The sequence below is a fragment of the Enterococcus sp. AMC1252 genome, assembly GCF_058216515.1.
The window spans coordinates 3,459,920-3,517,590 of record NZ_CM177097.1; the positions used below are offsets into that span (position 1 = coordinate 3,459,920).

The following is a 57,671-nucleotide window of genomic DNA, read 5'->3' on the forward strand; positions in this document are numbered from 1 at the left end:
TTCACTCTCATATTCATTTAATACCGCGTTATGGAAAAACAGATGACTTCTCTATTCATTTTGGAAATAATCAAGGGCGCTATTCTTCTGATGAAATGCAGACAATAGCTGAAAAAATCATGAAGCAGGTGGAACAATAATGGGTAAATTTTCTAAGGGAATTCTATTTGGCGCAATCGTTGGTGCTGCCAGCGGCTTGCTTTTTGCCCCCCGAAGCGGCAAAGCAACTCGGCAAAAATTTGTCGATGAATTAGAAGACTGGTCTGATTTGAAAGAAGATTTCACTGAAAAACTTGATCAATTCAAGGAATCAGCACAAGCACTACAAGCTGCTGCTGATACGTACATTGAGCCTTTTATTGACGGTATCAATCAAGATGTTGAAAATTTCATGTTTCAAGCAGAACCAAGATTAGATCAAATTCAAGAACAAGTTGAAAAAATCCAATCAGAACTACCTGAGATGCCTGAAGAAATTTAAAACTAAATCGAGGATAAAATGAAAATATATTGTATTTTGTCCTCGATTTATTTATTTTAATTTAAATAATCACTTGTTTTTGCTAAGTTCATCGTAATTATTTACTTATTCAGACAGGTGTATCCAACTAAATTTTCTAGAAATACTCATTTTTATAGATGAAATTGTGTCCTAAATTCGAAAATTCTTTGAAACTATCGCTTACGTATTTCTTTTATGAAACATAGTGTGGTATAGTTATAACCGTGAGAAATTATTTCTACATAATAAAAAATAAAACAAACTTAGGAGTGCTTACGAAAATGAAGAAAAAATTAATTTTAGCCGCAGCCGGCGTATTCAGTATCTTTGCATTAGCCGCTTGTTCAGGCGGATCACAAGAAATCGCAACAATGAAAGGCGGAACAATCTCTGTTGAAGATTTCTACAATCAAACAAAAGCAAGCCAACAAAGTCAACAAACAGTACAACAAATGATTATTTTTAAAGTATTTGATCAAAAATACGGAAAAGATGTTTCAGACAAAGATGTTCAAGCTAAATTTGACGAAAGCAAGAAAAGCATCACAGATCAAGGTGGAAACTTTGAAGAACAATTAAAAGGTGCTGGTCTTACAGAAAAAACCTATAAAGAACAAATCAAACAAAGCCTTGCTTATCAAGCAGGAATCAAAGCGCACATCAAAATTAATGATGAAGATTTAAAAACTGCTTGGGAAACATTCCATCCAGAAGTAGAAGCACAAGTTATTCAAGTTGCTACTGAAGATGAAGCAAAAGAAATCAAAAAACAATTGAATGACGGCGGCGACTTTGCAAAAATCGCGAAAGAAAAATCAACTGACGAAACAACTAAAAAAGATGGCGGTAAAGTGAAATTTGATTCTCAAACAGCTACAATTGCTGAACCAGTAAAAACAGCTGCTTTCAAATTAAAAGACGGTGAAGTTTCTGAACCGATCCAAGCAACTGACGCAACTGGTTACCAATCAACATTCACTATCGTAAAAATGGTGAAAAACAAAGCAAAAGGCAACGACATGGCTCCTTACAAAAAAGAGTTGAAGAAAATTGCTGAAGAAGCAAAACAAAACGATCAAGCATTTGTCCAAAAAGTTACTTCTGATGTTTTAAAAGAAGCAAATGTTAAAATCAAAGACAAAGCATTCGATCAAGTATTAGCAGGTTTAGTTGAAACAAAAGATTCTGAAAAATCAAGTGATTCTTCTAAGAAAGAAGAAAAAGAATCCTCTTCTAAAGAAAAAGATTCTAAATCAAGTGACTCTGAAAAATCTAAAGAATCTTCAAGTAAAACAGAAGATTCTTCTAAATAATTCAATGTATGACAAAAAAGGAGTTGGCAATCAAGCCAGCTCCTTTTTTTCATACATTGAAAATAAATCAATCATGACGAGTGATCATTTTTTATCTTCACTCACTATCTTTTATATTTAAACACTTAGTCTCACAATAATAACCTGTACCACCCACATAAACTTTTTCTATATCCCCTTCACTATTGGCTACTAGTTTAACTAATATTTTGGACGGAGAATGTAAAGAATAACCTTGTTCAAATACATAAACTTCTTTTTTCAAGTAGTGCTGTTTATAAAGGTAGCTCGCTAATGCACCGTTTGAAGTTCCCGTTGCTGCTTCTTCATTGATATCATATAGTGGAGCAAAATTTCTGCATATAATTCGATCGTCATCAAAAGTATATAGATGCATTCCGACAACATTATAATTCTTGCTGATTTCTTTAATTTTTTCAAAATTAGGATGCAGCGCATGCAATTGTTTTTCGCTTTGTATAGGAATCAAAATGTCTTTTAAACCCGTTGAAACAATTTGAATCGGGTATTTATTGTCGATCGTTTTACTGTCAAAGCAGTCAATAAACTCGTTTGAAGGTATGACATCATAGAATGTCGGTTTATTTTGTTCCATGAATATGATGTCATCTTTTATTGTAATAGTAAGGACACCGCTGTTCGTTTCAATTGTATAGCTATTCTTAAAAAGTTTATTTAAATGCATCAATATCGCGAAAGAGCCGATTGTGGCATGCCCACATAAATCAACTTCTTCTTTTGGTGTAAAATACTCAAATTTATAATCAGCAATTTCAGATTCTGATATAAACGCTGTTTCTGCATAACCTAGTTGTTTGGCAATCGCCATTTTTTGAGTAGAGGACAAAGTATACTCATTCAATACCACTCCTGCTTTATTTCCACCTTTATGATTCTTGCTGAATGCACTTGCTACATAAACGGATATTTTCATAAGACACCTACCTGACTAACTTAAAATAAATTTTAGCCTAGAACGCACTACGTATAAATTTACTATATAGCCTATTTTTGAAAAACCAATTCAAAAAGTTCATATACGATCAACATATCCTCAGAAAAATTTTGCCCATGCTTTTCTAACTCTCTCTCAAAAAAAGGTTGGTGTACACTACGCCAATAATTCAATGTACGATCCCCTTCTCCTTCAAGATAACCATGAACCTCTGATACTTGAGAGTACGGAAGAATATCTACCACCTTTGTGCAAATAATCGCTTGTGCTTGCTCCTCACCGTCTAGCAGCACACTGTAACTATCCACTGTAGGAACTTGTGCTTGCTCGATTTCATATAAAGCATATAACGATGACGTTCCAGTCTTTTCGCCTTTAAGAACATGTTCTAACAGCTCATCCGCCATTTCTGATGAATTACCAAAGGCCCATACCTCATAAGTATCATGTGAAACTGAATATTGAGAGTTGAATTGTGACCATAAATCTACTGCTGATTGGTTCATTTTGTTCTCCTAGTCTACTTAAATATCTTTTGGCACATAAAAGCTACGATTGTCTAATCCAAAAATTCGATCTGTATATTGACCTGGCTCGGTTTGACGTACTGAACCCAACATCATTTGGATAGACGCATCGATATTATCGATTTGATGAAGTACCTCAGCTTCCATAATTCGTGGGCGAACTGGGGAACCATATTCTAATAAACCATGATGAGCTAAAACCATATGACGCAGCACGATCACATCTTCATCGTTTTCATCGATTTTCAGCGCAATACATGCTTTCGTGATTTCTTCATCTACAAGAACTAAATGACCAATCAAATTTCCCGCTAATGTATACTCTGTTGTCATAGCACCAGAAAGTTCTTTCACCTTACCTAAATCATGTAAAATGATCCCTGAATAAAGCAACGCCGCATTCAATTCATTGTATTCCGTACAAATTGCTTTTCCTAGACGAAGCATGGACACTGTATGATATGCCAACCCATTCGCAAATGCATGATGATTTCTTTTCGCAGCTGGATAATCAAAAAATTCTTTCTGATATTGTGTTAATAAATAACGAACAATACGTTGCCAATGCGCATTGGTGATTTCAAAAACGATTTGATTGATTTCTTCAACCATATCTTCTCTTTTCAAAGGCGCTCGTTCCATATATAGTGTTGGCTGACTAGGTTCATCTGGACGTGCAACGCGCATATGAATAATCTTTACTTGGGGATTTCCTTGGTAAACTTCCCTTTTCCCATTCAATAGAATAACATTTCCTGCTGTAAATCTGCTGATTTCTTCTTCTGACGCATCCCAATATTTTCCATCAATCGTCCCTGACGTATCTTGGAAAGTGAAGGCAATAAATTTTTTGCCATTTTTTGCCATACGAATATCAGCATTTTTAATCAAAAGAAATAATTCAAATGTTTCATCTACAGTTAATTCACGAATTTTTTTCATACTTATGCTCCTTCTAATTCCATAATCGGTTGTTTCAACTCTTTATAATAGCTTACCATTTCTTGGTCAGAAGAAAAACAGATGACTTGCTGATGTTCAGAAAAAACAGCAAAAAGTTGTGCTAATTGTTCTTTTCTTTGGCTATCATAATGTAGCCAACCATCATCAATCATAATTGGGCACAAACTACGATGTTCCTGTATATAAAGAAAAGCAAATCGAACCGCCATGATAACTTGATCTCTTGTCCCAGTGGATAAATCGTGTAGCATAAACTGTTGCTGATCTGCACGTACAACAACCAATTGCTCTTCCTGTAATCGAATCGACCGATAGGTATTTTGTGTCAAAAGTTTGAAGTAATCAGTCGCTTTTTTTAACAAATTCGGTAATTGCTTTTCTGATAGTTCTGTTAAAAGATCCATCAATAATTGACCAGCTAATTGATTAGCAGACCAAATTAAAGCAAGTTCTTCGATCTCAGTTGTCAACTCAGCACGTTTTTGATAAAGCTCATCTAGTGTACCATCAGATAACATTTGTTGGCGCTGATAAAGGATTTTTTGCTCTTTTTCTTGTAACTGTTGAATATTCTCATCTAGTTCATTAAGTGTTTGTGCTAACTCCATTTGTCTGGATGGCAGTAACTGAGGATCACTTGATTCTGGATACAATCCTACTAACATCCCTTGTAATTCTTGTTTTCGTTTATGGTTTGCGTTGGATTCTTGATAGCTTTTGATCTTATTTGGAATCTCATTTATAGAAGCTATCTGGAAATGATGCAATAGTGGTCTAGCATGATCGATCACTTGCTGTTGCTTTTCTTTAACTTCTCGAATCGTCTGGCGCGTATAGGCATCCGCTTGATACTCTTGGGCAAAACGAATTTTTTCCATCTTATCAGCAAAATTACTGATCACACGAATTCTCTCTGCTAACGAAGTTCCAGCTATTGGCAAACGTGCTGTATAACGCTCCGTCTGCTCAGCTAACTTAGTCATTCGTTTCTGATCTTTTTTCAGCTGATTTTCCAGCTCTTGATTTGTGTTAAGTAAAATCAAATAGCGGGTAATATCTGTACGATGAGCTAGCCAAAACTCAACTTGATCCATACGACCTAAATGGTTTTCTTTCACTTTTTGAGCAATATATTGAGACATTTCTTTTTCTTCTTCATTAATTTTTTTGATTTCTGCTTTTATTTTTAATAGTTGATCATTTAAATAATCCAATTGAGATAGCTTTTCCTGCCATTGTCTCTTTTCACCTTCATAGGTATCTTTTGCTTGATAAAATAGTGGGAGTAAGCCCGCAATCAAAAATCCTGCACTCAGCAAGAATATTCCGTACTTAAGCGGTGCAGGTAAAAAGAAACTCAATAAGAAGCTGATTCCTGCCACTCCGCAAAAAAATAAATTGACTGTTTTTTTAGTTTGTCGATGGTTCTTTCGGAACATTTCTTTATTAATCGTTTCAAAAGTACTTAAATTTTCTTCACGAGTTGCAATTTCTTCTTCTAACAACCTCAAATCAGTCTGTTTTGTTTGTAATTTGACTGTCCGTGCGACCATCTCATCTCTCAACTCATTAACAGCTTGCTCCTCAAACGTTAACTGCGGCGGCATCTCTGAGTCCCAACCCCACTGTTTTTCTAAAGGAAACATTTCTTGTTTATTTTGCTGTAAAGATTGAGTCATCCAATTGATCTCAGAAAGTAATTTATCGATCTCATATCGCTGATTAAGCAATTGCTGAATATGACCTTCTTCTTTTAAGTAAAACTGATAATCATCTGTCTGTTCTTCCGTCTCACTTTGGGCAGCAATCTGCTGGTTCAAACGAGCCAACTCTTCACTCAAAAAACGATGCTGCTGATAAATTGATAGTAAGGTCTCTTTTTCCTCAGACTTTAAGACAGTCATCGCTTTTGTATGTTCAATAGATTGTAATTCTTCATACAAAGGTAAATTCATTACTTGCTTTTCAACGAGTACCAGCTGAGTCTTTATTTCCTGCACTGCTTGACGTTTTTCTGATATCATCAGTTCTATATCTGCCAGTTCAGTGGTCAATTGTTTAAAGGGGCGTTCCTGCTGCTCTTTTTCGTTGATTTTTTGCTGTAATCTTTGATACGCATTCAGCTTTTGGTTTAATGGCGGCTGACTTCCTTTGCCTTTGTAAACTACTTGAGCTCGTTTGAAATAGTCTTCTCTACTGACTAACAACTGCTGACTCCCAGATAAACCCAAAGATAGTAACGATGTTTGTAATTCTTCTTCACTCAATTTTTCTAGCTGACTAAGCTGTTCTTGTTGAAAGGTGAAGACCGACTGAAATAACTCTTTAGTCAAAGGATGAAGCATCTTCTCCAGCGTTGCATCGTCCCCTATTTGATCATTAAAATAGACTTTCGCTTGTCCTTTATTTTGGCCTTTGAAACGTTCGACTTGGACTTCTCCATAAATTGGATGAGAAAACCACAAGCGTCCGCCGTAAGCTGCACCGTTTTTCGGTTGATAGTCTTTTTTACGCTTGCCCTTAGGAGGAAAGCCAAAAAGCATCGCTTGAATAAATTGATATATTGTTGATTTACCCGCTTCATTTGCCCCAAAAAATAATTGGTTTTTTGGTAAAAATTCTATTTTATGCTGTTGCCATTTGCCAAATCCAACAAGTTCTATTGCAATGAGTTTCATGACTGATCCTCCTGAATAACAAAATCTGCTTTGATCTTCTGATCTGCTTGCTCAATACTGCGCTCACGCCATTCTTCATTTATTTTTACAATAGAAGAAAACAATGGATTTTGTATTAGTTCTTGCAGCGTATTTGAAAAAATCTCTGGTTGTAAATAGTTACGTTCCAATTGCTTCAACAACTCGGGATCAGCGGTGATCATTACTTTTCTATCTGAATCATCAATCATCACATCTACTTGGAATAAAAACAATGATTGATTTGTCTGCTGTAATAAGGTTGTTTGTAGATATTGAAGTAACTCACCATTGTCATATGATATTCGGAATTCTTCACCTAGTTGTTCTGTATCAGTCAACTTGATTTCCTTTAAAATCAATTGTTCGTGGTTTGTTTTCTCCTTTATAAGAAGCTCAGTAAGAAAACTCAACGCTTCCTGCAGACTTTTAACTGGTCTCAGTGAATACTTCTCCACCTGCCAAGTGACTTGGGCAACTGGTTCAAAATGAACTGTCGCATGCCCTGGTTCTATTGAAACGATTGCAACGCCTTGAACAGTTCGTTCTTTTTTTGTATGTCCCTGAGGTGTTCCTGGGTATACGATCAAAGGATCTGCACTCACTATTTGAGGTTGGTGGATATGGCCTAATGCCCAATAGTCATATCCTTTTGTTTTCATCTCACTAAACGAAAATGGCGCATAATTCTGCTGTTCATTATTCGTCGTATCACCATGATAAATCCCGATATGCAAATCTGCTGCTACGTCTTTTGTAGGGAAAGCCGATAATTTATCATCATTGATCCATGGATGTTCATAACTAAAACCCGAGACTGCAACTTTTTCTTGATTCTTCGTCATAAAATAATGTGTTTCGACTTGCTCACCTTGAAAAAGAATCATATTTTTGGGAAAATCGAACCAATAACGCTCTGCCACATAATAATCGTGATTGCCAAATGACATGATCACAGGAATTTTTGCTTGCTCCAAACGTTTCATTTCATCAATAAAATATGCTTGTGTTCGGATCGATGTTCGACTTTGATGAAAGGTATCTCCAGCCAAAATAACTGCATCTACTTGATTTTTTAGTGCTATATCAACAATCTCTGTGACTACTTTAGAATTGGCTTGCTGTAATTTTTCAAAGATTTGTTTTGAACTATTTTTTAGGCCTTCAAAAGACCGATCCAGATGTAAATCCGCCGTATGCAATACTTTCATTAGATCCTCCTATTCGCCCTAATTCTTTTCCTTAATCATATCATTTTATTTAGAAACGGTCAGTAAAAATATACGAAAATTTGTTCGTTTTCTATTTTTTTGAGGATATAAAATAAAAGAGACCGAAATCCAACTCTGTGAGTTTTATTCCAGCCTCTATTCGCTCATACTTATTCTGTTGTAATCTCTATTTGAACGATCTCGCTTTGAGTACCGATTCGCATTGGCGGACCCCACGTGCCGACACCTGAGGACACGATAACTTGCGGGCTTTGTTTATTTTTACGGTAATAGCCATAATCTACAGTAAAATAAGCCTTTGTTACTAAATTAAACGGAAAAATCTGTCCTTGATGCGTATGTCCTGAAAGAATCAACTCGTTAGCTTGATCATATTCATCAATGTTTGATGGCTGATGATCTAAGATGATCGTTGGTAGTTGATTGCCAACTTTCCTAAATTGTTCTTGAAGATTTTTTCTATTACCATCTTGTGAACCGATTGGCCGGCTATCTTTTCTGCCAACTATTAAAATTTCTTCACCAACAACGGTCATTTCATCTTCTAGTAAAATAATGTCTGATGCTTCAACCAGCGACTTCATCTTTTCAAAGGTTCCCCCAGCATCATGATTCCCCCAACACATATATGTTCCATACTTGGAAGAAAGCCGTTTGAATTGTTTCTGTATACCTAATGTATCCTGTACTGCTTTATAATTTCCATCAAACAAATCACCAGAAATAAAAACGATATCTGGATGCATTTGATTGATTTTTGTTACGATTTTTTCTAGCTTCTTCACGTCATTAACATAGCCTAAATGCAGATCACTAATTAATACAGCTTTTATTTTGTTCGTTTTATTGGTTGCAATTTTGTCGATTGTTACTCGATAATTCACTGTTTTGATTTGCTGAGCTTGCCACGATCCATAACAAAATAAAATGATAATCAGCATCGTTGCAACTAGCCAGACATTTAAAGCAGCCTTTGATTGAAGCAAAGTAATCTTCTCTGTGATCTTTAAAATCAAATCGGTCAAACCAAAAAGGACTAATGACAAAAACCAGAATGACAACCAGTAACTGCCGATTTTCCCAATCCAGCTGCCCACATTAGTATCAAATAATAGCATCGTCAGTATCGATGTGATTGCAAACAAACCAATAATCACCCACAAAATCAGTGGATGTTTAAAGAATGCCAATTGTTCTAATATGGAGAGAAGTTTTCTACCTATGTAAAAATTCCCTAGAAAAAACAACGCTCCAATAATTAAAAATGCTACCTTATTCATGCGTTTCCTCCATTTTACAACCAAAAATTTGACCAAATTTCATGATCGTTTCAAGATTATTTTCAGTGTTAAACCAAATTTCAGAATCAATCCTTACTTGGTTTTTCTGAAATAATAAAATCACCGTGGAACCACCAAATTCAAACCAGCCTTTTTTCTCAAAACGCTGACAATTCCCTGACTCTTTTAGATTTTTGATCTTTCCTACCATCAAAGCGCCCACTTCAATTTGAGCCATTTTCCCAAAATTTTGCGTCTCAATAACGGTAATCTCTCTTGCATTATTAGAAAACACGGGCTCATTATGAATCGCGATCGGTTGAACCGTATGAAAAACACCCGCTATTTTTTTGTGTTCAATAATGGCCCCGTCATCAATATAATAATAGTGATGGTAATCATCCGGAGTTAAACGAAAAATGACAGCACAGCCGCCTTGCCACTCTGCAGCAAGGGATGTGCTATCAAGTAACTCTGAAAGATTATATTCTGAATGTTTTACTTTGAATGTTTGCTTTTCTTCAATTGGAAAAGCTGTTACTTTACCATCACAAGGTGCACTCAATTGAGTGATCTCTTGAGACAATGGTCGAGCACTTGATTTGATTTCCCGCATAAAAAAGTGGTTAAACGAAGGATAATCTACTAACTCATATTCATCCATTTGGATCGTATTTTTCTTAATGAAAGGTTTGATCATTCCTTTTGACAGTGAGCTATTTAAATAAACGCCAGAAATTTTTGTAATTGGCGGCTGGATGATTCCCTTTAACAAAAATCTCCCCATTGGATTTTTATATAAAAAATTTAATATCCAACTATCACCTTCAGTAATAGCCTTCGTTTTGAAGCGCTTCTCCATCGATTTACCCCTTTGACAAATTTAGCGAACAAAAAAAGCCACTACAGCTCCTACAAATGCTCCGAAAGCTAGCTTTCTAGGATCGACTTTTTTGATTTTCACTTTTGAAATAAACAAGAACCCGATAATCAACAATGCCGCTGGATAAACCAACGTAATAGCAATGTGCATTCGTCCTGCAATAAAAAATAACAATGGAATCAATGCCGCACTACTCGTTACTGGCAACCCTTCGTAATATTCACGACTACCTTCCGAATGTTCTTTTCTTTCCATTTCAGTCACATTATAATGTGCTAAACGAATCAATGCAGCTAAAATATAAAATACAAATAATGGCAAATAAATTCCCTGGGTAAGTCCTGAGGCGTACCCTAAAACTGTTGGGAATACCCCAAAACTAATCAAATCAGCTAATGAATCAATTTGAATGCCGTAGCACATCTCACTTTTTGTACGCTCTTTAAGGTTAGCAACTAATCCATCGAACATATCACAAATGCCTGAAAGTACTAGGCAAAAAACAGCTTCAACAATGTGTTGCGTAAGAGCCAAGTACATACCAACCATAGAAAAAATTGCATTTCCATACGTTAAAATAACTGTGTAATCATAGATACCAATCATGCTTTTTGTTCCCCAATTCTTTTTTCGTTTAGTATTACTATATCATTAAAGTTAGATTAGTTGGGACATTTTTTCAGATTTTAAGCTTTTTTTGATGACATGTACATTGAGTGTATGCCACTCACCTTCCCTCTATAGAATATATTTGTGTTACCTTAGAGCATCCCTTAACAAACCTATATATGATGAATGCTTTCTTAGCATCCCATGGTAGCTTTATGTTATTATGTATCCAGAAATACATGTGTTGGAAGGACGTGTTTAGCTATATGGAACATCTCTTCATGAAGAGAAACGAGCAACTCCGTTTTGAATTGTTAAAACAATTGATTTTCCATGATGAAGGCCTTAATGCACAAGAAATCGCTGAAATGTTCGATATATCAACTAACGTTGTTTATCGCCAACTCGCCCACTTACTTGATGATTTATCTAATGTTTTTGAGCCAAATGACGTAGGTTTGCTCAAATATCAACTTCATTATTTCATTAAAGTCGATGATTCTTTAAAGTCAGGCTTAGTTATTGACTCTATGAGACTCTACTATATTAAAATCTCTCAGCGCTTTTCTATCCTTAATGCTGTTCTATACAAATACTACGACTCGGTTGAATCATTAGCTCAAGAATTAAACCTAAGTGCTTCTCACACCTATAAAAATTTAAAATTGTTAAATAAGGCGTTGGAAGCTTTTACCATAAAACTTTCCTTTCCTTCTACAAATCATCAGTCAAATATTGAAGGTGAAGAACAAAATGTTCGTTTGTTACTATTCATGGTTTATTGGACTATTTTTAAAGGCATTGAGTGGCCATTTAGAAAAAAGCCAAATGCTTATTTTAGAGAATTGACATTTCCAATCAATCATCAATTATTATCTCCTTCACAAATGGCTAGATTAGAGTATTGGCAAACGGTCACTTATTGGCGAATTACTTATAGATCTCAACTATTGATAATTCCTGATTCATTTAAAGAATATTTGCTTTTATTTGAAACTAACCATCCGACTGCGTTTCCTGATAGCATAAAAAAGAAGATCCCTTCTAAAGAAATTTTGATTGGAGAAGAGCTTTTCTTTGGATTTATCTCACGTTTTTTTATTGCAAATATCGACTCGAATCAGGAGATGGCAAATATTACGCGGCGGGCAATCAACTCAAAACTACCTCTAACAGAGTTGACTAGCCAGATGTTAAATCAATTATTGGCACATTATCATTTGGAAGTAGACCAAGACGTATATGCTGTTAATTATTATTTATTATTGATTAATGTTATTTTTCTTTATTTTCTAGGAATTGATGTAAATGAATTTTTAAATAATGAAAATAACCCTTTGGTTCATTCCCGTTCCACTTCTAGCTTTGCAGCTTCTGAAGAACAACTAACACATTTCACAAGTGACATCTTAACTAATTCTACTGAGTTAAAACACTGTATCACGCCAGGCTTTATTGCCAGTATGACGAAGTTATTCTATACCATTCTTAGGAATTCTCAAAAGAGTACTAAATTGAAAATTTTTATTCAGTTTTCAACTAATTCTCACACGTACACCTTGCTCTGTACAACTTTGTTTAAAATATTTGGTTCTGAAACGCTTGAATTTACTCTTAACATTGAGCAAGCAGATATTATTATTTCAGACTGTTTTGAAACGAGTAGTAATAGCAGTGATTTATTTTACTTTGAGCATCCTTATGATTCTTTAGCTTGGCAACATCTTATTTTGTTCATTAGTAAGAAGCTTTATCAACAGGAGCAATTACTGCCTCATGAAAGTAATATTTTTTTTAATTAAAACAAAATAAAACAAGGACTAAATAAACGCAATCCTTCATTTTGAGGGATAGGTTTATCTAGTCCTTGTTTTTACTTATTTTATTTCTTAATCATTATAAAGATCACGAATCGGCGTCATGATGATACGATTCAAATCATTCACAATCAAACTAAATGCTTGTTCTTTTTGCATCAGTTGATTGATCACTTCTGCTTTTTGAACTTCAGTTGCTAATGCTTGGGCTTTCTCGGCATCTTCTTCTGAAAATTCTTCTCCGCGCATTTGTTTTTCTTGTAATCCTTGTTGGAATGTTTGAAATTCTTTAAATAATTTGTATGCCTCTTCATCTGCTTTTACTTCATCGTAAGCATGTTCCAACGCTTTAAATTCCTCTAATTCACGGATTTCGCGTTCTACTTGATTGGCTGTATCATAAATATTGCTCATTCAATCTCCCTCGTTTCTATAAATTTTTCTCTTTGATTGTACCATTCTTTGATTTGTTTTCAAACCGATTATTGTCCTGTCAAACCACCGAAGAAGTCCTTCAAACCATTTTTCGCATTATCCCAGCCTTCTTTGAGTTTACCGCCAATATCTTTAGCCCCTTCTTTGACCTGGCCACCAATTTCTTTGACACTGTCTTTCCAAGCATCGGTATTTTCATTGGTTGGCACTTCACTTGCTGGCTGTACGACACCACCAGTTGCATAGGCATCTGCTACAGTAAAGGGTGTTTGGGCTGTATAAGGTAAAATCCCTTGTGTTTGGCTGCTGAAAACAGTCGAAGCGTGCGTAGCACTGCTACCTTGTAAATAATGACTTGCACTTGTTTGTTCAAAACCTAACCATGTCGCAACGACCACATCTGGTGTATAGCCAACAACCCATTGGTCATTCGTTTTATCTGTATCAAAATTGGTTTCTGTGGTTCCAGTTTTCCCAGCCATAACATAACCTGATGGATCAGCGTTCATCCCAGTTCCTGAACTAAATACGCCTAAAAGCATACTCGTCATTTGATCTGCGGTATCTTTTGTGATGATTTGTTTCGTTTTAGCAGTGGTATTATCTTCGATCACAGCTCCTGTAGAATCGACGATTTTTGTAATCAAATGAGCCTCTGGTTGAACCCCACCATTCGCAAAAGCACTATAAGCATTCGCCATCGTTAACGGAGAAACACCAGTCTTCAAGCCACCGAGTGCTAAACCATAATATTTATCCTCTTTGGCCAAAGGAATACCGAATTTTTCTGTTTTTTCAAAGCCTTTATCTAAGCCAATTTTATGCAATGTCCAAACAGCAGGTAAATTCAAGCTTTCACCTAAAGCTTGGTACATAGTTACTTCACCACTGTTCGTTCGGCTATAGTTTTCAGCAGGGTAATAATCTTGCGGCTTATCTTCTAAGATGCTGTTTGGTTTCATCCCAGATTCTAATGCTGGTGTATAAACAGAAATTGGTTTCAAAGATGAACCTGGTGAACGTTTTGTTTGAGTCGCAAAGTTAAAGCCACGATATACATGCTCCCCACGTCCACCAACAACACCTTGCACACCGCCAGTTTTTGGATCAAGTGCAACGGAGCCACTTTGAACCATTGCGCCATCTTCAGCATTTGGCGGAAATAAGGCATCGTTAGCGTAGGTTTGTTCCATCGCTTTTTGATAGTTTTGGTCTAATGCTGTATAGATTTTATAGCCTTTATTCAATAGATCTTCTTCTTTTAATCCATATTTATTGACTGCTTCATCAATGACAGCATCAAAATAATATGGATATCTGTAATCAGAATTTTGATCAGAATAATTGTCATTCAATATACTACCCATATCAACACCAGCTTGAGCATCGGCTTCGCCTTGAGATAATTTGCCATTATCTACCATCAACTGTAAAACCGTATTACGACGATTGACTGCATTCTCAATATAATCAAGCGGATTATAAATCCCAGGTCCTTTCAGCATACCGACTAAAGTTGCCGCTTCACCGACTGACAACTCGCTCGCACTGACACCAAAATATTTATGAGACGCATCTTCAATCCCCCAAACCCCATTACCAAAGTATGAATTATTCAGATACATTTCTAAAATCTGCTGTTTATCGTATTTTTTCTCGATTTCGATTGCTAAGAATAATTCCCTCGCTTTACGTGTCATCGTTTGTTCTTGTGTGAGGTAGGCATTTTTGGCTAACTGCTGAGTGATCGTACTCCCCCCACCACCACCGCCAATCATACCAAAACTTAGTTTCCCTACAACTGCTCGGAAAAGTCCTTTGATATCATAGCCATGGTGTTTTTCAAAATTTCGATCTTCCGTTGAGATTAGGGCATCTTTCACATATGGAGAGATTTGATCTATAGTGACAAATGTCCCTTTTTGACCAAATAATTTTCCTGCTTCATCACTATTTTTATCATAAATAACAGTAGATTCTTCCAGCCCTTTTTTTAGTGCCCCTACATTTGCTGACTTAGCTAATGTAAATAAGTAAATACTGGCCACTAAAACCACGACCATCCCTAAAAGCAAAATAATTTTATTGATCTGATATTTTTTCCATATTCGCTTACGCCAGTGATGAAAACGAACAAGATGCGGTTTGATCCAAGCCCAGAAGCTTTGGAAACCAGATTTTATTTTTCCCATAATTGTTTTAAAGTCCATAGTGCTCCCTCTTTATATAAAAGTTTCTAAGCTATTTTAACATAGATTGCGTTTATTATTCATACGCCTTTAGCATGAATCATACACTGAAATTTTGTTTCTGACTATTTTAACACGTTTTTCTTTTGTTTTTATGTAGAAAAGCTTAAGAATCTATCAAGAAATTTAGGTTTTTAAGCTAAACTCCGTCTAGAAAAATAAAGATAGAGGGCCTTGTTTGCCTCTATCTTTATCAGATGGTCTATTTAAATGATCTTCGTTTATTCCAGATAGATAGACCTGCCAATAGCCCGATCAGAATAATCCCTAAAAGCGTTAGACGCTTCCCTAAGTATTGATTTTCTCCTGTTTTAGGATATGTGTGTTGATAATAGTTACTTGTTGCTTTGCTGGATTTTTTTATTTTTGCTTGATTACCCGATATTTGTTGTTCATTATTGCGCTGCATATTTTTTATATGATTGTTTTCACCGCTATGATTGCCACTTGCGGCTGACTTCGTATAGATATAAACAATCTCTTGAGGATCGACAATAAACTTCCCACTTGCATCTCCTCTTATTTCTTTAAAAGTGTAACCAGCAATTGTCAGTTGTTCACTTGTATATGTTTCTCCGATAGCTCCACTTAATACCTTAGCATCAGATATTTCTTTCCCTTCGGTGTCCTCATATTTTACCGTCACATCGGAACCTTTGACTATATCTTTGGTGTATACATAGACCACCTCTTGAGGGGTATCTGTAAATTTGCCTATTACATCACCCTTGGCCTCTTTAAATGTATAACCGGGAATTGCTAGTTGTTCACTTGTATATGTTTCTCCAACAGCTCCACTTAATACCTTAGCATCAGATATTTCTTTCCCTTCGGTGTCCTCATATTTTACCGTCACATCGGAACCTTTGACTATATCTTTGGTGTATACATAGACCACCTCTTGAGGGGTATCTGTAAATTTGCCTATTACATCACCCTTGGCCTCTTTAAATGTATAACCGGGAATTGCTAGTTGTTCACTTGTATATGTTTCTCCAATAGCTCCATTTAATACCTTAGCATCAGATATTTCTTTCCCTTCGGTATCCTCATATTTTACCGTCACATCGGAACCTTTGACTATATCTTTGGTGTATACATAGACCACCTCTTGAGGGGTATCTGTAAATTTGCCTATTACATCACCCTTGGCCTCTTTAAATGTATAACCGGGAATTGCTAGTTGTTCACTTGTATATGTTTCTCCAATAGCTCCATTTAATACCTTAGCATCAGATATTTCTTTCCCTTCGGTATCCTCATATTTTACCGTCACATCGGAACCTTTGACTATAGGAATTTTAACATTAATCGTAGCAGTTCCAGTCATACTTCCTGCATGGTTAATACTTTTATCAGCAAAAGAATATTTTATTATGTGCGTTTGTCCAGGCTGTAAATTTTCACCAATAAACTTGCCATTTTCAAACCTAAAATAGCTGCTAGAATTTTCATAAGTAATTGAAACTTGATTTCCATTAACCCCGATAATTTCTATTGGGTCTAACATCGTTTGATTTCCTTCTAAAGTAATGTCCTTAGTGAGTTTTTGTCTAGTAAAGTTGTACTGTTTTCTCTTAGGAGAATTGTAAAAATCTAGACTTGCACGAATATCACTTATACGATTTGAAGGGAAAACCATTCCTGTCAAATTAGGTAATGTTGTAGCAAAGTCTATATTATCAATGTTCGTGTCACCCATTGATATGTATGTTAGCTGCTTCAAATTACTAATCAACTTCAAATCACCTAAGTTCGAAAAAGTAACATTGTAAGAATACAAACTTGAAATACCTGTAAGATATTGAATACCCTCTAAGTTTGTAAATTCAATATGATCTCCTCCACCTAAGTCTAAGCGAAAAATTCCTTTTATTGATGCTAATTCCGGTTGTGTAGGTTCATATGTCTCCCAATCAGAACTATGGTTTAACTTTGTATTAATCAATTTTCGCAAATTAGGATCTGGAATATTTATTGTTTCTGCGAAGGTACTAGGTTGAGTTGCTTCTTCTGACAAGTTATCGATAGAATTATAGGTTCCACTCACACTAGAATCTATTGGTTGTTGTTCTTGCTGTTTACTGTCAACGTTTATCTCATTCAAAATCGTTTCTGGTGAACTAGTTTGAGATTCTGTCAACTCACCATTTTCTCCCACTTCTCTTGAGCTACTTTCAGTCGCTCTCTCTTCTTGCTCAACTTGATTTGATGAATCAGAATTACCACTATTAACAGTAGAAGTTTCTGGCTCTTGTGCTAATGTTAGATTCTCTGCACAACTGACTAATGGTAATATATTCACAAATACTAAGCTACTAACAACAAGCATGATTGTACTTTTTTTCATGGTTCCTCCTTGTAGAGATCCTCTTTATAAATTATATATAACTCATTAAGTATACATAAAATAAGTAAAAAAACATATTTATATTAAAGAAACATGTAATTATTTGGTTTTTTCTATTATTATTATTTAATAAAAAACTTTTATTTAACTATTTAGACAGTATTGCTTAATTTTACAACTTCTTCAGAAAAATTTTACAATTTCAAATAAATTAAGGCAAAGAAAATTCACATTTAGTTTGTATTATAAATACATACCAACAAACAACCCTAACAAAACACTTTTTCATTTTTTAACTCCTTTTTCCCACTCTTCCCCAAAGAGTGGGTCTCTTTTTGTTCTGAGAAAATTTTCAAATAAAACAGAAAACAATGAAACTTATACCTAGATAGGCAACCGGAAGCTCTCTTAATGTTATTCTTGATTTTTTTATGCTAAACTTCTTTTGAAATGTAACCGTTTTACAAAAAAGAGAGGAGTGTTTTTTATGTCTAAGAAATTAACATTTTTACTTATTCCAATTTTCTTTTTGCTAAGTTTTAATCTCTTTCCTACTCAATCTAATGCAGCGCAAACAAAGCAACAAGATCCAATCATGATGGCTTATTACCGCACATGGCGAGATGTTACAATGCCTCACGATGCAAACTCTACATTATCAGATCAAAATGTCACTGCGATGACGAATATTCCAGAAGGGGTGGACATTGTTTCTGTTTTTCATTATGTTAATCCCGGAACAAATCAGCAAAAATTTTGGGACACGCTGAAAAACACTTATGTCCCTACATTACACGCTAGAGGAACTCGCGTGATTCGAACGATTGATATTAGAGAAGTTTGGAATGTCCCTCATGTAGGAACTACGCCGACAACAGTTGAATATGATAAATATGCACAGCAGCTCATTGATACGTATCTAACACCGTGGAACTTGGATGGACTAGATGTTGATATGGAATCTAGTTTGACTGCGAAGCAAGAGGAAATGGCAGTTGGGACTTTTAAAGCCTTATCTAAAAAATTAGGTCCGAATTCTAATACTGGAAAATTATTGATTTATGATACAAATAAAGATAATCATTCTTTATTTAAAAAAACCGCACCTTACTTTGACTACTTATTTGTCCAAGCTTATGGTCGCTCTGCTACTTCTTTGGATAACACATGGAACACGTATAAAACGTCGATCAAACCACAACAGTTTCTTCCTGGCATCTCTTTTCCAGAAGAACAAGATCGCAATCGGTGGAATGATACCGTAGAACCTTATGTCACTAGCCGTGCTTATGCTTATGCGAAATGGAATCCAAAAGATGGCCAAAAAGGTGGAATGTTTGTTTATGCTATCGATCGTGATGGGAAACAATTTGGCGATGATACAATCACTAAAACTGACTTTAGCTGGACAATGCGCTTGATAAATACGATGAATGGTAACTAGTTGAGGGAATTTTGAGTGCAACTTAAACACTTCTTTAGAAAAGCTTTACAGTTTCAGTTAAATTAATACACAAAAAATTCATATTTGATTTGTATTATATATGTATACCAACAAACAACCCTAACAAAACACTTTTTCATTTTTAACTCCTTTCCCACTCTTCCCCAAAGAGTGGGTCTTTTTGTTGTGAATCACTACGACTGGCTTCGTCAAAGTAGATGATGAACAATACTTGGCGACCGAAGGGAGAGAAGTTACCTTACTAGCGAATCACTCCACTTCGTTCCGATCCCATTGTTGTACATCACAAAGAACGAAGTGATTCGATGATGCACAATTCAAGGTGTCTGAAAGACACGTTGCTTCTTTTCACTTCCCCTACACAAAAAATGAATAACTTCCTTACCTCTAACTTTAATTCTACCTAACCACTTGAACTTATCCTTTCATTTGTTAAACTAAGAGAGAACGCTATTGAAAAGGTGGAAAACAAATGGAATTATCCATCCAGTTACCGAAAAATTTTAAAGAACAAACCGTCCGAGAACTGCTTGAACAAGAATGGTTAGTTCCTCGCAAAGTACGACACTTTTTGCGCACTCGAAAAAATGTTTCAATCAATGGAGAGCCAGCACTGTTTCATTTTCCTGTAAAAAGTGAGGATATCGTTACTTTACAGTTTGAACCAGAAGATTATCCACGACCTACGATTCTTTTAGGAAACCAAACGAACATTGATGTCTTATTTGAAGATGAACATTTGATTATTTTAAATAAACCAATTGGGATGAAAACCCATCCTAATCAACCAGATGAAAACGACACGCTACTTAATCATTTAGCTGCTTACTTAGCACCTAAGAACCAGATACCGTATGTGGTCCATCGCTTAGATAAAGAAACAAGCGGCGCAATTTTATTTGCTAAAAATCCTTTCGTATTGCCAATTCTAGGACGATTACTGGAAAGTAAACAAATCTACCGGCGTTATCAAGCAGTGATTTCAGGTCATTTAAAAGAGTCGTTGACCATCCGTAAAAAAATTGGACGTGATCGACATGATCGCCGAAAACGAGTCGTTGATGAGCGACGTGGTGATATCGCTGTTACCCATGTTGCTATTGAATCTTATACAAAAAAGACAGACCAAACTGCCGTTTATTGCGTTTTAGAAACTGGGCGAACCCATCAAATCCGTGTACATTTAGCTAGTATTGGGCATCCAATCAGTGGAGATCCTTTATACCATCCAAATCCTAGCGGGCGCTTGAAGCTTCATGCTTATGAATTGCACCTGACACATCCATTTACTGGAGAAACGATTATGGCAGTTGCTGAGCCAAGTCTGTGGTAAGCTGAAACAGCTAGGAGAGAACTTTTTTTGTTCTTTCCTAGCTGTTTATTATTTTTTCAATACTTCGTATAGTTTAGCTAAATCCAACTGTTTATACCCTTCAAAAAAACGAGCCAATTCTTCTAAAACCTTTTGATTCATCCCAGCTTGATCATTTTCGACTTGTAAAACCAACAATGGTTCATGCAAACTCATCCGCAGTAAAAACCAACCTCTTCCATACTCATCATAAACATTTACTCGAATCCCTTCATGATTTTCAGGATCGACTTTCATGCCTCGTTGACTTAAAACAAACCCACTTAAATCTCGAATTACTTGCTCTCCATAATCACGGACATGACTGTCCAAAATTTCAAAACGTAATTCTTGGGTTTCTGCTGGTTGTTTTAATGAACTGATCAAATCACCAAGCGTTGAGCCTTCTTTTTTTAATGTAGGTAACAGCATCAAAATTTTAGCGATAACATAGGCACCATCATCTAAATAATAGTTTTCTTTAAAGGCTGCGTGTCCGCTTGTTTCGATCGCTAATTGGGTATCGATTCCCTCATCATTAAGTTCGATCATTTTGTTGATCACATTACGGTAACCAGAAATATAGCGCACTTGTTTGCCACCTTTTGACTCAATAAATGATTTCAAATGGCTTGAAGTTGGTGAGTTTGTCACAATACTACTACCTGGATATTCAGCCAAAACAATCGTCGCTAAGACAGCAATCAAGTTATTTCGGTTGATGACTTCGCCAGATGCATCTACCACCGCCGAACGATCTACATCTGTATCAAAAATCACGCCTAAATCAGCTTTATTTTTCAAAACAGCTTGTTGGATGCTTGCCATGGCTTCCTTATTATCTGGATTTGGAATATGGTTTGGAAACATGCCGTCAGGTTCTAAGAATTGTGAACCTGTGGTATCCGCTCCAAGTTTACCCAAGACTTTTTCTGCAAAGAAGCCGCCTGCGCCATTGCCAGCGTCTACTATAATATGAAAACCAGCTAGCGGTTTTTCTTCTGTTGTTTTCATGCTTTTACGAATTTTATCTGTTAAATCAGTGGAATAATCATCTAAAATCGAAGTTTTGGTTACTGTTCCTTTTGCTACCAGTGCTGGTTTTTCAGCATGTGCCAGGATATACGTTATATCTTCTTTTTCCGCTCCACCAGATTTAGTGAACAGCTTTAAGCCATTAAAGTAATACGGCAAATGACTAGCTGTGATCATAATCGCTGCATCACAATCATATTGAGGAAATTGAGTAGCCATAAACATTGCTGGTGTTGTCGCTAAACCAAAATCTATCACTTCCACATTTTGCTCAACGAAACTGTCGATCAAAGCTTGTTTTAAGCTATCTGCTGAAATACGGCTGTCATGTCCGATACCGATTTTTAATTTTCCCGCTTGATGTTTTTCAGCTAAATTTTTTTCATCACGAAGCCAATGAACCATTCCTACTGCAATTTTCCCGACTTGCGCTGGTGTTAAGTTCGCTGTTTTTTCCTCGTGATCTACTGCTATTCCTCTTATATCTGACCCGTTTTGTAACGCTTTCAAATCCATGTAACCAAATCTCCCTTCATTTTTTGATTGGTTGTATTTTTAATCCATCATTGCTTCAAAACGTTCAACAACGGCTATCGCGTCATCTTCTGAACGAGCTATGATAATAATTGTATCAACTCCTGCGACCGTCCCTGCAATTTCTTCATAACTAACTTCATCCAAGAAATTCGTCACGACATCGGCTGCCCCCATATCGGTGTGGACGATCACCATAAACTGGACACGTTCCATGCGAATCACTGAATCTTTTACGGATTCTTTTAGCTTATCTTCACTGCTGGATGCTTGTTGTTGAGAGAATAAAGCATACTTTACTCGACCATCTGAGCCGTGGGTTTTCACGATACTCATTTCGCGAACATCTCTTGAAACAGTGGCTTGGGTTGCTTTGACACCAGATTGTTCAAGACGTGCAATCAGGTCGTCTTGGGTTTCTATTTCATTTTCTGTGATTAGTTGTTTGATCAACCGTTGTCGGTCTGCTTTTTTCATGTTTCCACTTCCTGTTTTGGTTATTTTCTTTATTATAGCGAAAGTTTGGGAAATTTGCATTTCTTTTTGGTAAAAATTACTTTATTATGAGAAAAGTGACGTATGAGATAAAAAAGCTTCGCGTCCGTTTGGTATCAAGGACGCGAAGCTTTGGTTTTTATTAGATTAGTTTTCTTATATTTCAATTCCTAATCCATAATAAAAAGTTAACATTGTTGCAAAATGTATATAATGGTAAACTTAATATAGAATAAATAACAGAGGTGAACCAGATGTCAAATGGAACAATAAGTTCAGATATAGGCGTAGCATCTAATTATATAACTCCTATATCAAGCGCAAAAGATTCAGCACTTGAAACCAGTGTTAACTCGTCTTCAATTAGCTTTTCTAATCTTTCGGTATGTGAAAAAGTACAAATGGCAAATCATTAATAAGTACTAGTCAATACGGTAGTGCATTATCTAATGACTTAGCGAACTTTACCTTAATCGCAACTACTTTTGCTGAAAAAGATGCACAGATTGCAAATGGAGGTTAGAAAATGCCAGAAGAAAAGAAAGATAATTTAGATGAGATTATTGCGATTAATCGAGCATTGCAAAATCTGACAGATGGTTTAGACGAAAATAAAAAGCAAACTGAAAAACTTACAGAAGCTGATGACATTACCCATCAAATCTATAAAGAAAATACCAATATTTTGGAAGAACTCGCTTATTACTGGAAAGGCGACAAAGCAAATCGCTTTTTACATATGGCTCATGAAGACAATGAACATGAATACAAACAGTCCATGAGAATTTTAGATGATACCCATTCAAATTTACAGCAAGAGCAAAAAGCTTTAGTTAATAAAGAAGAAGATTTACTTAAAAAACAGATAAAACTAAAACAAGAGAGTTGCTAAAGGAGGTTCTATTTATTGGGGTTAAAGATAAGAGCAAGTGAAATAACTAGCTATTTAGATCAGATAAATACCTCTTTATCTACTAAAAATGACGGCTTAAATCAAATTATGCAAGGTATGCAAAGCTTTATAGGGGCGTCAGAGTTAACAGGTGATGCGTGGTCAGCTGCCAAAAGCTACGCCGAAACTGCCCACATTCCACTTTTACGTGGTCAAGTTCGAGCAAATGATGAAATTACAAATGACAATCTAACGTTTGCTAGTCGAATAGCTGAAAAGATTGAGAATGAAGAAATTGATGAAGATGCATTAAACAGAATTATTGAACGTTTAGAACAACAAAGACAATCAATCTTATATAGAAATAGCTTAATGACTAATAGCCCATCTTTTGGAACTAGAAATGTTAATGCTGAAGATGGCTCTAATTCAATTACTATTCAAATTCATCAACTTAGGGAAGAAATACAATCTTTACATGATTTAGAGGGTTCTTGTTCTGATTTATATACTACTGCTGACTCGTTGCTAGATAACGTCAGCCAAGGTTTATCTGCACTTTCTAGTACGAACTGCTTTGATGGTTCTAACGGTATGTATAGCACCACTAAGCTAAAACTTGACTGGGCAAAGAGCATTAATAAGGAATGGAAAAATAACTTTGTTTTGCCATTAGACTATGCGAAACTCGTTCAAGAGATTAAAGATGATAAAAGTTTGTCTCCTACTGAAAAAGCCGAGAAAATCGCTCGTGTATATGAAAATTACCTTTATTCTTTGGCAAAACCTGCTTTTGATGAGTATGATAAAGTTAGGCTTAATCCTAACTCAACTGATAAAGAGTTGGAAGATGCTGAAAAAAGATTAGGAAAATTTTTACAAGGTCTCGATGTGGATATAAAAGCGGTTGCTAGACGACTTGGTGATGATGCAATAGATGTATCTGGAAGAAACACATTAAAGTATTTGCAGTTTGTTGATATGGTAAATACAGCTAAACCATTAGATTTAAAAAATCGTGGATTTAGCGATAAAAATTATTCTCTCTGGTCAAGAGAATGGTCACCAGATTTCATTATTAAAGAAGACGGAATAGACGTTAATCACTCTGCTGATTATTTAGGTAACTATCTATTTGGATATTACGGTCAAGGAAGTCTTCTTCTAGGTGATGAAACCCTCAAAATGGGAGCTGGTGGTGCTCAAATCCTAAGTGATGCTAACAAAGGAAAACCCAATAAGTTAATAGCATATACTGCACTTCTTATTAATGTTGGGCCGGTCAAAGCTATAAAAATTTGGAAAGATACTGGCTATGGTGATAACTCCGCTGATGGGGATATGGTTCAGGAGGGTATAAATGATTTCAAAAAATACAATAAAAGCAGGTAGTGTTGTTATAGTCATTTTACTTTTCTCACTTGTTTTCTTTTTGGTTCCTAAATATCAAGGAGCTAAATATCTTCCCCATGAAGAAAAAGAGATTAAAGGGGTAATACATAAAGAAAGTATTGAAGCTATAGTACGTGTCTATGTGGACAAAAAAACTGGAGAAAACCTTACAGTAGAACTTGTTAGAGAAAATGGAGATATCAATCAATTGGAAAAACAAGCTGGCACAAAACAAATTTTATACTCCCATAGACTTAATGCTGGCGAAAAATATATCATTAGAGTAGTAAATAAAACTGATTCAACTATTATGTCTAACGTTAGAGTTGAAGATAATGACTAAACATAAATAGAGATTGCGATTATTGCAATCTCTATTTATTCATTTTCTTAAAATTCTTAAATTTGTAAAAGCTCATCTTTCACTGAGTTTAAATTTTATTATTAAAAGTTGTTTTATGGAAGTTGCTTATTATAGCGAAAGTTCGGGAAATTTACATTTCTTTTTGGTAAAAATTACTTTATTTATGAGAAAATAAGGAAATCAGCAATTATCTGGCAATCCTTCACCACTTTTTTCCTAAAGTATTTCTCTGCATTCTACCTTTACAGAATTCACTTTTTAATTTGTTGATTAGCATGGAGAATAGCTTTCTTTTTGCTTCCCATAATAAAAACAAAGACTGAATAATTCGTACTTGCTTTAAATAATTTATTGGTGATGCGTTATAGCTTTCTTCAAACTGACGAATTTATGTATACTTTGACAACTTACATCTTTCAGATAGTAAATCTAAGCTTATGTCTTCAAAATAATAGGGATCAATTTTTTCACCGTCTATATCGCATCCCTTTTTTTGTTGAATTTCTTTTTGGATTGCTTCCTTAATAACTGTACTTTAGCATTTTAAACTATGCTCAACTCACGAACTTTCAAATCAATGCCAACACTTTTAAGTCTTATTAAGCCCGCTCAACCTGTTCAATAGTTAAAACCAGCTACCCACTACAAAAACACCGCAACAGGAGTAGATGCTGCGGTGGTATATTAAATCATGCCAGGCTACTTATTACAAGAAAAAAGGAAATTTCCGATGCTTTTACAAACATTTAATCATCCTTGATTAACTAGCTAGATAGTCTCTATCCTTAAAAAGGCAGATAATCCAAATGCTGAATGATACTAGGGAAGTCCCAACACCATCAGCTTTTGGATCTTAAAAGCGGTGTAGATAAATTGGTTCGATCACTTGCTTCCACTAATTAGTTTTTATAATGAGCACTTAATGCTAATAAATCTTGGCCTCCGTCCACTCTCAATAGATCAATAACTTCTACAGCGGCATAGTCACCAGTGTTTGTAATAATCATCATTACAGTACTATCTAAACCAGCCTGTTTAATCTTCTCTAAATCAACGGTACCTAAAATGTCTCCTTTTTTTACTAATTCACCGTATTTTCTATTTGTCTCAAAACCTTCGCCTTTTAATCCGACTGTGTCAATGCCGATATGAATCAGTACCTCTGCACCATTTGTTGTTCTAAGTCCATATGCATGCTTTGAATCATAAACAACCGTTAATTCTCCATCAGCAGGTGCATAAATCATCCCATTTTCTGGAATCACTGCAATCCCTTTTCCCATCATTTCTTGTGCAAATACAGGGTCATTTACTTTTTCCAAGGAAATAGGTGTGCCACTTACAGGAGAAACCAGTACTTCATCTTGAACCGCTACTACATTCGCTTCAGGATCTTCATTGATTTCAACGGCAACTTCTCCAGCTTTTTCATCTTCGCCTACAAAAACATCCATATGACGTTTCCCATATAGATAAGTTATCACAAATCCTAGGCAGATACTGATAACGATACCGATCATGAAATATGAAATTGATTTTGGTGCGATTGAAATAAATCCGATTACACTTGCTGGTCCCATCGCTACTGCAAGCACATGGAAAGCACCGATAAATAAACAGGCTACAGCTGAGGCAATCATTCCACAAATAAAGGGGAATTTAAGTTTCAAATTGACCCCAAAAATAGCCGGTTCAGTAATACCTAGCATGGCAGAAATACTTGCTGACGTTGCTAAGCTTTTTTGTTTTTTATTTTTTGTTAATAACATGATGGCAAGCGTCGCTCCCCCTTGGGCAACATTTGCCATAGAGGCAACTGGGAAAATAAATGATCCGCCAGTTCGCGCTATGTCTGCTAATAGAGTTGTTTCAATGACTGGGAAACTTTGATGTAATCCCGTGATGACAATCGGTGAGTAAAATAGACCGAATATCCCTAAGCCGACTGCTCCTGTTGTATCATACAACCAAACAAGACCCTCTGTCAGACCATCCGATACACTTCTCATCATTGGCCCCACAACAATAAAGGTTAAAAAACCAGTAATAATGATGGCCAGCATTGGTGTAAATGTAAAATCAAATGCATTGGGAATACGTTTGTGGAAAAACTTTTCTAAAGACGCTAAAATCCACGAAACTACTAATACAGGCAGTACGGAACCTTGATAGCCGGCTTGTGCAACATCCATTCCAAAAATATGCCAATACGGCATACTTCCATCTGCGATTGCATTCGCCACACCATACCCATTGACTAAATCAGGCATAACCATCGCCATTGCCATGGCAGCCCCTAGATACGGATTTCCACCAAAGCGCTTAGTAGCAGAAAAACCAACCAAGATCGGTAGGAAAGCAAAAGGTGCGGACGCTAATAGATTGATGATACTCGCAAAGTCTTTTACATTCGGAAATAGTTCCACGACTGATTGAGGACCAAATAAATCCTGAGCAGTCAATACATTGTTTAAAGCCATTAATAATCCACCCGCAACAAGTGCTGGGACAATCGGAACAAAAATATCAGATAATATCTTAATGAAGGTCATAATAGGAGTACTTTTTTTGCCATTCGATGCGACTGCTTTCAGGTCAGCTGTGGAAGCTTCTTTCACATTGGTGATTTTTAGAAGTTCATCGTATACATTGTTTACATCACCAGCACCTATGATAATTTGGAATTGGTCATTGGCTTCAAATGTTCCTTTCACCGCCTCATTATTATCTAAAGCTTTCTGATCTACTTTACTTGAATCCTTTAGAACAAGCCTTAAACGAGTTGCGCAATGTGCGGCAGCCTGAATATTATCTTCGCCGAGTGCTTCATTGATTTCCTTTGCTACTTTTTTATACTCCATCTTCTTTCCCCCTAATTGTCATTTAAGCGCTACTAAAATAGAAGAAACTATTCTTGTGTTTCAAAAATGTAATCGCTTTTTCACATACAAAGTATGCCATGATTCCAGATAATTGTCAAACGTATATCATTTTTAACCAAAACGAATAAACAAGACAATATATAAGCATTTATAAATTGTCATCCGTTTGACATTTAAGTATTAAATAGTTAAACTATATGTGAGAATACGCTTATGAGGAGAATAGATATGTCCGAAAAAAAAGTTTGGTCTAGAGAAGAACGTTATCAGCCCTATCAAGAATGGGGACCAGAACACCTTGCCTCACTAAAACAAAAAATAGACACGTCAACCTGGCGTTTAGGCTATCATATTCAACCTGCTACAGGTTTACTAAACGATCCGAATGGTTTTTCATTTTTCAATGATCAGTGGCATGTTTTTTATCAATCTTATCCGATGGGCCCCGTTCACGGTATAAAATCTTGGTATCACATGACCTCTGATAATCTGATTGATTGGAAAGAAGAGGGAACAAAAGTATTCCCAGATAGCTTATACGATAGCCATGGCGTTTATTCAGGAACAGCTCTGCCGATTTCTGATCAGCTATTTCTTGCTTATACAGGTAATGTCCGTGATGATGATTGGACTCGCCATTCCTATCAATTAGGTGCTTGGATGGATCAATCAGGCAGCATTAAAAAAATCGAACAGCCACTTATTGCTGCATCTCCAGCTGGTTATACCTCTGAATTCAGAGACCCTCAAGTTTTTCGTTATAAGTCTGGCTATCTAATGATGATCGGAGCGCAAGATGAAGCAGAAAAAGGCAAAATTCTAACCTACCAAAGTTCTGACTTACTTTCTTGGCAATGTATAGGAGAATTAGGGTTTACTGATCAAGACATGGGGTTTATGATCGAATGCCCAAATTTACTTTTAACAGAAGAATTCGCTCTGCTTATTTTTTGTCCACAAGGTTTAGATCCTGACGTTTGCCTGTACCAAAATATCTACCCAAATATGTATGTCATTGGCGACTCTTATCAGTCTGAATCAAACAGTTTAACAAATCCTTCTAGCTTGAAAAACTTAGATGAAGGCTTTGATGTTTACGCTACACAAGCATTTAAAGCACCCGATGAGCGCTTATTATCGATCAGTTGGATTGGGTTGCCGGAAATCGATTATCCCACTGACCAAGAAGAATGGGCACATTGTTTGAGCATCGTGAAGGAATTGATTGTAGAGGATAAAAAATTGTACCAACGTCCTGTTGAAGAGATGAAACAACTACGCATAGACGAAGGAATACATTTTGATAGCAGCAAGGATTCTTTTTATGATACAGCAACAAATCATTATGAATTAGCCCTATCATTTGATTCTCTAGCCACTGGAACCCTTACCTTATATGCAGATAAAGAACAGAATCAAGGATTAACGATTCATTTTGATTCCCAACGTGGTAAAATGACAATAGACCGCAGTCATGCTGGTGTTCCTTTTGGAGAAGAATATGGCATTGTACGATCATTTTCTATCGAACAAAAACCATTGAATTTACAAATCTTTGTCGATTCTTCCGTTGTTGAACTTTTCATCAACGATGGTGAAAAAGTAGCAACCATGCGAGTATTCCCAGAAAAAGGTCACACAGGATTTCATTTAACGTGTGACCGAGACTATCAAGGACAATTTTGGCAACTGCGGAAAACTAACCAATAAAGGATGGAATTGTATGGTCGTCAAACTAACAGATGTAGCAAAAAAAGCTGGTGTCTCTCCTACGACTGTTTCCCGTGTTATTAATAATTACGGCTCATTAAGCAAAAAAACAATTGATAAGGTAAATCGTGCGATGAAAGAGCTTAACTATCAACCAAACTCTTTAGCTCGTTCACTACAAGGAAAAAATACACAACTAATCGGGCTTATTTTCCCAACTGTTGCGAATCCGTTTTTTGGGGAGTTGGTGGAAAGAATCGAACAAAAACTTTTTGATTTGGGGTATCGGGTTATTTTGTGTGATAGTGCCAATAATAAGGAAAAAGAACGTCATTATATAAATATGCTTGCTGCAAATAAGGTTGACGGGATTATTGCTGGCGCTCACAACTTAGGGATCACTGAATATGAGGATGTCGAACTTCCGATTGTTTCTTTTGACCGATTTTTGGGGAACACTATTCCCATTATCGGCAGTGACAATTTCCAAGGCGGGTATTTAGCGACTGAGACCTTATACGTTAGAGGAGCAAGGAAAATTGCGATCCTGACAGGATCTCATGAATCAAACTCTCCAACAAATTTTCGTTTAAACGGGTATTTAAACTTTTTAGAAGAACATGAATTAGACCCTAAAATTTTTCATATTCAAACGACGGCTCGCTCAACGACGCTAAAAAACTTAGAGATCAAGCATATTTTAGAGACAGAGGACATTGACAGTTTATTTTGTACAGATGATCTAACGGCTATTCTTGCCTATAATCAATGTCAGGAATTACAGATAAATGTTCCTGAACAGCTAAAGATCATTGGTTATGATGGGACAAAATTTGTTCAGAACTATTTTCCTCAGCTATCGACGATTGCTCAACCAATGGCTGATTATGCGGATATTTTAGTTGATCTTTTATTGCAGAGGATACAAAATCCAGAAAAAAAATTGGAGAAGAATTATCTGTTGCCTGTAAAATTAATTCAGGGGCAGACAACTTGATGGTTTGGGTTGAAGGGTTTTGACCTATCTGTTTTGATAGGAATGTAAAAAATAAAAGAGCGTCAAGTCTGTTAATAGAAAAACAGACTTGACGCTCTTTTTGTGTACTTTCATTTCAATCCCTATCACCGTCTCAATTTTGTACTTCACCTGAAAGGTACTCCCTTGATTTCATACTACTATTTAGTAAAAACTATATTATAAAACCCGAATGAAGAACTACTGTCAGCCAATGATAGTTTCAAAGTTTTTACATTAGTGATGTCGTATTCATAGTGTTGTGAAGTGATATCAGCACGGATATTTTCTTGATGTTTTTTCTCTCCATTGAATTCAATTTTCATTTTACCATTTTCTAAAGAACTAGTGGATTCATCAATTCTACCGACATCAAACTCGACTTTCGTAAATTTGTTATTTGTATTTAATAAGGCTATACGTTCATTCCAACTAGATCCCTTAAATATAAATCCATCTGCTATCGTTTCTCCTCCAACATGATACTCTTCATCTACATCTTTAAGTGATGTATAGTTTTCTCCACCATATAATATGTTATATTGTTCAGATATTTTTTGTTTTGTAATCTTCTGATCAGACTTTTTCCCGATGTAAATAGTCTTATCTTCCTCATTGTAACTTATTTCTTGTTCAACAAAATTTTTCAATACATCCTCATTAAAGTATAACGTATCGTTAACGTCCGCAACTACATTATTTCCAGCTTCCATCGCCAACCCATCCACTACTAAAGACACCTTAGTTAACTCAGCATAATTTTTCTTTTCTAAATCCTTATTTTTCTTAGAAAGCTTAGTTTGTTCTTGTGTCTGGTTAGCTATCGTCGATTTTAATTCGCTATTATCTTTTTTCAATTTGTCGATTTCTGATATTTTATCCTCATATTCTGGAAAAAAAACAGGTACTTTTTCTTCTGGAACTAAATACGGTAGTGCAGTAATAAAAATACCAACATATGCCACAATTAACGGTGAAAATTCCTTTATTAGATCCGATTTAGTTTGTTCTTGCTGATTTTTCTTTCTTGTGTTTAATCTCCAAAATAAAAACATTGAAATAAAAATCAAAAGTAATATAATTCCTAAAAAAACGACTAAAAAAGTGCTCAATTCATAACTCCCCTTTTTTTGATGAAATCTTTTCTTATTATACCAAAAATAAGCAAAAAGTTATACATTATTACCTAAAAATATAATTATAATGCCTTTAAATAAAAATATTCACACAAACTTACATTCCCCCATTGACTCTCCACCCCACTTAAATTAAAATGGAATGAGACAAAACGAAAAAAATCTAGCCAAACAAATCTCGTTCAGCTAGACAAAATAAAAAGGCACTCTGCAGGAAGATTGGTCGTCATCCCACAGAGCCTTATACAATCAGACGGACTGAATGTACAAGTTGCCCTAGTCAATTTTCATTGACTGTTTTTATTTTACTCAATATTTCATGAAATTACTAGTGTTTTTTCTGATGTTCTGAGTTTATCGATAAAAACAGGTCAATGCTTCTTAATTGTACTTAGCGCGGTTTCGGCAGGTGTCCGGAACCGTTTTTTTTCGTTCTATTTTACGGTGGAGCAACGATTTTTTGAAATTTGAATAATCGTTTTGAGGAAGTTACCGCAAATCTGACTTCTCTCACCATGCGTCACCTGCTATAATGATCTGCCGATTTTGTGCTAACTTTTGACGGAGCAAGCCTTTTTTATGACAGATCATTGCCGCCATGATACTAACGAGGAAACAGCCGACACCTCAAAATGTTAAGCGGACACTTGACATTTTGAAGCCAAAAACAATCAGCACGAACTGATAAATCAAGTTGCCTGAGTCAATAGTATGTACATTAAAAAGAATGTTATCTACCAGAATCCGTAGCATTCGATCAGATCAATATTCTCCACGGCTGACTGTTTGCTCGTTACTATTTTGTAAAATATTCAATACACTATCGATACAATTTTTGATATACTATAACTAGTTGAATAACGGTTGAAGCTCTGAAAAAGGAGTTGATGCCATAAAGATATGTCTTTATCGCTTTTGTCCTGCTTTAATGCATAGGAAAAGCGGTCCTTGAAAGATTTGTTAAAAGATATCGCTTCGAAAATAGTCGTCACGCTTGTGGCTTACTATATTGTTGAAGTGATTAAGCTCTTTATCACTTCTATTTTTGAGTAAAAAAAGACCACTATCTGCTCGACTAAAGTAAGATAGTGGCAACATTAAACAATCGGGCTTTAGTCAGAACTCAACTAAAGAGTCAGTGTTATCAGCACTGGCTTTTTTGTAGTCGCAATAATTAACGATTACCTTCTCATCAATTATACCTTATAAAGTCTCTGGAAAGCAACTTAGCATACTTGTTTTTGTAAAATATTTAATACACTGTCGATACAATCTTTGTTATACTATAACTAGTTGAATAACGGCTGAAGCTCTGAAAAAGGAGTTGATGCCATAAAGATATGTCTTTATCGCTTTTGTCCTGCTTTATTGCTTAGGAAAAGCGGTCCTTGAAAGATTTGTTAAAAGATATCGCTTCGAAAATAGTTGTCACGCTTGTGGCTTACTATATTGTCGAAGGGATTAAACTTTTTATCACATTGATTTTTGGGTAAAAAAAGACCACTATCTGCTCAGCTAAAGTAAGATAGTGGCAATGTAGTACACTTTCGAGCTTTAGTCAGAACTCAACTAAAGAGTCAGTGTTATCAGCACTGGCTTTTTTTGCAATCGCACTTAAGTGCGATTGCTTTCTCCTTTATTATACCTTATAAAGTATAAAAAACACAACATAAGAGATAGATAGCTCTCTTATGTTGTGCCTTTTCATCTATCAACCATTATTTTTCCAACATCCCATGCTCCACCAAATAATCATGCGCAACGGTCGCCGGATCTTTTTGCTCCACATTGACTAGGTAATTCATCTCACTCATTTCTTCTTCTGTAATCTTACCAACCAATGGCTGCAGTAATTCTTTTAATTCTGGATATTTCTCAAGCGTCTCAGCTTTCAACAATGGCGCTCCTTGATACGGTGGAAAGAGTTGCTTATTATCTTTTAAAATCACCAAATCATATTGCTTTAATTCACTATCTGTCGAATAAGCATCCACCACATTAACATCCCCATTATTGATTGCTTGGTAACGTAACGACGGCTCCATCGACTTGACATCTACAGTCAAGTTATACAATTTTTGCAAGCCTTTATAGCCATCTTCACGATCGATAAATTCTAGGGTAAAACCAGCTTTTAACTGACTTTCAACTTTTTTCAAATCTTCGATGGTTTTCAGCCCATTTTCGTCTGCAAATGATCGTTTAACTGCGACTGCATAGGTATTTTCATAAAGCATAGGTTCTAGATAATCCATATTTTCTTGTTTTTTGATTTGATCTCGTGCGTATTCATACACTTCTCTTGGGTCTTTTGATGTATTTTTATTGTCCTTCAAAAATGTTTCAAGAACGGTTCCAGTAAATTCAGGATAAACATCGATTTCACCAGATTTCAGTGCATTAAATAGAAAACTGGTTTTACCGAAGTTTGATTTTAGATTTACGTGGATATCACTATTTGCTTCAATTAGTTCCTTATACATGTTGATCAAGATATCTGGTTCCGCACCTAATTTTCCTGCAACGGTGATTTCTTTTTGTTCTGCTTCTTGATGGGTATAGACAAACGAACCCACTAATAAAGCAAGTAAGACCATGAATGCTGCTACGATTCGTTTCACTGTAGCTTTTTCAAGTAAATGAATCCCAAAGTTAAATAGGACCGCTAAGACCGCAGAAGAAATGGCACCAATCAAAATCAGGTATACATTATTTCGATCGATTCCTAGTAAAATGAACGTACCCAAACCACCTGCACCGATCAAGGCCGCAAGGGTAGCTGTTCCGATAATCATAACCGTTGCTGTGCGAATTCCTGAAATGATATAAGGCAAAGCCAACTGCAACTCAAACTTGACCAGTTTTTCCCGCTTATTCATCCCGAATGCTTCAGCTGCTTCTTCTAGTGAAGGATCGATTTCAGTCAACCCTGTATACGTATTTTGCAAAATCGGAAATAACGCATAAATCACTAACGCAACGATTGCAGGCGGACTCCCAATACCGATAATTGGAATCAATAATCCTAGTAAAGCGAGCGAAGGAATCGTTTGGAAAATCCCGGTAATCTGCAGCACAAATTCAGCTGCTTTTTTATAATTCGTCAGTAAAATCGCTAATGGAATTGCTATAAGAATCGCAATCAGTAATGATAATAACGATAGTTGGATATGTTCGACGACCGCTTGAATAAAGTCTTCTTTACGGGCAAGGAATGTTTCTATCAATTTTCCCATATCATTGAGCCCCTTTTTCTATCTTTGTCTCTAAGAAACGTAAAATCGTTCGATCTGTGATTTTGCCGATAGGTCCTTTCTCGTCTATTAGCACAACTGTTTTTCCATCTACCAGTAAGCGAATCACTTTAGGCAATGGTGTGTCTATGTCGACAGTTGTTTCACTGTTAGCATGTTCAGTTTCCACAAATCCTAACTCTAACAAATCTCCTGCACAATAATTTTCCAAATTAGAATGATCTTGTTGGAAAAATTGCGCTACAAAATCATTGGCTGGATTGCTTCTGATTTGTTCAGGTGTATCCGTTTGTACAATGTTTCCCTCTTTCATCACACAAATACGATCGCCCAAAAACAATGCCTCATTCATATCGTGAGTGACAAAAACGACTGTACTCGCTAATTCTTTATGCAACTCTTTAATCAAATGTTGTAGCTGGCCTTTTGAAATCGGATCTAGCGCACTAAATGGTTCATCCATTAAAATAATGTCTGGTTTAGCTGCAATTGCTCGCAAAATCCCAATACGTTGTTGTTCGCCACCGGATAGTTCAGCTGGTTTTCGATGGAGATATTCTTCTGGCGGTAAACTGACTTTTCTTAGTAATTCCTCCGTCCGTTCCCGTCTTTTGGCTTTGTTCCAGTGCTTCATTTCTGGAATCAACTCAATATTTTCAGCAACCGTTAGATTGGGGAAAAGTGCAATTTGTTGAAGAACATAGCCAATCGTCAATCTCAGTTCTTTTAGATTGTACTCAATCAATCGTTGCTCGTTAAAATAGATATCACCATCAGTTGGTTCTATTAACCGATTGATCATTTTTAACGTGGTTGTTTTCCCACTTCCACTAGGACCGACTAGTACAAAAAATTCTCCGTCTTCAATCGAAATATCAAAGTCTTCTAAAACTAATTGATCGTTGTATTTTTTTGATACATGTTTAAACTCGATCATTTGTTCACCTCATTTTTTTATTGTATGCATACACTATTTATCTTTAGACAATCCTTTACTATTTTTAAGTATGTTTATAAGTATACTTGAAAATGTCTGATGTTTCTAACGACTTGTTTTCATTGTACCGAAAAAAACCTGACAACTGTCTGTCAGGTTTTAATCTTTAATCGAAAAATCTTTTATCCAGTGGATTAACTCGGCACATTCTGTAATGTCCAAGTCAACTCTCCTTTGTACGCACCTTTATAAGCTCCATTCGGTATAGTCAACTGAACACCTTTTTCCCGAGTCAGTCCTTCTTCTGTCGTAGCTTCTTCGGAATAGGTTTCAAACAAGTTTGTAAATCGGCCTTTGCCTTTCCCTTGTGCCGCATTAAAGACTGGCCCTGTTGCACCTTCTTGCGTTACTGTCACGGCGTGTCCGACAGCCTCTTTCGTTTCTATCCCACCAGACTTCACTTTCTCACTCGGAATATACAGTGCCCAACCTTTTAATTTGTTACCATCGATTGTTTGTAACGGGCTTGTCATGGCCACGCTCACACTCCAGCCTTTGCCTGTCCCAGCCAAATCTACTACTTCGATTCCTGAGCTGTAGCCTTTTGCACCTTCTGAAGGCTCAGGAGTTACTTTCTCTAATTTCGTTGCTCGGGTAGTCCCAATTGGAGCATTTGGAAATTTGAAATCTGAAACTGCTCGAATCGTGAATTCATCCGTCTGGGGTTCCTTGTCTGAGATTAGTTCTTCCGTTGCCCCCATAAATTGATAAGTGACGGTCTTCTCTTCATTCATGATGATTTCTTCTGATTTTGGTTTTTTCAGAATACCGTATTCTTGTTTTTTCAATGTCTGAATCGCGGTTATAATCTGTTCTTCCTTCGTTAAATCCACAGTCTCATTTGGGATTTTGTACATGGTTAAACTTTTATGGATCATTCGGCCAGTTTCATCCTGAAATAAAATAGTTAACGGCATCAGATCGCTCACTGTTATTGTGGGTGCCGCTTCAAATGATGTATCGTGGAAAGTCATTTTTTGACTAGGGTTCCTATTCCCTATATCATTGTTGGTTTCCGGCGGATTCACTACTCCTGCTTTGGCTGCCGAACCTGCATGGTCTCGTGCGAAAATCTGAACCTTATCGTTTTCTTTTAGTGCCATCCCATCAAGTGAAAGCTCAAAATCACCTGCTTCATCAATCACTACATTGCTGGTATCCATTGGTTGTCCATTAAACGTGGCAGTAATTTCTGCCGTTTTATCTTCCACATGTCCTTTGATACTTTTGGCCTGATTGTAAATTACTGTACTCTCAACAGTGACCGGTTTTGGCGGAATGATTTGAAAAGGCTCCACAGTACTTGTCAAAATTTGATTATCAAATCCTGGTGTTAATTCACCACTTGTTAAGTTTACTTTGGTAATGGTGACTTTATCTCCTACTTCAAAATATTTGCCTGTATCAATTTCAAAAATCCCGCCTTGAGGTGCTTCTCCGTAAATACTAATCCCTGGCTTTTCCTTTGTGTCCCCCACCGTCTTCACTTGTTCATAGACTTCTTTTTCACCATTGGCTCTTTCTACTTCTACAGTAACTTCTGCTTCGTCATCCCATGCTGGACGTGTTCGATTCAGCCCGACTGGTAAACTTACTCGTCCATATATTTTTTTATCTGCAGTTGTTGGTACACGAAGCTCATCTGCAATCGCCCAACGAGCGTTGTTACTACTTAAACGAGTATACTGAGATAGTCCTTGGTTCCCTATTGTGGTATTATTAAAATCATTTGGTCTATTTGTTTCACCTAAATATTGAAAATCTGTTCCCTTGAAGCCATAATCTAAATCTCGGAAATTCAAATCTGGATCTTGCTCTAGTGAAGTGCCTTTTTTCCACAGGGATAAATCACTTTTTGTAGCAGTTAGAACGGATAAATTATTTACCTGAAAAATACTTCCCCCTCCGGGACGAGTGTTGCTAAAATCCATAAACAAAGGTTTATCAAACAGAACATTTAAGCTCCTTCCTGTTCTAAATATCCCTACATTATAGCTAGCAGTTTGACCTCTTGCTTCAAAATAACCATCATTTCGAGCGACAATCGATCCAACTCCATTTCCCATATCGATTGCAGGTCCTGTCTCTGCATTAATTCTCACTTCTGACCCCTTATCTTCAACATTAAATGTATTTCTATCTCCATCGCTTACCTCAGTAGGCGCAGTGTAATGAATCCCTTGGTTTCCATCACCACTTCCTCCATCATTTGCACTACCATTGCCTATATTATTTACTGTAAATTTACCATTATTTCTAACGTTCACTTGATTTCCAAAGCCCAACAATCTTATTCCAGCAGCATTACCACCACTTTTTTCAATAGCCAATTCTGCATTGTCAACATTGAATGTATAATGTCCATTCGCCCAGGAAGCTTGCCCACTTCTCATAAATCTTAATGTTGTATCAGCACCCGAAACACTGCCGTTTGTTGCACCAGATTTAAGATTCAATTTAGCTCCTGTCGTTAAATCAAAGACACCATACGTTGACTGCATCACCATTGCACTAGATTTATTTGCTACAAGATCTACTTGCGCCTCATCGGAAATCACAATACGCGCACCTTGGCTGTACGTCTCTGCATCACGCCTGCCTAAATAAATAGTCGCCCTCCCATCAATTTGAGTTAATCGATTGCTCTCTCCTTTGAGTAATGTTCCCTTTCCCGAAACTTCTAATCTAGGAGAATTCCCTTCTAATTGAATACTATCTCCTTGGTCAACTTTAGCCGATACTGTCGATCCACCATCTACTTTCAAAAAAGCATTATCTCCAGACAATTGAATCCCTTTTCTAGACGCCACTAAATCAACTTGACTGTGATCAGTGACACTCATGCTTGAATTTAGTCCCTGCATATAAATACTTGAATCCTCTATCTCTGTTTCATGCTTTACATCTAATCTACTATTTTGAGAAATAATAATACTAGGGAAGTCTATTTTGAATTCTACGACATGCTTTCCAGAGCCTTTCAGTGAAATCTGTCCACCATTATTGGCTGTTATTTTTGATCCTTTTACTCTTGAACTATCCAAACTTCCCATATAAATTCCATTGCCTTTTTCTGTTGTAACGTTTAGCTTTGCGTTTGTAACATTAAGCTGTGCTGGTTCATAAGTTGCCATAGAGATCCCTGTACGTAAATCAGAACCTTTAATTGAAACTTCACTTTCCTCACTTATATTAAAGATTGGGGGAGGTTGAGTATTTCGATTACTATAAAAATCAATAATAGGTATTGACTCAATAATTTCACGATTTTCCGCACTCACATCAAGAGTAGAACCCCCAGCTATATCAATCTGAGAAGCATTTTTTATCACGATATTCGTCTTGGCATTCATTAATGTATTTTTAGTCGTCTTAATAAGCAGCTTCGAGTTTTCAATCACAGATAACGCAGTCGCCTCGTCCTTAAACCCACTGATTACTTTCATATCCTTTTGGTTTATGATGACTTGTGCACCCCCTTGGACAGTCATCTTAACTTGACTAAATAAAACAGACTCTGAAAACTTGGATTCTTCCCTATTAAAAACATTTTTTCCACCAGTAAAAACTAAGTTTGATTGTTTTAGATTGGTGATAGCAGCTTGATTATTTGGTCCTTCGCTTACATTTTCCATTTCAACCGTACTGAGTGGACCCGTGTAACTTGAATTGTAGTTAATTATTGCAGTCTCAAACTTTGGACTAGTTAAAACAACATTTTCTAATCTGAAAGTAAAATTACCATAATATACATAAAAACCTGATCCGACTGACTCAATCGTATATCCGTTCCCTTTAATCACTAAGTTTCTATCTACATACTGCGTATTATACGTCGTCTTTACATCGGTCATTAGTTCTATCTGGGAGACTGACTTATTATCTATGGCCTGCTCTAATTGCTGCCCATTGTATACTTGTACAGTATTACCAGCAAATGTTGCTTTTGATCTATGTACTTGTTCTTGCTCGTTTTCAGCTTTGATTGCTGTATTGTTCAAATAAAAATTACCTATACTGATTATTCCTATTAGTAAAAACCCAAATACGAATAATTTTTTTTTATGTTTCAATTAATCGACACTTCCTTTTATATAAGTTAACTATTTAGTGAAAAACAGAGGATAATTTATTAAGTCAAATTCAGTAAAAGAAATTGATTTAATGAAGACAGGTAATTTTTTCAACTGACTTTATGCTAAAACAAAAAAGAATCGATTTTGACCTTCTTAGATGTATCCATTTTATACCTTGATTAATAATACAACGGATTCCAAACATGACAAACAACATGTAAACGCTTACTAGTTACATTTAAGTTATAACTAAGAAATGATTATTCACATACTAAAAAAGTTATTTGTTTCTAATGATTTTTTTATACAATAAAAAAACCTGACAACTGTTTGTCAGGTTTTAATCTTTAATCGAAAGATCTTTTATCCAGTGGATTAACTCGGCACATTCTGTAATGTCCAAGTCAACTCTCCTTTGTACGCACCTTTATAGGCTCCATTCGGTATAGTCAACTGAACGCCTTTTTCCCGAGTCAGTCCTTCTTCTGTCGTAGCTTCTTCGGAATAGGTTTCAAATAGGTTTGTAAATCGACCTTTGCCTTTCCCTTGTGCCGCATTAAAGACTGACCCTGTTGCGCCTTCTTGCGTTACTGTCACGGCGTATCCGACAGCTTCTTTCGTTTCTATCCCACCAGACTTCACTTTTTCACTTGGAATATACAGTGCCCAACCTTTTAATTTTTTACCATCGATTGTTTGTAACGGGCTTGTCATGGCCACGCTCACACTCCAGCCTTTGCCTGTCCCAGCCAAATCTACTACTTCGATTCCTGAGCTGTAGCCTTTTGCACCTTCTGAAGGCTCAGGAGTTACTTTCTCTAATTTCGTTGCTCGGGTAGTCCCAATTGGGGCATTTGGAAATTTGAAATCTGAAACTGCTCGAATCGTGAATTCATCCGTCTGGGGTTCCTTGTCTGAGATTAGTTCTTCCGTTGCTCCCATAAATTGATAAGTGAGGGTCTTCTCTTCATTCATGATGATTTCTTCTGATTTTGGTTTTTTCAGAATACTGTATTTTTGTTTTTTCAATGTCTGAATCGCGGTTATAATCTGTTCTTCCTTCGTTAAATCCACAGTCTCATTTGGGATTTTGTACATGGTTACACTCTTATGAATCGTTCGGCCAGTTTCATCCTGAAATAAAATAGTTAACGGCATCAGTTCCTTCACTGTTATTGTGGGGGCTGCCTCAAATGACGTATCGTGAAAAGTCATTTTTTGACTAGGGTTGTTATTCCCTATATCATTGTTGGTTTCCGGTGGATTCACTACTCCTGCTTTGGCTGCCGAACCTGCATGGTCTCGTGCGAAAATCTGAACCTTATCGTTTTCTTTTAGTGCCATCCCATCAAGTGAAAGCTCAAAATCACCTGCTTCATCAATCACTACATTGCTGGTATCCATTGGTTGTCCATTAAACGTGGCAGTAATTTCTGCCGTTTTATCTTCCACCTGTCCTTTGATACTTTTGGCCTGATTGTAAATTACTGTACTCTCAACAGTGACCGGTTTTGGCGGAATGATTTGAAAAGGCTCCACGGTACTTGTCAAAATTTGATTATCAAATCCTGGTGTCAATTCATCACTTGTTAAGTTTACTTCAGTAATAGTGACTTTATCTCCGACTTCAAAGTATTTGCCTGTATCAATTTCAAAAATCCCGCCTTGAGGTTTTTCTCCATAGATACTAATCCCTGGCTTCTGCTTGCTATCTCCTACTGATTTTACTTTTTCATAAATTTCTTTTTCGCCATTAGCTCTCTCTACTTCTACAGTAGCTTCTACTTCATCATCCCATGCCGGACGTGTTCGATTAAGTCCGACTGGCACACTTAGTCTACCATGAATTTTTTTATCTGCCGTAGTTGGTACACGAAGTACATCTGCGACAGCCCAACGAGCATTATTACTACTTAAACGAGTATAATTAGTTAATCCTTTTGTTCCAATTGTAGTAGTATTGAAATCACCCGGTCTGTTTGTTGTTCCTATGGTTTCAAAGTTATTTCCCTTGAAAGTATAGTTTAAATCAATAAAGTTCAAGTCTGGGTCTTGTCCTACTCCGGTACCTTTCTTCCATAAAGATAAGTCACTCTCAGTAGCAGTTAATGTTGAGTTACTATTCACCGTAAAAATGTTCCCACCATTCTCTCGAGTATTCGTAAAATCCATGAATAGTGGTTTATCAAACAGAACATCTAAGCGATCCCATGTTCTAAAGATCCCTGCATTAGCCGTAGCTGTCTTCCCTCTAGCTTCAAAGTATCCACCATCTGAGGAAGTAATGGATCCTGGTTGATCATGCATATCAATTGCTGGACCCGAATTCGCATCAATCCTTACTTCTGAACCTTGCCCAGTTACCTTAAATTCATTTTTAGCTCCAGATACGTTAATAGCCTTCGTATAATGAATTCCTTGATTTCCTATCGCTTCTCCACCATCGTTAGGAGCTCCGTTTCCTGGATTATTTATCGTGAATTTCCCATTATTTTTTACATTCACTTGATTTCCGTGCCCAAATAATCTTACCCCAGCTGCACTTCCACCGCTTTTCTCAATGTTCATTTCTGCATTGTCAATATTAAACAAATAATGTCCATTTAGATTACTTTCATAACCACTTCTCATAAATCTTAAGGTTGCATTTGCATTGTTAACGTAGCCATTCGTAGAACCTGAGGTAAGGTTTATCTTGGCACCAGATGACAAGTTAAATACACCATAGCTTGACTGCATGACCATTGCACTTGATAAATTAGATATCAAGTTTACTTCCGCTTGATCTCCTACTATAATTGCTGCATCTTTGGAAAGAGTGTTTGCGTCAGGATTTCCTAAGTAAATCGTACCAGTTCCATCTATCTCACCCTGACGATTACTTTCAGCTCTAAACGAGGTTCCAACCCCATAAACAGTTAACTGTGGATTATTCCCAAGCAGACGAATACTATCTGTATCATCAACTTTAGTGCTCATTTTTGATCCGTCAATCACTGATAATTGAGCACCATTTCCATTCATTAAAATGTTCGGAGCTCTTAATCCGTTCAACTTCACAGAGCTATTCTTCTGTACCATCACGTTTGGCGCATTTCCAATCATTTGAATGCCACCAGAAATCATACTCGTAGTTTGCGAGGTGCTTTCCAGATCAAATTCACTTTCAGATATAGTCATCTTGGCATAATTTCCTTTCATCGTCACAGGACTTATACCCGAATCTTTTAAAAGAGCCTTACTCCCACTTTCCACATTAATCGTTGGTATAGTTCCATCTAAATAAATAGCTGATCCTGATGCCCCTCCGTTACGTTGCACATCAATCTCACTAGAACTTCCTACTTTAATTGTAGGAGAGGTTCCACTTAAATTAATACTGGATCCTTCTGTACTTGTATTATGTTTGACATTAATTCCACTATCGTTTAAAACACTAATTAGCGGTGACGTTCCTGAAATATCTATTACTCTCTCGCCGATCCCTTCAAAGCTTAATTGACTACTCTTGTTCGCAATAATTTCTGTAGGTTTCCCTTTTGCTGAAAAAATACTGGGCCCAAGTTCTGTTTTTATAGCTATTTTTGACTTATTAGTAGCCCTAACTGTTGTAGTATACGTTTCGCCTGGAAGATTGACCCCTATGCGGCTACCCGTTCCAGAAATAGAAATATTGCTATCTCCATCTGCATATAACCCACTGTATGCAGCAGTGCTAATATCAAAATCGAGAATAGGGATAGAAGCTGCATCATTCGAAGCTAGAGCATTAATTTCTAAAGTAGAGCCTTGGTTTACATCAACATATCTCATACCTGTTAGTAGCGATTTAGGTGTAGTACTTTGCATTGTATTGATAACCATCTTTGAATTTTCTGTAATGGTTAAATCGTATGCCTTTGGGTCAGTATTGTTAGTTTGACTTATTATTCTGCTATCAGGTTGCTCGATATAAACTTCTGCTCCACCTTTAAGTGTCATACTGGCTTGGGCAAATAAAGAGGCTTTCGCTCTTGTAGACTTAAATTCATTCTTCCCGCCAGTAAAAACAACATGGGTAGCAGGTAAATTAGTAATCTTCCCAGTGTTAGCTGTAAGCTCACTTACATTCTCCATTTCCATATAACTTCTACTAGAAGAAGGATAAGAATAATCAAACATCGGGTTGTCAAGTTTATGACCTAATTTAATATTTTCTAATCTGAACGTCTGTTTACTATTTCCTACTTCCCAATTTTTACCTGTCATGATTAAAGAAAAACCATTTCCTCTAATGACTAAATCTCTAGCTATCTCTCTAGGTTGAGCAGTGAAGCTCATGGTCACATCATTTAGCATTTCTATTTGCGAAACTTTATTATTATTTATAGCCTCTACCATTGCTTCACTAGTAGAAACTTGTCTAATTTCTCCTTCAAAAGTTGCCCTACTTGTTCCTGTATTTCTATGTACTTGCGTCTGTTGTTCCGATTCATTCTCAGCTTTAATACTTGTATTATTTAAATGAAAATAACCTATGGTCACTATCCCGATAAGGAAGATACCCAAAATGCGAAAAATTTTTTTCATTTACTTTACACGCCCTTCTTTCTTTTAACTATTTAGTGGGGAGATAGAGGAAATCAATATTTCCTCATGCGGCTTTTTTATTAGGAAAATTTCTTTTTTTAATCACCTTAACGTAGTTCCATCAAGATATCATCACTAATGATACATTGATTGCTAAACAAAAAAAACAACAAGTAAGCGCTTTCTAACGACGTTTGAATTGTGTTAAGAATGTTTATTAGTATCTTAAATATCGTATTCATTTCTAACGATTTGCAACTACTATAAAAAAACCTGACTGATAGTTGTCAAGGTTTTTCTTTTAATTTTCTAAAAACTATTTAATTTATTCTCATTTTTCGCAAAAGCTTCTTTGGCCTTTTTCCCCCACTGACCTTTCAATGAATTTTCAAAATTTGACGTAATGCTAGTTACACTACTTTTAGTTGTATCGGCTAGCATTTTGACATTGCTTTTTATTTTTTGCTTGTTACGTTCTTTTTTATAGGATGCCGCTCGACCACAACCTGTCACTAAATCTTGTTCTATTTTTTTCATTATTTTTTCGACTTTTGCTGGATTTAGATCCGTATCAACTGTTATTTGCGCCATTCATTTCCCTCCTCAAATCTTCTAATTCTTGTTCACACTCTCTTTGTGCCTTATTATATGTACATTCTGTTTGTTCCCATCTGTCTTCTAATTTCTTTTGATCCTGTCGGAATCGTTCTACCAATTCATCTTTTCCATAGTCAACAGCTGCCATTCCAATTCTAAGTTCGTTTGTATCTTCGGACAATCTCTGTAAATAATAATGCCCTCGCTCACCAATTTCTTCCACTGTACGTATCGCTTGGTCTTTCATTTTAAAAAACTCTTCTTCTGTTTCAGCTTGCTGCCTTCGTTGTTTTATAAACTCTTCTTCTGCTTGTTCTTGTCTTTGTATGATTGATTTTTTCTTTTCTTCCAACATTATTGAAACACCTGCTTCGCTAACGCTTGATCTGTTTCAAGCATTCTACTAATTGCAGTTTGAATTTCTGCGACAAGAGATTGATAGTCTATTTTGATACTATCTGCCTCTGATTTCTTTCTTTCATAGTAATCTTTAGGTTCATTGACGATCGTTGTTTGACTTGCATCACCTATTACGAGCGCTTCCAACATTTCAGATTCTGTTAAACGTGAACCTATTCCTCTTGCAGATGTTTGTGTCATGCTCCATAATTCCTCTATATCTTCAATTCCGTCTTTGTATTCTTTAATTATATCTAAAAAACCAGCATTTATTGTTGTTAATACACCTTCTGCTATCACCAATGTTTCAGCACTATCTAAATAAATTTCTTCGGTGGATGATAATTTACCTCCACTATCTTTTAGTTTATTTTTTAAAAAATCTAAACTGTTTAACTGAGATTTCATAGATTTCTCTATATAGGCCATTTTATCTTTAGCAGAAATTTCCACTTCTACTAACATACCATTTTCGAACTTCCACGCAGCCAAACCATGGTCTTTTCCTTCAGTCCAGATAATTGTGTCATAGGTGTCTATTTTATGGAATTGTCCGTCTTCATCATACCAACCATTAGGAAGATTCCCGTCTAGATATTGCACAATGTCATCATCTTTACGGCGATAATTGTGGAACCAGTCTGGATGCTCCGACATAAATTTAGCTTGCTTGGGTGTTAAGCGATTATATCTAAACCAACCATTGAATACTGTAGTGGGAATACCGTGTTCTGCTCCTGCGCTAAGCATGTAAGCACTTTGGCTATACCCACTAAGTTGTGCAATAGGGTATTTTTTCTTGACTTCATTTATGAAATCATTGGCAACACTTAGTTGATCGGAGTCTAATCCTATTAAACTTTTCCCCGCATTAAGAAGATCGTTTGCTTTATTTGGATCTGTTCCCGCAGCTATTACAACAACTTGGGTAGGATCACCATTTGGATAAGCCTCTGTGATTGGGGCAACTGCCATGCCTTGAAAACCCGTTCCCCAAAGGCCACCATCCTCTTTTACGTCAAGAACTATAAAACTTTGCTGGTCTCCTGTTTTTATCTTTGCACCTTTTTTAATAGATGTAGTATCTTTTCCATCTTTTTTATAGTCTGTATCAACTTGATACACTTTATTGTTTAAATCGCGTAACTGTTCATCTGTTATCATTTTATATCCTCCATCGATTTATCAGAAAAAACAACTTTGACAATCGAGTTCGTCTTACCGTTTTGAACAATTTCATCAAAATTATCAGAATATGGGCCAAATGAACCTAATTCTTCTTGTGGTTGATTCTCTGAAAAAGAAATATCTCCTGTATTCACGGTTCCTTTACTTGTTGTAATATCAGCAACAAAACTCCAATAACCTGTTTTATTGTCATAACCTCCAGACATTTTTGAATCAAAGCATATTTTCTTTACATCAGCAAAAGTATTTTTTATTTGATTTGCAACAATAATCTCATATTCATGAATTTGAATTTTTCTTTTTTCCGCCTCTTTTTTATCCATACATATTTTACCTCCTATTCCTCCGGTTATTATCACTATCAGTAATAAAACTAACCATACACTTTTTCGCTTCATCTTTATTCCCATCTCTTTAATTTTTTTGAGTTTGTTAGTATTTACATATCAATCATACAGTAAAACAACTTTAATGTAAAAGGAACTTTATAAAAAGGAAAGATTAAAAAAATAAAACTACAAAAAAATTGGTAGATCCCTTTACTATTTCGGCTCTATACTTTCTGATGTTGGGGAGAAATCACTGGCATCTTTTTTTAATGCAAAATAATAGAAAAGACACCCTGATATCCTTTAGAATTAAGTCGACGAAAACCAATCAAAAGGGGAAATCAAGATGTCCTATACAAATCTTATCAAAGAAACCTTAGATATTCTAGACTTAAACATCACTTTTAATGAATTTTGCTTAAAAAAAGAACGAATCAAAGGAAGAGTCTGTCAGGTCTTCTCAGGTACACTCGATTATTCCGCTCACACTTGTCCTCATTGCGAATCAGAAGAGAAATCGCCTATTATTCGTTGGGGCTATACCACTTGTTTGATTTTACTGAATGATGTTTCGGAGTATCAAACGTATTTACGCTTAAAGAAACGTCGTTTCTTCTGTCATTCCTGCAATCGATCGTTTGTTACTAAAACAACTCTTGTTGAAAAATATTGTTCGATTTCAACTAAAGTGAAACTATCTATTGCCGATTGGCTCAGACAAGTCACTTCTATGAGTGACATTGCGCGTCAAAAGAAGGTCTCTGTCTCTTCTGTTTATCGTGTTCTAAAACAATTTTATGAACCTAAAAAAATCAATCGGCTCATTTTACCTGAAGTCCTTTGTTTTGATGAATTTAAATCAGTTAAGCAAGTTGCCGCTTCTATGAGTTTCATTATGATGGATGGGCAAACAAAGCAGTTAATTGATGTCGTTGAAAACCGTCAGCTCCCTTTTCTAGAGCGTTATTTTTCACGATTTCCTTTGTCTGTTCGTAAAATGGTTAAGTATATTGTTTGCGATATGTATGTGCCTTATTTTTCTCTCGTCAAAAAGTTATTTCCGATGGCTCAGATTATTCTTGATTGCTTTCATATCGTCCAACACATTAGTCGAGCCTTTTTAAAACACCGTATTCAGAGAATGAACACGTTTCTTCATCAGGGAAATACAGAAGCGACAAAATATCGACACTTGAAGAAATACTGGAAACTTCTTCAAAAAAATCAATCCAAGCTTGATTTTGAAAAACGCCTTTGGCGTTCTCAGACTGTAGACAAAAAGGAGTTGGCAATCAAACCAACTCCTTTTTGCTATCCTTTGTGTAAATTTGAAACAAAAAGCCATAGCCATGTGGCTAGTTTCTTTAAATTCATGGCAGCAAACGTAAGCATCGTGTGCGTGGCGACTTTTTCAAGTCCTCGATATTTTGTTCAACGCATGCCATGCTTTTCTTTTGCATCTGCAAATATTCGTTCAATGGTTTGTTTTCTCTTTTTGTAGATTTCTCTATTCAACGCCGTATGACGTTGGTGCTCAAGCTCGTCCATAAGATCAGCCCAAACGTGTCGAGTTACAACTTTTTGATGTGTTGCGCTCACTGTACAGGTTTCAAGTAATGGGCAACTCATACAGAATGTTGGATTTGATTTATATGTCCGGTAGCCATCACGAGTGATTGTTGAAAATAACAACGGTTGATTATTGGGGCATAAGTAACAATCAAAATAGTTATCATAGACAAAATATTTTTTACCGCCAGTAAAAACTAGATTTGATTGATACTTGGTGTTTAATTGTTTGGTTCTTCGCTTACATTTTCTATTTCAACCGTACTAAATAGCTCCGTATAACTTGAATTATAATTAATTATTGCAGAATTAAACCTTGAACTAGTTAAAACAATATTTTCCAATCTGAAAGTAAAGTTACCGTAATATGCATGAATCAATTGCATATCCATTCCCTTTAATAACTATGTTCTTATCTACATGCTACCTATTATAAGTCGTCTTTAGATCATTCCTTCTATCTAAGAAACTGAGCTATTATCCAGGACTTGCTCTAATTGCTGTACCTTTGTATAATTGTGCAGTTTTACTAGCAAATATTGCTTTTTATCTATGTACTTTCTCATTCTCACTTTTAATCACTTTATTGTTCAAATAAAAATCACCTATACTATCAGTAAAATTCCCAATACAATTTTTTATGTTTCAAGTAATTTACACCTCTTTTTATATAGATTATTTTATTAAATTCAGAAAAAATAATTGATTCAAGAAGGGTATGAAATTTTTCGAACAACTTTTTATTGAAGCAGTTTCATTTAAACCTCTTGACAAATATCTTCAAGTATATCTTCAATAATCATACATTGAATCCGACACACAAAAAACTACAAGTGAACGATTTCTTTTTGCGTCCGAAAACTATTTTCTAGATTTCCCTTTAACTACTTCATTCCTCACATTGACATCTATTCTCGGAGAAAAAACCATCTCTAACACAAAAAGCTAGATAGAGTATGTCTATTATTGACAGCAATACTCTACCTAGCTTTCGCTTTTATTAGTTGTTCATACTTACTCAATTATTTCTTATCTTCTATTTATGAGAGCAATCCTCCACATAACTGTTTGCCCCAACCTGTTTTGATGTTAAAAAAATTAATTAGAGATTGAAAATGTCATTTGACCTTTATAAAGTGTTGCATTAGTAAAGTCCGTTGCTTTTGCCCTGACTCTAAACTCAGTTGTTTTATTTCTAGAACTTAAAATAGCCAATGCTTCCCCAGGTAATAATAGCTGATTGTTTTGTTTATAAATATTAGCTTTAACTTCTTCATCACCTGACTTTAAGATAAAAAATGGATCCGTCATTATCTTAATCTCCATATTCTCATCAACAGTTGGAATAAATGAAATGACCTCATGTCCTATTACCATATTTGTCTCTTCTTTATTTTTTAATTCAATGCGTTTAGGCAATACTACATAAACAGAAGGTTCTCTTGAAACAGTAACTGGAACACTTATGACACCACGAGCTCCAGTCTTAGTCCCTTGAATGAGCACATTTACATTTGTCTTACCAACTTGGTCAAATATCGTTGTCTCTTCAAAACCTGTAGATTTTGCGGATTCAAACATTAGGCTACTTTTTAGATTTTTTATATAATCACTTGAATTCAAGTCGTCAGTACTATTTCCTAGACCCACCTTAGTTTCAATTGGTTCCCCTGTTAACAAGACTTTGACTAGCATTTCTTCTTTTGTAAATTTATCACTCAAATTATTTTTAGTTTCTATAGGAACGTGGAGATAACCGTCATCTTTATCAAAAAGTGGAAGTAATTCCTCATTCTCTGGGTCTAACGTTAACTCATAGGAGATAGTTAGTGCATTGTCACCTATTACTCCTAACTTTTCCACTAATTCTTTTTTATAGGTTACAAAAAATTTATTACTGTTTTCATCGATACTTTTCACAATATTTGGATCCTTTGAGTAATCCTGTCCAAATTTATCCGTAATCTTAATTTTTTTGAAAAAATCAGCTTGATTTTCCCATTTATTATACCCTTTTGTATCAACTGTAATACTCACTTCTTTATAGTTGTCACTTGTTGGCTGCTGTGGCAAAAATTGCGTGACATTTCCTTTAATAAATTTCCCAGATTCATCTTTTCCAACTCCTATCCCCGGCTGTTGATAACTGATTGGTACAGAGACCTTTGCTGTTCGATCCAGCAGTCCCAACCTCTTATCTCCAACTTTCGTTAAAATACCAGCAGATAAGTCTTTCCGATTTGCATAAAGAAAGTTGAAATTGTAATAGTTTGAATCCGTTTCAGTCCAAACCACATCAAAAATTTTAGTTAGTTCTGGGAATCGATTAACTTGCGGCTTATCATAAATAGAACTATCCTCCACAATAACATTCTCAAGTCCTTCAGATCCCATATACAAATCTGATGGCGCACCTGGTTTTTCTTTTTTCAAAGGAACAAGTATATTTGTCTTAATAAGCTGCCCTTTCTCATCAAAAATATGTAACTTTAATTTCATATAACTTCCTGTTGGACTTAGGGTCTCGAAGGAAAGATAATCCGCTTTTGAGGTTGCACTCTCTAAATAAATTTTTTGTTCCAACACTTCAATTTGTAGCGTAACGGCCAAGCCTCGATACGCTCCGGCATTTTTGACTGTAACTTTACTGTTAGCAGGAATGGTTACTTTTTGTCCATCCCACTCTTTTCCATTAATAGATGTATCCTTCACTAGATTTGTTCCAGTATATTTTAATGTCAAGACTTCATCGAAAATGGGCAGTAATTTCCCCTTTAAATAGACGCCTTCTTTATTCACCGTTGTTAGATAAGCAGAGTCTTTTAAAGGTATTTTACCCGTCACGTTGACTAATAGTTCTTCTTTAGTTCGTTTCTCTGACATGTTATTTTTAGCTTCTACTGGTAGATGAAAATAACCATCCTCTGAATTTAATGTGGAAAGTAACGTTTGATTCTCCTTATCTAATGTCAGTTCCATATTTAAGCTCAACGTGTTATCCCCAGCATCTGCTAATTTTTCAACTAAAGCCTTTTTATATGTCACAGAAAATTGGTTATTGGCTTTATCGATTGTTTTGATGACATTTATATCATTTGAATAGTCTTTCCCAGACGCATCTACAATTGTTATTTCCTTCCAGAATTCTTCATCTGTTAACCACTTATTATAACCATTAGTATCAACCGTAACCGTTATCTCTTTATAATCTTCTTTATCTGGTTCCGCTGGCAAAAATTGGGTAACCGTGCCTAAGATTTTTTCCCCCGAATCATCTGTTTTAGGTTTGATATTTGGTTTTTGATATTTTCTTGTCACATATATTTTTGTTGTTTTATCTAATAGACCTAATCGCTTCTCTCCAACTTTTGTTGTAATACCTGTAGATAATCTATCCTGATTTGAATAAAAGAAGTTAAAATTATAAACGTCAGAATCTGTTTTAACCCACATTATATCAAACATTCCATTCTGTTCAGGAAATCTATGTACTTCTGGTTTATTATAAATATCCTTGTTATCAACAATGACATTCTCAAGACCATCAATCCCCATATATAAATCAGATGGAGCCCCTGGTTTTTCTTTTTTCAAAGGGACAATTATATTAGTTTTAATAGGCTGCTTATTCTCATCAAAAATACGCAACTCTAATTTCATATAGCTCCCCGTTGGACTTCGTGTCTCAAATGACAGGTAAGTCGAATTTGCACCTGAATTCTCAATAATGATATCTTGTTCCAACACAATAATTTGTAATTCAATAGGAGCGCCTTGATAAACCCCTGCATTTCTAACTGTTATTACATCATTTTTTAAAATGTTTCTTCTATTGCCATTCCAGACTATCCCATTAATTAACGTGTCCCCTACTAAGTTGTTTCCCATGTACTTTAAAGTCAGAGCATCATCAAAAACGGGCAGTTTCTTCCCCTCAAGATACTTTCCAGTATCACCAACAATAGTCAAATAAGGAGACTCTTTAAGAGACATAGTCTCAGTATCTCGCAATAATTTAGTACGTTGATCCGGTATAATACCTGCACCATTAATCAAGTGAGATTTGGAACTTTCTGTAAAACTCTCCGCATACACACGGTTTTCCTGCCAGCTAATAAAGAAAAAAATAAGTGATAACATTACTGACATCTTTTTATATTTTTTTATCACACAATAACCTACCTTTCTAGAACACCTAATTTTTTGACAAACAACTACTTAAGCACGATCAAGTTGAATGATGTCTCAGTCCCAGAGAGTGCCGATTCTTCATTAGTTGTAGCATACCCTCTCATTTTCAGAAACATTTCATGTTTACCGACCGATAATTTTTTGGGTATGGGGATTTCTGTTACTGCTTCTCCTGGCTTGACCAAACCTGTAGTTAATACTGCTTGCTTGCGTTTGTCTATATATACAGTAAATTTAATGTTTGCTGTATTGAAGGCCGGATTAGCTAACGCTATATATATTTTTTTAGCACCTTTTTTTACTTTGACTTGCTTAAACGCTGGAAAAGCAATTTGTTCAGATGACCAGACTTCTGGTTTTCTAATTGTGCTTTTGTAAGCCACAGCTTTAGGCTCAAATCCCAAAAGAGGTTGGTTATCTTTTGTTAAGAAAAAATATCCACTACTTACAATTACTAACACGCATAATATAATTAAAATAATTAAGCGTTTCTTCTTTCCATCTGTAACTATTTTTTTATGAACTAAATGTATTTTTGGGTGTCCCTTTTGAGACTTGCGCTTTTCTTTTTTTAGTTTCACTTTACTTTCCCTTCTTTAACAACAGAAAAATTTAAGTCAATAAATAAAATTAGAATACATGACAAAAACGATGGTGAGTAGTATTTCTTCTAGTCCTCTTGTATCGTCATTTATCAGCTTTATTTTGACTCACCTTATAAGTTAATATATCTGAGTATCGCCCACGATGTTCTGGTTCAGTAAATAATCTTGCTGAACCTTTGACTGAAGTGTTATTTTTATTAAATATCCCAATTGTATTATTATTGTTTGTTACTAAGTTCTCCTTATCTTTTTCATCAATCGTCAATAACTTATAAGATACTTGATAGTTATCATTTACTAATTGAAACTCATTTTTAGATGTAACTTCTACTTTTAAAGATTTTTCTCCATCATAATTTGTTCCATCGGGTTTGACCATGGAAACTGTGCTATCCACTTTTTTATGCGTGTCTGTAAAAACAATAGCTGCTGGAACTATAATCATATATTCCGGGTTTTCTGGATTTTCTGGATCAGTAATATCGGTGAAATTTTTGTATGTTACCGGAACATTCTTCTTCTCCTCCATTGCAAAAGTTATGGATGGCTTCCCCCAGAAGAGTCCTCCAATATTTAGTATTAAGCTAAAGTAAACAACACGTTTCTTAAACATTCATATTCCTCCTGAAATGGAAACTACTATCTCATTTAATTATACTTGTTCGCCACTCTAAAGCAACGTTATGATACAGTTTCTATAGTTATATATGTGTTTTTTTATTCATTAACCATTTTTTTTTAATATCTTCACAACATAATATTCATAAAAAAATGAAATATTCTAGTGACTAGCTTTTAAATAAGCCTTTGATCCATTATTAATAAAAAGTGCTTCCCCTTAGTTTTAGCTCTTATGCAACAACTAAAAACGAACTTTAGCCTATATATAAATCAATTACATCAAAAATGCCTCTAGATTATGCATTAACTCCTTTAACAACAGCTACTAAAGAAAGTAAAGCAACTCAGTCCCAAACTCCACTCAAGAAAGATTTATCAAAATAAACAATTTATCCGTCGATTGAAGTAAGAACAGTTATACCAACGTATGACTCGAAAATACACTAACAGAAAATTTCCTTGAACTAATGAAACAAAAATGTGTTATAGGCATAGCTTTTCCAACTGTGAGAAATCAAAAAAAACGTTTATGGTCGTCGTCGGATAAAAAAATTGACTGAAACGAGTCCGGCTCACTACCGAATTCATTCCAGTCAATTATCAGGATAGTCTAGGTACAGAACACATCATTTTGCCCCGTACCCAAATATATTCCAATTATTCATTAAAATTATAAAGCCTTATTTCGCCAAACGATAAATCGCATCCGCATAAATAGCTGTCGCACGGAATAAATCATCCAATGCCATAAACTCGTTGGCTTGATGCATTGTATCTGTATAACCAGGGAACATTGCGCCATAGGCTACACCACGTTTTAGCAAGCGTCCGTAAGTTCCACCACCGATAATTTGTTCATGGCCTTTTTGACCAGTATGATCTTCATACACTTGTAATAAGGTTTCCACCAATGGATCATCCGCTGGCACATAATGCGGTTCTTGGTTACGTCCACCTTGTGTGGCTGTTACACTTTCCCCCACTGTTTTTTGCACTTTTTCTTGTAATTCTTCTGCTGATGTTCCTTTTGGATAGCGGAAGTTTAATGTCACTAAGCTATTTTCTGGGTTGGCAGGATCAAAATTAACAATACCAGCATTCATTGTTAATTTGCCCATTTTTTCATCTTCAAATGCCGTTCCTAATTTCTCACCGTAAAAATCTTCGTGAACGAATTCTGCTAATGTATTGATGAAGTTATATGCCCCTTCAGCAAAGCTGAAATTATTTAAGAAAGTTGCTAAGAATGTAGCAGCATTAATTCCTGATTGTGGACTAGCACCATGTGCACCTTTCCCAATAACATGGAATGTAACTGTTTGATCTGAAAGTTCCGCATGTCCTGAAATTTTTTGTTCTTCTTTAATAAATGTTTCAAATGATGCTGTTAAAGATGCTGCATCATCTGCTGAAGCAGCTGTTACGATTGCAGTTGCAGTTCCGGGAACCATATTTTCACGCAAGCCAGATTTAAAGCGAACTAATTGATAGTCCACGCCGTTTCCACCTTTGAAAGTCAAGCGGATTGTTACATTCCCTTTTTCGCCATTGATGATTGGGAATTCTGCATCTGGAGAAAACCCAAAGTCAGGAGTTTCTTCATGTTGGAAGTAATAATCCATATCGCCCCAACCACTTTCTTCGTCACTACCTACAACAAAGCGAACTTTTTTAGATAATGGTACACCTAAATCTTTGATGATTCGTAATGCATAATAAGCGGCCATACTTGGGCCTTTATCGTCACTTGAACCACGTGCGAAGATTTTACCGTCTTTGATGACAGGCTCGTAAGGATCGGTATCCCAACCATCACCAGCAGGTACAACGTCCATGTGTCCAAAAATCCCTAATGTTTCATCGCCCTCACCATACTCGATATGTCCAGCATAGTTATCGACGTTTTTCACAACAAATCCGTCACGCTCGCCATAAGCTAACATATGTTTTAAGCCTGCAACAGGTCCTGGTCCAAATGGTGCATCTGGCGTTACTTTTGAGTCATCACGTTCACTATTGATGCGTAATAAATTTTGTAAATCTTCTAATAGCGCATCTTTACGTGCGTCTACTTCTTTTTGCCAATCAATTGTCATTTTTTAGTCACTCCAATTCATTATTCTACCTTCCCATCATACCACTAACTCACTTAAAAGAAAAAGGCGGAAACAATTTTTCCCGTAATATTTTGCGCTTGATTCAATACAGCTTTATACTGGAGACAAATCACCAAAGGAGGCAACCAAAAATGAAAGAATTATCACAAGAAAATTTGACAGCTGTGATCCAAGCTCGCCCGCAAAATTCTCACAAAGGAACCTTCGGACGATCTGTTTTGGTTGGCGGAAACGAACTATACGGCGGGGCAATCATCATGAGTGCGGAAGCTTGTGTCAAAGCAGGCTGCGGTTTAACTTCTGTCATTACGTCAGAAAAAAATCATGCAGCTCTTCATGCTCGTTTACCTGAGGCAATGGTGCTAGATTGGGCGCTTACGCAAGAATTAAATGATTTGATCGATGCAGCGGATGTGATTTTGATTGGACCTGGTTTAGGTTTGGCGCCACATAGTCAGCAGCTTTTAGAAAAAATTTTACAGCTGCAAAAAACTGAACAATGGCTCGTGATCGATGGTTCCGCTATTACTTTGTATGCTCAAAATCATTCCTCTTTAAATTATCCAGAACAAGTTATTTTCACGCCCCATCAAATGGAATGGGCACGACTAAGTGGACTTAAACTCGTTGATCAAACCACTGAAAACAATCACGCAGCACAAAAACACTTGGGTGCAACGATTATCTTAAAAAGCCATCGAACAGAGATTTACACTGCTGCTGCCCAATACAAAAATCCATTAGGAACTCCTGCTATGGCCACAGGCGGTATGGGAGATACCTTAGCTGGGATAGTCGCAGGCTTCTTAGCTCAATTTCAAGATAAAGAAGCAGCTATTTGTGCTGCAGTTTATCTACATAGCTTGATTGGAGAAGAAATAGGAAAAGAACATTACGTCGTCTTACCAACGGAAATTAGTAACAAGTTACCTCACTACATGAAACGATTTGAACGATTAAATAATGAAACAGAGGAAAAATGATGATCATTTTTCCTCTGTTTTATTTTCTAGAAATCCTGTCTGCAAAATGGTCATATAACGCTCTGATCGTTCT

General features: G+C 35.9%; 39 protein-coding genes and 3 pseudogenes (2 of these 42 running past the window's edge). 13 read left to right on the plus strand and 29 right to left on the minus strand.

Annotated elements, in window-relative coordinates; all coding sequences use genetic code 11:
* The 3 genes and pseudogenes from AC4BB5_RS16415 to AC4BB5_RS16425 form a co-directional block, all read left to right on the plus strand.
* Positions 1-140 (plus strand): annotated as a pseudogene (locus AC4BB5_RS16415) (HIT family protein) (its annotated part extends 304 nt beyond the left edge of the window); the annotation flags it as partial.
* Positions 140-481, plus strand: coding sequence for a YtxH domain-containing protein (locus AC4BB5_RS16420; RefSeq protein WP_490457132.1), 342 nt, complete (start codon positions 140-142; stop codon positions 479-481). The pseudogene AC4BB5_RS16415 and the gene AC4BB5_RS16420, both read left to right, overlap by 1 nt.
* 302 nt (positions 482-783) lie before the next feature.
* Positions 784-1,815, plus strand: a complete 1,032-nt coding sequence (locus tag AC4BB5_RS16425; protein ID WP_490457133.1) for a peptidylprolyl isomerase — start codon at positions 784-786, stop codon at positions 1,813-1,815.
* 97 nt (positions 1,816-1,912) lie between these two features.
* Here the strand turns inward: AC4BB5_RS16425 and AC4BB5_RS16430 are convergent, their stop codons facing one another.
* From AC4BB5_RS16430 to AC4BB5_RS16465, 8 genes are all read right to left on the minus strand, one after another.
* The gene (locus AC4BB5_RS16430) at positions 1,913-2,770 is read right to left on the minus strand and encodes a PhzF family phenazine biosynthesis protein (protein ID WP_490457134.1); all 858 of its coding nucleotides are present in this window, start codon (positions 2,768-2,770) and stop codon (positions 1,913-1,915) included.
* A gap of 71 nt (positions 2,771-2,841) precedes the next feature.
* Complete coding sequence (locus AC4BB5_RS16435; protein WP_490457135.1) at positions 2,842-3,297, minus strand: ASCH domain-containing protein; 456 nt, start codon at positions 3,295-3,297, stop codon at positions 2,842-2,844.
* 18 nt (positions 3,298-3,315) lie between these two features.
* Positions 3,316-4,260: a 3'-5' exoribonuclease YhaM family protein gene (locus AC4BB5_RS16440; protein ID WP_490457136.1), complete on the minus strand. Its 945-nt coding sequence runs from the start codon at positions 4,258-4,260 to the stop codon at positions 3,316-3,318.
* 2 nt (positions 4,261-4,262) lie between these two features.
* Positions 4,263-6,959 (minus strand): ATP-binding protein, encoded by a 2,697-nt coding sequence (locus AC4BB5_RS16445; protein WP_490457137.1) that lies wholly within the window; start codon positions 6,957-6,959, stop codon positions 4,263-4,265.
* Positions 6,956-8,188: a metallophosphoesterase family protein gene (locus tag AC4BB5_RS16450; protein ID WP_490457138.1), complete on the minus strand. Its 1,233-nt coding sequence runs from the start codon at positions 8,186-8,188 to the stop codon at positions 6,956-6,958. The genes AC4BB5_RS16445 and AC4BB5_RS16450 overlap by 4 nt, the downstream gene beginning before the upstream one ends.
* A gap of 170 nt (positions 8,189-8,358) precedes the next feature.
* On the minus strand, positions 8,359-9,489 hold the full coding sequence (locus AC4BB5_RS16455) for a metallophosphoesterase (protein ID WP_490457139.1): 1,131 nt from the start codon (positions 9,487-9,489) through the stop codon (positions 8,359-8,361).
* Positions 9,482-10,351: a phosphatidylserine decarboxylase gene (locus tag AC4BB5_RS16460; protein WP_490457140.1), complete on the minus strand. Its 870-nt coding sequence runs from the start codon at positions 10,349-10,351 to the stop codon at positions 9,482-9,484. Before AC4BB5_RS16460 ends, AC4BB5_RS16455 begins: the two co-directional genes overlap by 8 nt.
* A gap of 21 nt (positions 10,352-10,372) precedes the next feature.
* The gene (locus AC4BB5_RS16465) at positions 10,373-10,978 is read right to left on the minus strand and encodes a CDP-alcohol phosphatidyltransferase family protein (RefSeq protein WP_490457141.1); all 606 of its coding nucleotides are present in this window, start codon (positions 10,976-10,978) and stop codon (positions 10,373-10,375) included.
* 284 nt (positions 10,979-11,262) lie between these two features.
* On the opposite strand from AC4BB5_RS16465, the gene AC4BB5_RS16470 reads away from it, so the two are divergent.
* Complete coding sequence (locus AC4BB5_RS16470) at positions 11,263-12,783, plus strand: helix-turn-helix domain-containing protein (protein WP_490457142.1); 1,521 nt, start codon at positions 11,263-11,265, stop codon at positions 12,781-12,783.
* 87 nt (positions 12,784-12,870) lie between these two features.
* Here the strand turns inward: AC4BB5_RS16470 and AC4BB5_RS16475 are convergent, their stop codons facing one another.
* From AC4BB5_RS16475 to AC4BB5_RS16485, 3 genes are all read right to left on the minus strand, one after another.
* Entirely contained in the window at positions 12,871-13,212 is a 342-nt protein-coding gene (locus AC4BB5_RS16475) for a YlbF/YmcA family competence regulator (RefSeq protein ID WP_490457143.1), read from the minus strand.
* Positions 13,213-13,280: 68 nt separating this feature from the next.
* Positions 13,281-15,443 (minus strand): PBP1A family penicillin-binding protein, encoded by a 2,163-nt coding sequence (locus AC4BB5_RS16480; RefSeq protein ID WP_490457144.1) that lies wholly within the window; start codon positions 15,441-15,443, stop codon positions 13,281-13,283.
* A 241-nt stretch (positions 15,444-15,684) separates the two neighbouring features.
* The gene (locus tag AC4BB5_RS16485) at positions 15,685-17,832 is read right to left on the minus strand and encodes a MucBP domain-containing protein (protein ID WP_490457145.1); all 2,148 of its coding nucleotides are present in this window, start codon (positions 17,830-17,832) and stop codon (positions 15,685-15,687) included.
* A 487-nt stretch (positions 17,833-18,319) separates the two neighbouring features.
* On the opposite strand from AC4BB5_RS16485, the gene AC4BB5_RS16490 reads away from it, so the two are divergent.
* Positions 18,320-19,276, plus strand: a complete 957-nt coding sequence (locus AC4BB5_RS16490) for an endo-beta-N-acetylglucosaminidase (protein WP_490457146.1) — start codon at positions 18,320-18,322, stop codon at positions 19,274-19,276.
* A gap of 493 nt (positions 19,277-19,769) precedes the next feature.
* Positions 19,770-20,630, plus strand: a complete 861-nt coding sequence (locus AC4BB5_RS16495; protein WP_490457147.1) for an RluA family pseudouridine synthase — start codon at positions 19,770-19,772, stop codon at positions 20,628-20,630.
* A 48-nt stretch (positions 20,631-20,678) separates the two neighbouring features.
* On the opposite strand, the gene AC4BB5_RS16500 is transcribed toward AC4BB5_RS16495, so the two are convergent.
* Positions 20,679-22,199: a phosphohexomutase domain-containing protein gene (locus tag AC4BB5_RS16500; protein WP_490457148.1), complete on the minus strand. Its 1,521-nt coding sequence runs from the start codon at positions 22,197-22,199 to the stop codon at positions 20,679-20,681.
* Positions 22,200-22,238: 39 nt separating this feature from the next.
* Positions 22,239-22,694 carry an arginine repressor gene (gene argR, locus AC4BB5_RS16505; protein WP_086314480.1) on the minus strand — a complete coding sequence of 152 codons (456 nt, stop codon included), beginning with the start codon at positions 22,692-22,694 and terminating at the stop codon, positions 22,239-22,241.
* 544 nt (positions 22,695-23,238) lie between these two features.
* On the opposite strand from argR, the gene AC4BB5_RS16510 reads away from it, so the two are divergent.
* The 3 genes from AC4BB5_RS16510 to AC4BB5_RS16520 are packed head-to-tail and all read left to right on the plus strand — an operon-like array spanning position 23,239 to position 25,339.
* On the plus strand, positions 23,239-23,604 hold the full coding sequence (locus AC4BB5_RS16510; RefSeq protein WP_490457149.1) for a DUF3958 family protein: 366 nt from the start codon (positions 23,239-23,241) through the stop codon (positions 23,602-23,604).
* Between the two features lie 15 nt (positions 23,605-23,619).
* Complete coding sequence (locus tag AC4BB5_RS16515; protein WP_490457150.1) at positions 23,620-24,996, plus strand: T7SS effector LXG polymorphic toxin; 1,377 nt, start codon at positions 23,620-23,622, stop codon at positions 24,994-24,996.
* Positions 24,965-25,339 carry a hypothetical protein gene (locus tag AC4BB5_RS16520; RefSeq protein WP_490457151.1) on the plus strand — a complete coding sequence of 125 codons (375 nt, stop codon included), beginning with the start codon at positions 24,965-24,967 and terminating at the stop codon, positions 25,337-25,339. The genes AC4BB5_RS16515 and AC4BB5_RS16520 overlap by 32 nt, the downstream gene beginning before the upstream one ends.
* 920 nt (positions 25,340-26,259) lie before the next feature.
* Here the strand turns inward: AC4BB5_RS16520 and AC4BB5_RS16525 are convergent.
* Positions 26,260-28,221, minus strand: a complete 1,962-nt coding sequence (locus AC4BB5_RS16525) for a sucrose-specific PTS transporter subunit IIBC (protein WP_490457152.1) — start codon at positions 28,219-28,221, stop codon at positions 26,260-26,262.
* Positions 28,222-28,470: 249 nt separating this feature from the next.
* On the opposite strand from AC4BB5_RS16525, the gene AC4BB5_RS16530 reads away from it, so the two are divergent.
* Complete coding sequence (locus tag AC4BB5_RS16530; protein ID WP_490457153.1) at positions 28,471-29,952, plus strand: sucrose-6-phosphate hydrolase; 1,482 nt, start codon at positions 28,471-28,473, stop codon at positions 29,950-29,952.
* A gap of 13 nt (positions 29,953-29,965) precedes the next feature.
* On the plus strand, positions 29,966-30,949 hold the full coding sequence (locus tag AC4BB5_RS16535; RefSeq protein ID WP_490457154.1) for a LacI family DNA-binding transcriptional regulator: 984 nt from the start codon (positions 29,966-29,968) through the stop codon (positions 30,947-30,949).
* 179 nt (positions 30,950-31,128) lie between these two features.
* On the opposite strand, the gene AC4BB5_RS16540 is transcribed toward AC4BB5_RS16535, so the two are convergent.
* The 9 genes from AC4BB5_RS16540 to AC4BB5_RS16580 form a co-directional block, all read right to left on the minus strand.
* Positions 31,129-32,079, minus strand: a complete 951-nt coding sequence (locus AC4BB5_RS16540) for a hypothetical protein (RefSeq protein WP_490457155.1) — start codon at positions 32,077-32,079, stop codon at positions 31,129-31,131.
* A gap of 1,742 nt (positions 32,080-33,821) precedes the next feature.
* Positions 33,822-35,339, minus strand: coding sequence for an ABC transporter permease/substrate-binding protein (locus tag AC4BB5_RS16545; RefSeq protein WP_490457156.1), 1,518 nt, complete (start codon positions 35,337-35,339; stop codon positions 33,822-33,824).
* Between the two features lies 1 nt (position 35,340).
* Positions 35,341-36,294: an ABC transporter ATP-binding protein gene (locus tag AC4BB5_RS16550; protein ID WP_490457157.1), complete on the minus strand. Its 954-nt coding sequence runs from the start codon at positions 36,292-36,294 to the stop codon at positions 35,341-35,343.
* 194 nt (positions 36,295-36,488) lie between these two features.
* Positions 36,489-40,427: a WxL domain-containing protein gene (locus tag AC4BB5_RS16555; protein WP_490457158.1), complete on the minus strand. Its 3,939-nt coding sequence runs from the start codon at positions 40,425-40,427 to the stop codon at positions 36,489-36,491.
* A 378-nt stretch (positions 40,428-40,805) separates the two neighbouring features.
* Complete coding sequence (locus AC4BB5_RS16560; protein ID WP_490457159.1) at positions 40,806-44,999, minus strand: WxL domain-containing protein; 4,194 nt, start codon at positions 44,997-44,999, stop codon at positions 40,806-40,808.
* 309 nt (positions 45,000-45,308) lie between these two features.
* A complete protein-coding gene (locus AC4BB5_RS16565; protein ID WP_490457160.1) occupies positions 45,309-45,590 on the minus strand; it encodes a hypothetical protein in 282 nt (93 codons plus the stop codon).
* A complete protein-coding gene (locus AC4BB5_RS16570; RefSeq protein WP_490457161.1) occupies positions 45,571-45,951 on the minus strand; it encodes a hypothetical protein in 381 nt (126 codons plus the stop codon). Before AC4BB5_RS16570 ends, AC4BB5_RS16565 begins: the two co-directional genes overlap by 20 nt.
* Positions 45,951-47,159 (minus strand): hypothetical protein, encoded by a 1,209-nt coding sequence (locus AC4BB5_RS16575; RefSeq protein ID WP_490457162.1) that lies wholly within the window; start codon positions 47,157-47,159, stop codon positions 45,951-45,953. The genes AC4BB5_RS16570 and AC4BB5_RS16575 overlap by 1 nt, the downstream gene beginning before the upstream one ends.
* Positions 47,156-47,506: a hypothetical protein gene (locus tag AC4BB5_RS16580; RefSeq protein ID WP_490457163.1), complete on the minus strand. Its 351-nt coding sequence runs from the start codon at positions 47,504-47,506 to the stop codon at positions 47,156-47,158. The genes AC4BB5_RS16575 and AC4BB5_RS16580 overlap by 4 nt, the downstream gene beginning before the upstream one ends.
* Before the next feature lie 352 nt (positions 47,507-47,858).
* Between AC4BB5_RS16580 and AC4BB5_RS16585 the strand changes: the two are divergent.
* A pseudogene (locus AC4BB5_RS16585) lies at positions 47,859-48,773 on the plus strand (ISL3 family transposase); the annotation flags it as partial.
* Between the two features lie 2 nt (positions 48,774-48,775).
* Here AC4BB5_RS16585 and AC4BB5_RS16590 read toward each other — a convergent pair.
* From AC4BB5_RS16590 to pepV, 5 genes and pseudogenes are all read right to left on the minus strand, one after another.
* A pseudogene (locus AC4BB5_RS16590) lies at positions 48,776-49,264 on the minus strand (transposase); the annotation flags it as partial.
* 915 nt (positions 49,265-50,179) lie between these two features.
* The gene (locus AC4BB5_RS16595) at positions 50,180-53,251 is read right to left on the minus strand and encodes a hypothetical protein (RefSeq protein WP_490457164.1); all 3,072 of its coding nucleotides are present in this window, start codon (positions 53,249-53,251) and stop codon (positions 50,180-50,182) included.
* 44 nt (positions 53,252-53,295) lie between these two features.
* Positions 53,296-53,853 carry a hypothetical protein gene (locus tag AC4BB5_RS16600; protein WP_490457165.1) on the minus strand — a complete coding sequence of 186 codons (558 nt, stop codon included), beginning with the start codon at positions 53,851-53,853 and terminating at the stop codon, positions 53,296-53,298.
* A gap of 106 nt (positions 53,854-53,959) precedes the next feature.
* A complete protein-coding gene (locus AC4BB5_RS16605; RefSeq protein WP_490457166.1) occupies positions 53,960-54,490 on the minus strand; it encodes a hypothetical protein in 531 nt (176 codons plus the stop codon).
* Between the two features lie 688 nt (positions 54,491-55,178).
* Positions 55,179-56,594 carry a dipeptidase PepV gene (pepV, locus tag AC4BB5_RS16610; RefSeq protein WP_490457167.1) on the minus strand — a complete coding sequence of 472 codons (1,416 nt, stop codon included), beginning with the start codon at positions 56,592-56,594 and terminating at the stop codon, positions 55,179-55,181.
* A gap of 152 nt (positions 56,595-56,746) precedes the next feature.
* Between pepV and AC4BB5_RS16615 the strand changes: the two genes are divergently transcribed.
* Complete coding sequence (locus AC4BB5_RS16615) at positions 56,747-57,598, plus strand: NAD(P)H-hydrate dehydratase (RefSeq protein ID WP_490457168.1); 852 nt, start codon at positions 56,747-56,749, stop codon at positions 57,596-57,598.
* Between the two features lie 3 nt (positions 57,599-57,601).
* Here the strand turns inward: AC4BB5_RS16615 and AC4BB5_RS16620 are convergent, their stop codons facing one another.
* Positions 57,602-57,671, minus strand: partial view of a TetR/AcrR family transcriptional regulator gene (locus AC4BB5_RS16620; RefSeq protein WP_490457169.1) — the final stretch only. 581 nt of this gene lie beyond the right edge of the window; only the last 70 of its 651 coding nucleotides appear in the window; the start codon falls outside the window, past its right edge — the gene reads right to left on this strand; it ends in the stop codon at positions 57,602-57,604.

Excerpts from the sequence above, each read along its gene's own strand:
- AC4BB5_RS16420 (WP_490457132.1), top strand. The coding sequence starts at position 140 with ATGGGTAAATTTTCTAAGGGAATTCTATTTGGCGCAATCGTTGGTGCT.
- AC4BB5_RS16425 (WP_490457133.1), top strand. The coding sequence starts at position 784 with ATGAAGAAAAAATTAATTTTAGCCGCAGCCGGCGTATTCAGTATCTTT.
- AC4BB5_RS16430 (WP_490457134.1), bottom strand. The coding sequence starts at position 2,770 with ATGAAAATATCCGTTTATGTAGCAAGTGCATTCAGCAAGAATCATAAA.
- AC4BB5_RS16435 (WP_490457135.1), bottom strand. The coding sequence starts at position 3,297 with ATGAACCAATCAGCAGTAGATTTATGGTCACAATTCAACTCTCAATAT.
- AC4BB5_RS16440 (WP_490457136.1), bottom strand. The coding sequence starts at position 4,260 with ATGAAAAAAATTCGTGAATTAACTGTAGATGAAACATTTGAATTATTT.
- AC4BB5_RS16445 (WP_490457137.1), bottom strand. The coding sequence starts at position 6,959 with ATGAAACTCATTGCAATAGAACTTGTTGGATTTGGCAAATGGCAACAG.
- AC4BB5_RS16450 (WP_490457138.1), bottom strand. The coding sequence starts at position 8,188 with ATGAAAGTATTGCATACGGCGGATTTACATCTGGATCGGTCTTTTGAA.
- AC4BB5_RS16455 (WP_490457139.1), bottom strand. The coding sequence starts at position 9,489 with ATGAATAAGGTAGCATTTTTAATTATTGGAGCGTTGTTTTTTCTAGGG.
- AC4BB5_RS16460 (WP_490457140.1), bottom strand. The coding sequence starts at position 10,351 with ATGGAGAAGCGCTTCAAAACGAAGGCTATTACTGAAGGTGATAGTTGG.
- AC4BB5_RS16465 (WP_490457141.1), bottom strand. The coding sequence starts at position 10,978 with ATGATTGGTATCTATGATTACACAGTTATTTTAACGTATGGAAATGCA.
- AC4BB5_RS16470 (WP_490457142.1), top strand. The coding sequence starts at position 11,263 with ATGAAGAGAAACGAGCAACTCCGTTTTGAATTGTTAAAACAATTGATT.
- AC4BB5_RS16475 (WP_490457143.1), bottom strand. The coding sequence starts at position 13,212 with ATGAGCAATATTTATGATACAGCCAATCAAGTAGAACGCGAAATCCGT.
- AC4BB5_RS16480 (WP_490457144.1), bottom strand. The coding sequence starts at position 15,443 with ATGGACTTTAAAACAATTATGGGAAAAATAAAATCTGGTTTCCAAAGC.
- AC4BB5_RS16485 (WP_490457145.1), bottom strand. The coding sequence starts at position 17,832 with ATGAAAAAAAGTACAATCATGCTTGTTGTTAGTAGCTTAGTATTTGTG.
- AC4BB5_RS16490 (WP_490457146.1), top strand. The coding sequence starts at position 18,320 with ATGTCTAAGAAATTAACATTTTTACTTATTCCAATTTTCTTTTTGCTA.
- AC4BB5_RS16495 (WP_490457147.1), top strand. The coding sequence starts at position 19,770 with ATGGAATTATCCATCCAGTTACCGAAAAATTTTAAAGAACAAACCGTC.
- AC4BB5_RS16500 (WP_490457148.1), bottom strand. The coding sequence starts at position 22,199 with ATGGATTTGAAAGCGTTACAAAACGGGTCAGATATAAGAGGAATAGCA.
- argR (WP_086314480.1), bottom strand. The coding sequence starts at position 22,694 with ATGAAAAAAGCAGACCGACAACGGTTGATCAAACAACTAATCACAGAA.
- AC4BB5_RS16510 (WP_490457149.1), top strand. The coding sequence starts at position 23,239 with ATGCCAGAAGAAAAGAAAGATAATTTAGATGAGATTATTGCGATTAAT.
- AC4BB5_RS16520 (WP_490457151.1), top strand. The coding sequence starts at position 24,965 with ATGATTTCAAAAAATACAATAAAAGCAGGTAGTGTTGTTATAGTCATT.
- AC4BB5_RS16525 (WP_490457152.1), bottom strand. The coding sequence starts at position 28,221 with ATGGAGTATAAAAAAGTAGCAAAGGAAATCAATGAAGCACTCGGCGAA.
- AC4BB5_RS16530 (WP_490457153.1), top strand. The coding sequence starts at position 28,471 with ATGTCCGAAAAAAAAGTTTGGTCTAGAGAAGAACGTTATCAGCCCTAT.
- AC4BB5_RS16535 (WP_490457154.1), top strand. The coding sequence starts at position 29,966 with ATGGTCGTCAAACTAACAGATGTAGCAAAAAAAGCTGGTGTCTCTCCT.
- AC4BB5_RS16545 (WP_490457156.1), bottom strand. The coding sequence starts at position 35,339 with ATGGGAAAATTGATAGAAACATTCCTTGCCCGTAAAGAAGACTTTATT.
- AC4BB5_RS16550 (WP_490457157.1), bottom strand. The coding sequence starts at position 36,294 with ATGATCGAGTTTAAACATGTATCAAAAAAATACAACGATCAATTAGTT.
- AC4BB5_RS16560 (WP_490457159.1), bottom strand. The coding sequence starts at position 44,999 with ATGAAAAAAATTTTTCGCATTTTGGGTATCTTCCTTATCGGGATAGTG.
- AC4BB5_RS16565 (WP_490457160.1), bottom strand. The coding sequence starts at position 45,590 with ATGGCGCAAATAACAGTTGATACGGATCTAAATCCAGCAAAAGTCGAA.
- AC4BB5_RS16570 (WP_490457161.1), bottom strand. The coding sequence starts at position 45,951 with ATGTTGGAAGAAAAGAAAAAATCAATCATACAAAGACAAGAACAAGCA.
- AC4BB5_RS16575 (WP_490457162.1), bottom strand. The coding sequence starts at position 47,159 with ATGATAACAGATGAACAGTTACGCGATTTAAACAATAAAGTGTATCAA.
- AC4BB5_RS16580 (WP_490457163.1), bottom strand. The coding sequence starts at position 47,506 with ATGGATAAAAAAGAGGCGGAAAAAAGAAAAATTCAAATTCATGAATAT.
- AC4BB5_RS16605 (WP_490457166.1), bottom strand. The coding sequence starts at position 54,490 with ATGTTTAAGAAACGTGTTGTTTACTTTAGCTTAATACTAAATATTGGA.
- pepV (WP_490457167.1), bottom strand. The coding sequence starts at position 56,594 with ATGACAATTGATTGGCAAAAAGAAGTAGACGCACGTAAAGATGCGCTA.
- AC4BB5_RS16615 (WP_490457168.1), top strand. The coding sequence starts at position 56,747 with ATGAAAGAATTATCACAAGAAAATTTGACAGCTGTGATCCAAGCTCGC.